This window comes from Gramella sp. AN32, assembly GCF_023718305.1.
Taxonomy (GTDB): Bacteria; Bacteroidota; Bacteroidia; order Flavobacteriales; family Flavobacteriaceae; genus Christiangramia; species Christiangramia antarctica.
In genome coordinates, this window is the sequence record NZ_QEYO01000021.1 from 1 (window position 1) to 57,671 (window position 57,671).

48 protein-coding genes, 1 tRNA gene and 1 pseudogene (1 of these 50 running past the window's edge) are annotated in these 57,671 nt (G+C 36.5%); 28 read left to right on the forward strand and 22 right to left on the reverse strand.

From position 1 onward, the window contains the following. The first annotated feature begins 179 nt into the window (after positions 1-179). From DHD80_RS17275 to DHD80_RS17305, 7 genes are all read left to right on the forward strand, one after another. Entirely contained in the window at positions 180-1,001 is an 822-nt protein-coding gene (locus tag DHD80_RS17275) for an SDR family oxidoreductase (protein WP_251742716.1), read from the forward strand. Positions 1,002-1,050: 49 nt separating this feature from the next. Next, complete coding sequence (locus tag DHD80_RS17280) at positions 1,051-2,055, forward strand: glycosyltransferase (protein WP_251742717.1); 1,005 nt, start codon at positions 1,051-1,053, stop codon at positions 2,053-2,055. A gap of 3 nt (positions 2,056-2,058) precedes the next feature. Then, the gene (locus tag DHD80_RS17285; RefSeq protein ID WP_251742718.1) at positions 2,059-3,003 is read left to right on the forward strand and encodes a YbbR-like domain-containing protein; all 945 of its coding nucleotides are present in this window, start codon (positions 2,059-2,061) and stop codon (positions 3,001-3,003) included. Further along, a complete protein-coding gene (gene coaE, locus DHD80_RS17290) occupies positions 3,000-3,593 on the forward strand; it encodes a dephospho-CoA kinase (RefSeq protein WP_251742719.1) in 594 nt (197 codons plus the stop codon). The genes DHD80_RS17285 and coaE overlap by 4 nt, the downstream gene beginning before the upstream one ends. 64 nt (positions 3,594-3,657) lie before the next feature. Further along, entirely contained in the window at positions 3,658-5,238 is a 1,581-nt protein-coding gene (locus DHD80_RS17295) for a HAMP domain-containing sensor histidine kinase (RefSeq protein WP_251742720.1), read from the forward strand. A gap of 4 nt (positions 5,239-5,242) precedes the next feature. Further along, positions 5,243-5,965: a response regulator transcription factor gene (locus DHD80_RS17300; protein WP_251742721.1), complete on the forward strand. Its 723-nt coding sequence runs from the start codon at positions 5,243-5,245 to the stop codon at positions 5,963-5,965. Between the two features lie 158 nt (positions 5,966-6,123). After that, the gene (locus tag DHD80_RS17305) at positions 6,124-10,992 is read left to right on the forward strand and encodes an HYR domain-containing protein (RefSeq protein ID WP_251742722.1); all 4,869 of its coding nucleotides are present in this window, start codon (positions 6,124-6,126) and stop codon (positions 10,990-10,992) included. Here the strand turns inward: DHD80_RS17305 and miaA are convergent. The 7 genes from miaA to DHD80_RS17340 form a co-directional block, all read right to left on the reverse strand. Continuing rightward, a complete protein-coding gene (miaA, locus tag DHD80_RS17310) occupies positions 10,982-11,890 on the reverse strand; it encodes a tRNA (adenosine(37)-N6)-dimethylallyltransferase MiaA (protein ID WP_251742723.1) in 909 nt (302 codons plus the stop codon). The genes DHD80_RS17305 and miaA overlap by 11 nt on opposite strands. Then, positions 11,883-12,713, reverse strand: a complete 831-nt coding sequence (locus DHD80_RS17315; protein WP_251742724.1) for an ion transporter — start codon at positions 12,711-12,713, stop codon at positions 11,883-11,885. Before DHD80_RS17315 ends, miaA begins: the two co-directional genes overlap by 8 nt. Before the next feature lie 159 nt (positions 12,714-12,872). Then, positions 12,873-14,246, reverse strand: coding sequence for an exonuclease domain-containing protein (locus tag DHD80_RS17320; protein WP_251742725.1), 1,374 nt, complete (start codon positions 14,244-14,246; stop codon positions 12,873-12,875). A 266-nt stretch (positions 14,247-14,512) separates the two neighbouring features. Then, positions 14,513-15,166 (reverse strand): YggS family pyridoxal phosphate-dependent enzyme, encoded by a 654-nt coding sequence (locus DHD80_RS17325; RefSeq protein ID WP_251742726.1) that lies wholly within the window; start codon positions 15,164-15,166, stop codon positions 14,513-14,515. A 62-nt stretch (positions 15,167-15,228) separates the two neighbouring features. Then, complete coding sequence (locus DHD80_RS17330) at positions 15,229-16,464, reverse strand: DUF1015 domain-containing protein (protein WP_251742727.1); 1,236 nt, start codon at positions 16,462-16,464, stop codon at positions 15,229-15,231. A 113-nt stretch (positions 16,465-16,577) separates the two neighbouring features. After that, positions 16,578-17,468, reverse strand: coding sequence for a 3-hydroxybutyryl-CoA dehydrogenase (locus DHD80_RS17335; RefSeq protein WP_251742728.1), 891 nt, complete (start codon positions 17,466-17,468; stop codon positions 16,578-16,580). Positions 17,469-17,661: 193 nt separating this feature from the next. Then, on the reverse strand, positions 17,662-18,621 hold the full coding sequence (locus DHD80_RS17340; protein WP_251742729.1) for a Gfo/Idh/MocA family oxidoreductase: 960 nt from the start codon (positions 18,619-18,621) through the stop codon (positions 17,662-17,664). 134 nt (positions 18,622-18,755) lie between these two features. Between DHD80_RS17340 and DHD80_RS17345 the strand changes: the two genes are divergently transcribed. Further along, positions 18,756-19,397: a protein-L-isoaspartate(D-aspartate) O-methyltransferase gene (locus DHD80_RS17345; RefSeq protein WP_251742730.1), complete on the forward strand. Its 642-nt coding sequence runs from the start codon at positions 18,756-18,758 to the stop codon at positions 19,395-19,397. A gap of 264 nt (positions 19,398-19,661) precedes the next feature. Here DHD80_RS17345 and DHD80_RS17350 read toward each other — a convergent pair whose 3' ends face one another. Next, on the reverse strand, positions 19,662-20,684 hold the full coding sequence (locus DHD80_RS17350; protein WP_251742777.1) for a M28 family metallopeptidase: 1,023 nt from the start codon (positions 20,682-20,684) through the stop codon (positions 19,662-19,664). Positions 20,685-20,852: 168 nt separating this feature from the next. Further along, complete coding sequence (locus DHD80_RS17355; RefSeq protein ID WP_251742731.1) at positions 20,853-21,563, reverse strand: SGNH/GDSL hydrolase family protein; 711 nt, start codon at positions 21,561-21,563, stop codon at positions 20,853-20,855. A gap of 133 nt (positions 21,564-21,696) precedes the next feature. Here DHD80_RS17355 and DHD80_RS17360 point away from each other — a divergent pair. Further along, a tRNA-Ser gene (locus tag DHD80_RS17360) sits at positions 21,697-21,781 on the forward strand. A 238-nt stretch (positions 21,782-22,019) separates the two neighbouring features. Next, positions 22,020-23,297: a site-specific integrase gene (locus DHD80_RS17365; RefSeq protein ID WP_251742732.1), complete on the forward strand. Its 1,278-nt coding sequence runs from the start codon at positions 22,020-22,022 to the stop codon at positions 23,295-23,297. A gap of 367 nt (positions 23,298-23,664) precedes the next feature. On the opposite strand, the gene DHD80_RS17370 is transcribed toward DHD80_RS17365, so the two are convergent. Next, positions 23,665-24,408, reverse strand: a complete 744-nt coding sequence (locus DHD80_RS17370; protein ID WP_251742733.1) for a sugar phosphate isomerase/epimerase — start codon at positions 24,406-24,408, stop codon at positions 23,665-23,667. Between the two features lie 141 nt (positions 24,409-24,549). Continuing rightward, entirely contained in the window at positions 24,550-25,422 is an 873-nt protein-coding gene (locus DHD80_RS17375; RefSeq protein ID WP_251742734.1) for an AraC family transcriptional regulator, read from the reverse strand. A 264-nt stretch (positions 25,423-25,686) separates the two neighbouring features. On the opposite strand from DHD80_RS17375, the gene DHD80_RS17380 reads away from it, so the two are divergent. The 15 genes and pseudogenes from DHD80_RS17380 to DHD80_RS17450 form a co-directional block, all read left to right on the forward strand. Then, positions 25,687-28,755: a TonB-dependent receptor gene (locus tag DHD80_RS17380; protein ID WP_251742735.1), complete on the forward strand. Its 3,069-nt coding sequence runs from the start codon at positions 25,687-25,689 to the stop codon at positions 28,753-28,755. A gap of 11 nt (positions 28,756-28,766) precedes the next feature. Beyond that, positions 28,767-30,260, forward strand: coding sequence for a RagB/SusD family nutrient uptake outer membrane protein (locus DHD80_RS17385; RefSeq protein ID WP_251742736.1), 1,494 nt, complete (start codon positions 28,767-28,769; stop codon positions 30,258-30,260). Positions 30,261-30,276: 16 nt separating this feature from the next. Beyond that, complete coding sequence (locus DHD80_RS17390; RefSeq protein ID WP_251742737.1) at positions 30,277-31,218, forward strand: hypothetical protein; 942 nt, start codon at positions 30,277-30,279, stop codon at positions 31,216-31,218. Between the two features lie 6 nt (positions 31,219-31,224). After that, a complete protein-coding gene (locus DHD80_RS17395) occupies positions 31,225-32,703 on the forward strand; it encodes a hypothetical protein (protein WP_251742738.1) in 1,479 nt (492 codons plus the stop codon). 6 nt (positions 32,704-32,709) lie between these two features. After that, positions 32,710-33,915, forward strand: a complete 1,206-nt coding sequence (locus tag DHD80_RS17400) for a glycosyl hydrolase (RefSeq protein ID WP_251742739.1) — start codon at positions 32,710-32,712, stop codon at positions 33,913-33,915. 1 nt (position 33,916) lies between these two features. Then, on the forward strand, positions 33,917-35,575 hold the full coding sequence (locus DHD80_RS17405; protein ID WP_251742740.1) for an RICIN domain-containing protein: 1,659 nt from the start codon (positions 33,917-33,919) through the stop codon (positions 35,573-35,575). Beyond that, on the forward strand, positions 35,551-36,636 hold the full coding sequence (locus DHD80_RS17410) for a glycosidase (RefSeq protein WP_251742741.1): 1,086 nt from the start codon (positions 35,551-35,553) through the stop codon (positions 36,634-36,636). Before DHD80_RS17405 ends, DHD80_RS17410 begins: the two co-directional genes overlap by 25 nt. Beyond that, complete coding sequence (locus DHD80_RS17415) at positions 36,629-38,203, forward strand: hypothetical protein (protein WP_251742742.1); 1,575 nt, start codon at positions 36,629-36,631, stop codon at positions 38,201-38,203. The genes DHD80_RS17410 and DHD80_RS17415 overlap by 8 nt, the downstream gene beginning before the upstream one ends. A 20-nt stretch (positions 38,204-38,223) precedes the next feature. Next, positions 38,224-39,834, forward strand: coding sequence for a sodium:solute symporter (locus DHD80_RS17420; protein ID WP_251742743.1), 1,611 nt, complete (start codon positions 38,224-38,226; stop codon positions 39,832-39,834). A 152-nt stretch (positions 39,835-39,986) separates the two neighbouring features. Beyond that, positions 39,987-41,294 carry a cellulase family glycosylhydrolase gene (locus tag DHD80_RS17425; protein WP_251742744.1) on the forward strand — a complete coding sequence of 436 codons (1,308 nt, stop codon included), beginning with the start codon at positions 39,987-39,989 and terminating at the stop codon, positions 41,292-41,294. Positions 41,295-41,302: 8 nt separating this feature from the next. Next, complete coding sequence (locus tag DHD80_RS17430; RefSeq protein ID WP_251742745.1) at positions 41,303-42,391, forward strand: ROK family protein; 1,089 nt, start codon at positions 41,303-41,305, stop codon at positions 42,389-42,391. Between the two features lie 32 nt (positions 42,392-42,423). Beyond that, on the forward strand, positions 42,424-43,434 hold the full coding sequence (locus DHD80_RS17435; RefSeq protein WP_251742746.1) for a LacI family DNA-binding transcriptional regulator: 1,011 nt from the start codon (positions 42,424-42,426) through the stop codon (positions 43,432-43,434). 135 nt (positions 43,435-43,569) lie between these two features. Then, a complete protein-coding gene (locus tag DHD80_RS17440; protein ID WP_251742747.1) occupies positions 43,570-45,069 on the forward strand; it encodes a glycoside hydrolase family 30 beta sandwich domain-containing protein in 1,500 nt (499 codons plus the stop codon). After that, the gene (locus tag DHD80_RS17445) at positions 45,059-46,219 is read left to right on the forward strand and encodes an esterase (RefSeq protein WP_251742748.1); all 1,161 of its coding nucleotides are present in this window, start codon (positions 45,059-45,061) and stop codon (positions 46,217-46,219) included. The genes DHD80_RS17440 and DHD80_RS17445 overlap by 11 nt, the downstream gene beginning before the upstream one ends. 88 nt (positions 46,220-46,307) lie before the next feature. After that, positions 46,308-46,573 (forward strand): annotated as a pseudogene (locus DHD80_RS17450) (tyrosine-type recombinase/integrase); the annotation flags it as partial. A 258-nt stretch (positions 46,574-46,831) separates the two neighbouring features. Here the strand turns inward: DHD80_RS17450 and DHD80_RS17455 are convergent. From DHD80_RS17455 to thiC, 5 genes are read right to left on the reverse strand one after another with little or no spacing between them, the layout of a single operon-like run. Then, the gene (locus tag DHD80_RS17455; protein WP_251742749.1) at positions 46,832-47,641 is read right to left on the reverse strand and encodes an alpha/beta hydrolase-fold protein; all 810 of its coding nucleotides are present in this window, start codon (positions 47,639-47,641) and stop codon (positions 46,832-46,834) included. A 15-nt stretch (positions 47,642-47,656) separates the two neighbouring features. Next, a complete protein-coding gene (locus DHD80_RS17460; protein ID WP_251742750.1) occupies positions 47,657-48,130 on the reverse strand; it encodes a PaaI family thioesterase in 474 nt (157 codons plus the stop codon). 21 nt (positions 48,131-48,151) lie between these two features. Continuing rightward, positions 48,152-48,817, reverse strand: coding sequence for a thiamine phosphate synthase (gene thiE / locus DHD80_RS17465; protein ID WP_251742751.1), 666 nt, complete (start codon positions 48,815-48,817; stop codon positions 48,152-48,154). Positions 48,818-48,827: 10 nt separating this feature from the next. Continuing rightward, positions 48,828-49,553 (reverse strand): hydroxymethylpyrimidine/phosphomethylpyrimidine kinase, encoded by a 726-nt coding sequence (locus DHD80_RS17470; RefSeq protein WP_251742752.1) that lies wholly within the window; start codon positions 49,551-49,553, stop codon positions 48,828-48,830. Next, on the reverse strand, positions 49,550-51,352 hold the full coding sequence (gene thiC / locus DHD80_RS17475; RefSeq protein ID WP_251742753.1) for a phosphomethylpyrimidine synthase ThiC: 1,803 nt from the start codon (positions 51,350-51,352) through the stop codon (positions 49,550-49,552). The genes DHD80_RS17470 and thiC overlap by 4 nt, the downstream gene beginning before the upstream one ends. 171 nt (positions 51,353-51,523) lie before the next feature. Here thiC and DHD80_RS17480 point away from each other — a divergent pair, with 171 nt between their 5' ends. Further along, positions 51,524-52,309 carry a helix-turn-helix domain-containing protein gene (locus DHD80_RS17480; RefSeq protein WP_251742754.1) on the forward strand — a complete coding sequence of 262 codons (786 nt, stop codon included), beginning with the start codon at positions 51,524-51,526 and terminating at the stop codon, positions 52,307-52,309. Between the two features lie 52 nt (positions 52,310-52,361). On the opposite strand, the gene DHD80_RS17485 is transcribed toward DHD80_RS17480, so the two are convergent. Then, positions 52,362-52,697, reverse strand: a complete 336-nt coding sequence (locus DHD80_RS17485; RefSeq protein WP_251742755.1) for a n-acetylglutamate synthase — start codon at positions 52,695-52,697, stop codon at positions 52,362-52,364. 43 nt (positions 52,698-52,740) lie between these two features. After that, a complete protein-coding gene (locus tag DHD80_RS17490) occupies positions 52,741-53,508 on the reverse strand; it encodes an MBL fold metallo-hydrolase (protein ID WP_251742756.1) in 768 nt (255 codons plus the stop codon). Between the two features lie 95 nt (positions 53,509-53,603). On the opposite strand from DHD80_RS17490, the gene DHD80_RS17495 reads away from it, so the two are divergent. Beyond that, the gene (locus DHD80_RS17495; RefSeq protein WP_251742757.1) at positions 53,604-53,918 is read left to right on the forward strand and encodes a helix-turn-helix domain-containing protein; all 315 of its coding nucleotides are present in this window, start codon (positions 53,604-53,606) and stop codon (positions 53,916-53,918) included. Positions 53,919-54,064: 146 nt separating this feature from the next. After that, a complete protein-coding gene (locus tag DHD80_RS17500; protein WP_251742758.1) occupies positions 54,065-55,027 on the forward strand; it encodes a 2-enoyl thioester reductase domain-containing protein in 963 nt (320 codons plus the stop codon). Positions 55,028-55,076: 49 nt separating this feature from the next. Here DHD80_RS17500 and DHD80_RS17505 read toward each other — a convergent pair whose 3' ends face one another. From DHD80_RS17505 to DHD80_RS17520, 4 genes are all read right to left on the reverse strand, one after another. Next, entirely contained in the window at positions 55,077-55,646 is a 570-nt protein-coding gene (locus DHD80_RS17505; RefSeq protein ID WP_251742759.1) for a cysteine hydrolase family protein, read from the reverse strand. Positions 55,647-55,812: 166 nt separating this feature from the next. Then, positions 55,813-56,442, reverse strand: a complete 630-nt coding sequence (locus tag DHD80_RS17510; protein ID WP_251742760.1) for an NAD(P)H-dependent oxidoreductase — start codon at positions 56,440-56,442, stop codon at positions 55,813-55,815. A 64-nt stretch (positions 56,443-56,506) separates the two neighbouring features. Continuing rightward, positions 56,507-57,088 carry a Crp/Fnr family transcriptional regulator gene (locus tag DHD80_RS17515; RefSeq protein ID WP_251742761.1) on the reverse strand — a complete coding sequence of 194 codons (582 nt, stop codon included), beginning with the start codon at positions 57,086-57,088 and terminating at the stop codon, positions 56,507-56,509. A gap of 144 nt (positions 57,089-57,232) precedes the next feature. Beyond that, a protein-coding gene (locus DHD80_RS17520) for a PhzF family phenazine biosynthesis protein (RefSeq protein WP_251742762.1) crosses the window boundary here: on the reverse strand, positions 57,233-57,671 show its 3' portion. It continues 380 nt past the right edge of the window; the window shows 439 of its 819 coding nt (coding positions 381-819); the start codon falls outside the window, past its right edge; it ends in the stop codon at positions 57,233-57,235.

Here is a 57,671-nt window from a genome sequence, read left to right on the forward strand (position 1 = left end):
ATAACTGATAACTGATAACTGATAACTGATAACTGATAACTGATAACTGATAACTGATAACTGATAACTGATAACTGATAACTGATAACTGATAACTGATAACTGATAACTGATAACTGATAACTGAATTCCCTCGGTTTTGCTATCTTTACAAACTAACTAACATAAATTGAAATCACATGCCATATAACCTGTTAAAAGGGAAAAGAGGAATTATTTTTGGCGCGTTAGATGAAAACTCGATCGCGTGGAAAACTGCTGAAACCGTTCATGCTGAAGGTGGGAAATTTGTTCTCACTAATGCCCCTATAGCCATGCGAATGGGGAGTATCAATAATCTTGCGGAGAAGACCGGTTCTAAAATTATTCCTGCTGATGCCACCAGCGTCGAAGATCTTGAAAACCTTGTTGAAAAAGCGGTTGAAATTCTCGGGGGAAAGATCGATTTTGTTTTGCATTCTATAGGGATGTCTGTAAACGTGCGTAAAGGCAACCATTATACTGATATGAACTATGATTTTACCACAAAAGGCTGGGATGTTTCCGCAGTTTCATTTCATAAAACCATGCAGGTGCTTTATAAAAAAGATGCCATGGCGGAGTGGGGAAGTATTATTGCCCTGAGTTATATGGCTGCCCAACGTGTATTCCCAGATTATAATGACATGGCCGATAATAAAGCCTATCTGGAATCTATTGCAAGAAGCTTTGGTTACTTCTTCGGAAAAGATAAAAAAGTACGGGTAAATACGATTTCCCAGTCACCAACTCCAACAACCGCGGGACAGGGAGTAAAAGGATTTGACGGATTCATTTCTTTTGCTGAAAAAATGTCGCCACTTGGAAATGCCACGGCTCAGGAATGTGCAAATTATACGGTTACTTTATTTTCAGACTTAACCAGAAAAGTAACCCTGCAAAATCTTTATCACGATGGGGGATTCTCCAACACCGGTGTAAGCCAGGAGGTAATGGAAGCCTTTATCAAACACGAAGAATAAAATAAAAAGCCGGTTAAACAACATTTAACCGGTTTCTTTTTTCTCAAATATGCTCCCAGAATATTCATTTATCATTCCGGTTTTTAATCGCCCAGATGAGATTAGGGAATTGCTGAAAAGTATGCTGAAGGTTGACGCTCCGGTTCCTTTTGAAATTATTATCGTGGAAGATGGATCTACATTAAAATCTGATGCTGTTATAAAGGAATTTTCAGATAAACTGGATATTCACTATTATTCTAAGTCTAATAGCGGTCCCGGGGATTCCCGAAATTTTGGAATGGGAAAAGCAACCTCTAATTACTTTTTAATTCTGGATAGCGATGTTCTTTTACCAGCAAATTATTTAAGGGAAGTACATGCATTTTTAAATAACAATAATTGTGATTGTTTTGGTGGACCAGATGCGGCACATCATTCTTTTAGTAAAGTTCAGAAAGCGATCGATTATAGCATGACTTCATTTTATACTACCGGCGGGATTCGGGGGAGTGAAAAAGCTGTAGATGAATTTCAACCCAGAAGTTTCAATATGGGGATGAGTAGAAAAGCTTTTCTGAATAGTAAAGGTTTTGGAAGTATACATCCGGGTGAAGATCCCGATCTAAGTTTGCGCTTGAAAAAGGAAGGCTTTAAAATTTGTTTGATTCCGGAAGCGAAAGTTTTTCATAAAAGGCGTATTGATTGGCGCAAATTTTATATTCAGGTTAAAAAATTTGGATTGGTGAGGCCTATTTTGAATAAATGGCATCCGGGATCAGCTAAGATTACTTATTGGTTTCCAAGCTTTTTCACCCTGGGTTTTATAATATCCATAATCACGTTGCTATTAGGCTTTAAATGGCTGGTCATTTTTTACCTGATTTATTTTTTGATGATTGGCATAGATGCTGCAATAAAAACAGGAGACTTTTATATAGGCTTGTTGGCAATAAAAGCCACGATCATTCAGTTTTTAGGTTACGGTTTGGGATTTTTGGAATCCAGCTTTAGAGTGGGATTGATGAATGGAAAGCCACAGGAAGTTTTTCCGAAGTTATTTTTTAAAACATAATAAGTGAGTAAAAAGAAGAGAATATTTAAGCGATCAAGTCTTAAAACCTTTGGGTTTTTTCTGGCCTTTTCTGCCATAGTATGGATCCTTGTGCAATTCTCAAAAACCTATACGCAGCTTATAGAAATCCCGGTTAATTTTATCAATGTACCCTTAGATAAAAGCCTTGCGGAGAAACGGCCGGACCATGTGGATCTTCAACTTCAGGATAATGGTTTCAGCATTTATTATTATAAATTTTTTAATACGGAACTTGATATAGACCTTTCTAAAGCTACTGAAAATGAAGATTTTCTGGTTTATAATATTCAGAACCACCTTACCGATCTGGAAGACCAGTTAAAAGTAGATCTGGGTAACAGCAGGATCGTTCAGGAAGAGATTCGAATTCCTTTTCAATTTAAAAAAGAAAAGGTGCTAAGTATAGAACCAAAATTTAACATCTCTTATGCAGTAGGATTTTCAGCAGATAATCCCGTGGAGCTTATTCCGGACACGGTGCGGGTTAGCGGGCCTCAAAATATTATAGATAGCCTCGAAAGCATTAGTACGCTCCAGGTAAATTTAACCAATGTGAACAGCGATATTGCAGGAACTGTAAAGATTGATACTACTGGTTTTGGAATGCTTAGTTTCTATGAAAATAGTATAGATTATTCCCAGAAAGTGGAAAAATTTACGGAAGGCAGTGTGGAAATTCCTGTAAAAGTTATTAATGTGCCGGCAAATTTAAACCTCGCTTTTTTCCCAAAATCTGTCATAGTGTATTATCAGGTTAATTTAAAGCGATTTGATAAAGTAAGCGCAGCAGATTTTGAAGTGGTTTGTGATTTTAAAGAATTGAAAGAAGGAGATGATTTTATGGTGGCTAAAATTGTAACGCAACCTAAATTCACGACCAATGTTCGGCTCAATGAACGAAAAATTCAATTTGTAATAAAACGATGATGATTGTTGGACTTACCGGGGGCATTGGAAGTGGTAAGACCACCGTGGCCGGGATGTTCAAAGATTTGGGAATTCCCGTTTATATCGCCGATGATGCCGGGAAGAGGCTCATGAGCACTTCTGAAGAAATTAAAAACTCTATTATTAAGATTTTTGGGGAAGAATCTTACCACAACAGCGATCCAAATCGGGCATTTATTGCTTCAAAAGTCTTTAAGGATCAAAATTTACTTACTCGTTTAAACAATATTATACATCCTGCGGTTAATGCTGATTTTGCGGAATGGCTTAAACACCAGCATTCTGAATATGTGCTTTACGAGGCAGCAATATTATTTGAAATTGGCAGAAATTCGTCTTGTGATTTTTCTATTTTGGTCATTGCTTCAAAAAAGTTAAAAATAGAGCGTCTTCAAAAAAGGGATGGTAGCTCAATTTCCCAAATCGAAGACAGAATGGCAAATCAATGGAGTGATGAAAAAAAGATTCCAATGGCAGATTTTCTAATAAATAACGATGATTTAGAGTCAACATTCAAACGGGTTAAAGATATTCATAGTAAAATCTTAAAAGCAGGCAAAAATTCTTAGAAGTTCTGTTAACATTTGGTTAAACACTTTAAGCTCTAAATGTTAAAATCTTACTTTTGAACCCATGAATAAGAGGCTTTTTGTTCTTCTCGTAGTTCTTATGAGTTTGTCGCTTATAGGAATTATTTTCGTACAGGGATACTGGATTAAAAGCAGTATCGACGATAAAGAGGAGCAGTTTTCCTACAGAGCCAAGCAGGCCTTATTAGATGTTTCAGAAGAAATTCAAAATAGGGAATTTGAAAATTATTATTTTCAATTAAACAATCCTGATAGTACCAATAGTAAGTTGAGCAACGTGACGGTTACGCAATATTTATTTGCCGGTATAGATAAAGATCAAAACGAAGTCTATTATAATTCTGAAACTATTTTAGAAGAAGATTATAAGGTTTCCTCAGGTTTCTTACAGTTTGCAAAAGACAGTATTCAGTTTACCAAAATGATCAATAAAAGGGTAAGCGATATTGTACGAAAAAACAGGCTGGATGCGGGGGATAATTTAAGTGCCAGGCAGCGAATTGAGCATATTGAACGCCTGTCCAGGATGGAAGAAGTTGAAAAGGAGATTTTACGTTCTGCTATTTCTGAATTCATGGTAAGGTTACCGGTGAATAAAAGGACTTCAGAAGAAGAAATTGTTGAATTACTGGCGGAGGAATTAGATAAACAGAAGCTTGATCCTACCTTCGAATTCGGAGTTTATAATAATGGCATCGCTACAAATTTGCATTCAGATAATTTTAGTTTAAGTCATCCTGCAACATATTCGGTCCCGCTTTTTAAGGACGTGGCGGGTAATAATGGATATAGTTTGTTGATAAACCTTTCGAACAAAAAAGAAGAGGTATTATCATCTGTTGTTCTAATGGCCAGTTTGAGTATGGTCTTTACGCTGATTATTGTTGTAGCCTATTCCAGTGCGCTTTCGCAATTAATAAAACAGAGACAGATTAGTCAGATAAAAACTGATTTTATCAATAACATGACCCACGAGTTCAAAACTCCTATAGCGACTATAAACCTGGCTTTGGATGCGATTAAAAATCCGAAGATTATTTCAGATCAGGAAAAGGTGTCGCGGTATTTGCAAATGATAAGGGATGAGAATAAGCGGATGCACGGGCAGGTAGAAAATGTATTAAGGATTTCAAGACTGGAAAAAAATCAGCTTGATCTTAAAAAGGAAAGATATCATTTACACGATCTAATTGAAGATGCTATTTCCCATGTGGAATTAATTGTTGAAGATCGTGGAGGCTATATACAAACTCATTTTGGAGCATTAAAATCTTCAATTTTGGCCAATGAAGATCATTTTACCAATGTTTTGGTGAATATCATGGACAATGCGGTAAAGTATTCCGAAGAGACGCCTAAAATTGATATTTATACCTCAAACGTAAAAGATTATATCTTCTGCGAAATTCGGGATCAGGGAGTAGGAATGAACAAACAGGTTCAGAAAAAAATATTTGAAAAATTTTACCGGGAACATACCGGGGATATCCACAATGTTAAAGGTCATGGTTTAGGCTTAGCCTACGCACGCCAGATCATTGAAGACCATCACGGAGCAATTACCGTAACCAGTGAAAAAGGGAAAGGAAGTACTTTCACAATTAAACTACCACTAATATCTTAAATATATGGAAACTGAGAACAAGAAAATTTTACTAGTAGAAGATGACCCAAATTTTGGTACCGTCTTAAAAGATTACCTCGCCATGAATGAGTATGAAGTCACTCATGCAAAAAATGGAATGGAAGGATTCGAAAAGTTCAAAAAAGATGATTTCGATCTTTGTATCCTAGATGTGATGATGCCTTATAAGGACGGATTCACTCTGGCGAAAGAGATTCGCGAAAAAAATGAAGAAGTGCCAATTATTTTCTTAACTGCTAAAGCCATGAAAGAAGATGTATTGAAGGGCTATAAAGTAGGGGCAGATGATTACCTGAACAAGCCTTTTGATAGTGAGGTGCTTTTAATGAAAATAAAAGCTATCATGCAACGAAAAGCGACAGACAGCGTTGCAGACAGCAAACAATTTGAATTTGAAATTGGTGGTTTTCACCTGAACTCAAAGTTGAGATTCCTAACTTTTAATGATGAGGAACCTCAAAAATTATCTCCAAAAGAAAATGAGTTGCTTAGATTACTGGCGCTACATGAAAATGATTTAATGCCCAGGGAATTAGCATTAACTAAGATTTGGAGGGATGATAACTATTTTACTTCCAGAAGTATGGATGTGTACATTGCCAAATTAAGAAAATATCTTAAAAAGGATGTAAATGTGGAAATCCTGAATATTCACGGAGAAGGTTTCCGGCTTGTGATTAAAAACAAGGAAGAAGGAGCCGCATAAATAGTAAATCAGTTTCCAGAAAATCCCGCATCAGGGGGATTACCAGATGCGGGATTTTATTATTCCCCTAATGTTTTATAATTTGCAATCTTAGCAATTTATTAAGACATGTTTTCCCACAATACTTATCTTTACGGCGAACTCAATTCAGCCCCGTTTTGATAAATGTAGTAAGAATATGTGATTTTAAGGGCTCTCCTTCCCGGGAAGCCATCTTACTTCTTTCCTTTTTATTTCTTTTTATTTTTAGTGGATTCACGCAGGTTCCAAGTTATGATTGGCAATCTAAAGTTGACTTAAAAAATGTTGGCATTACAAATCCAGAGGATATCAATATTGCCATAGCTTCCGGACCACAAAATTTCGTATATGTGCTAACTTTTGGCAGCGGCGTGCAAAAGAGGAATGCTGATGGAAGTTCCGTTTCAAACAATTTTATTACTGGTTTAGACAGTCCTCTGGATATTGCTGTTGATAGGGAAGGTCTAATTTATATTGCCGATTTTCAGGCTGGGGGAGATACTTTTGCAGATAATGGTCAGATAAAAGTCTATAATAGTAATGGAGTTTACCAAAGGTCTATTCTTACTTCCTATTTTCGACCTATGGGAATAGATGTAGATGAGCAATATGTTTATATAGCTGAGTACAATGATGGGAAGCAGGGGCCAGAAAGAACTCCTTCAAGTAGGATTAGGATTGTAGATAAAATAACTGGTACTGAAGTTAAAGTAAATAATAATGTCACTATTCCTTATCGCATTACGGTAAATTCCACTGGGAAGGTTTTTGTGAGTCAGGCGGGAAACTCTAATTCCAGTGTTCAAATCTATAATGAGGACTTAGTGAATCAGGGTTCACTTGCCAATATCCAATCTCCTGGAAGTTTGGTTGTAGATGCTTTCGATTATTTACACGTCGTCGAATATGCCGGACAGGTGAATTTTGAAGAATTTATTGCGCTTTCTACGAATTTTGATTTCGGGGATTTATTACAATTATCTCATGATATTTATGACGGGATTAAGGATAATGCCTTTAGTATTAAAGTATTCGATCCCAGTTTAAACTATAAATTTCAGATAAAGGATAAAATTGATTTTCCAATTGATCTGGCTTTCAATAATTGTGACAAATTATATGTGGATAATTCAACCGTTTTCGGAACCCATATTGAAAATTTTATAGCACATACTTTTTTCCCTTCCAGATTGGAATTCGATCTCGAAATCTACCAAAGAACCCCGGCCTTTGATACTGAAGCTCCTGTGGTTTCCTGTCCTGCAGATATTACGGCCACCGCGGAGGCAGGAAATAATTTTGCCATTGTAACTTTTCAGGACGCTACTGCAACCGATGCCAATAATTTCACCATTAAACAAACGGGTGGATTATCCAGTGGGAGCCAGTTTCCCGCTGGTGAAACGAGCATCGTAGAATTCACCGCAACGGATATTTGTGGAAATGAAAGTAGCTGTACATTTACAATTACAGTAAACCCTTCCGATGAAGAGGAAAATAATCCACCAGTTTTTATAGACTGTCCCTCTTCAGGTATTATGGTAAATAACGATCCTGGTATATGTGGGGCTATGGTTAATTTTGCTACTCCCCAGGTTACTGATGACGGTGCTTCTTTTACCCCTGAAAGAACGGACAATTCCGGATTAAATTCTGGTGATCTTTTTCCAATTGGAGAAACAACAATTACCTATCAGGCAGATGATGGCGTTAATGAGCCTGTAATTTGCAGTTTTAAGGTTATCGTAAATGATAGCGAAAAACCAAAAATAGAGTGTCCGGGTGATATAAACGAAAGCGTTGCCTTTGGAGAATCTGGAAAAATCATTACCTATGGTATGCCCACATTCTCTGACAATTGCGGAAATGCCACCATAACTCAAATCGCAGGTTTGGCAAGTGGGAAAGAGTTTCCCGTGGGAACAACTACTAATACCTTCACCGTAGACGACGGAAATGGAAATAGCATCAGCTGTAGTTTTAAGGTGACCATCACAGAGGAGGAAAAACCTTTCAGTTTTGAATGTCCCGGTGATCAAACAAATTCTTTCGATCAAAATTGTCAATTCGAGTTACCAGATTTTACCGCCGCATTAAAAGAAGAATATCCAGAGGCAGAGTTTTCACAAACTCCTTCTCCAGGGGCGATAGTTTTTCAGAGTACAGATATTACAATTTCCGGAGTGCAAAACGAAGAGCAGTTTTCCTGTACTTTCTTTATACTTATAAGTGATACTTCAAAACCACAAATAAACTGTCCTGCAGATAAGATAGCAACTTTTGACCCTGACCAAGGATTTACAGTTCCCGATTATAGTAATGAATTAGTGCTTTCTGATAATTGTGCCCCTACAGCAGAATTAAGCGATAATGTGAGCCAGTCACCTGCACCGGGTGAAGTTATATATGATAGTCAGCAGGTTTCTTTTATCGTAAATGATGATGCCGGGAATACCGCAAATTGTAGTTTTCAGCTAAGCTTGGAGGAAGAAGATCAGTCCCAGGAACCAGAAGCAAAATGTAATGATACCGAAATCAATTTAGATGCGGAAGGCGAAGCAGTCTTAGTGGCAACGCAGGTTTATCAGGGCAATCCTGAAGAAGACAATGTCATGCTTAGCATAGACAAAGAAAATTTTGATTGTAGTGACCTTGGCAATGTAAATACGGTAACCTTAACAGTGACTGATAGGGATTCCGGTTTGTCCTCTACCTGTACTGCTTCGGTTAGGGTAGTAGATAATCAACCTCCCATAGTTGCATGTGGTGAAGATATTACTGAGTTTTATTTGGAAGATGGAACTTTAAAAATAGAAACATCAGATTTAAATTTCCAGGCTTCAGATAATTGTCAAATTGCTGAATCTTTTGTCGTTCCCAATACATTTACTTCCGCAGGAATCAAGACTATAGAAATATTCGTTCGGGACACAAGCGGGAATGAAAATAGCTGCGTGACCTCGATTGAGGTTTTGGATGAAGAAATTCCTTTTACCTGTAAAAATTCGCTTTCCCTTGCTTTAAATGAAAATAATGCATATACCCTGCAACCGGAACAATTAATCAATCAATCCGGAAACCTTTCTGGATATACTTTTTCACTGGATCGTGACCTTCTTAATTGCGAGGATGTAGGTGAATTGGTGCCCATCACTTTAAACTATACAAGCACCTCCAATTCAGGTTCCTGTGTGGTCATGATCGATGTTTTAGATATCGTTTACCCGGAATTCACGCAATGCCCGGCAGAAATTATTGAAATCACGCTGGATGAAGGCGAAACAGGGATTGTATTTGAAATTCCGGAACTTATGGCCACTGATAATTGCGAGGTTTTTATTACCCAAACTATGGGCCCCCCAGCAGGAACCGAGCTGCCTATTGGCACAACCAATTACCAGTTTACGGCTAAAGATAGAACGGCGAATACCGCTACCTGTGATTTTCAGGTAAAAGTAATAGGCGGGGAGGAACCGTCTGAATTTGCTCTAGATTGTCCGCAACGCGAATATGTAATTAAGGCTGATGAAAATTGCGGATATTATGTTCCTGATTTTTCTGAAATTCTCAATTATACTCCTTCTAACGTGAGCATAGAACAGTCTATCGCTAGTGGTTCTCAAATTACTGAAGAAGTCCAGATATTTATAACTGCGAGTTTTAATGGGGAGACTGATACCTGTAATTTTACGCTGGTGCCTATAGATAATACTCCACCAGAAAGCAATTGTCCTGAAGATAAAGTGGTTTTTGCGAATGAAGATGGAACATTTACTATTCCCGACTATCGAAACGAACTTAATGCGGCAGATAATTGTGGCCTTGGAGAAATCATTCAGCAACCTGCCGTAAATACTGTGATTAATGAAGACACCGTCATTAGCTTTTTAGTTTTTGATGTAGCCGGGAATGCAAGCTCCTGTAATTTTAATCTAAGCCTGCAAATCGATGAGCCCGGGAATGACGCACCTATAGGAATTAATGATCAATATCAAACCCAGATAAACACAGCCTTAGAAATTTCCGCAGGAAATGGCGTATTGGCTAATGATTCAGATCCTGAAAATGATTATTTAACAGCCATCTTAATTACAGATGTGAACTTTGGAACACTCACTTTAAATAGCGATGGTTCTTTTAACTATCAGCCAAATGAAAATTTTCAGGGAGAGGATACTTTTACGTATGTGGCTAATGATGGAGTTGAGAATTCTGAACCCATCCTGGTGAGCATTCTTGTAGTGGAGAATAATACAGGAGATTTTGAATGTTATTCGGAAGTAAGTTTTAATCTTGATGAAAATGGTGAATTCAGGGCCTTCCCTGCAAGCTTTTATTCCGGGAATGGGGAAGCTTATGAATTTGAGGCCAGTAAATTGCTTTTTACCTGTGATGATATTGGTGTACAAACGATTACTTTAAATTATAGCGGGCCTGAATCGGGTTCCTGTGATATTATTGTGAATGTGGGAGATAATTTTGATCCTACTCTCTTACTCCGGGATATCACGCTCACGCTCGATGCTGGAGGGAGCGCGGTCTTAAATATTGAAGATATCGACCTTGGTTCTTATGATAACTGTAATGGTACAGTGAGGTTAAGCCTGGGAAAAGACGAATTTAACTGTAAAGATATCGGGGAAAATAACGTTGAGGTCACGGGTGTGGATAGCAATGGAAATACGGCCACTCAAACTATTACGGTTACGGTAGTTGCTTCTGAATTTTCCTGCCAGACGGCCCCGCCAAATCCTTCAGGAATAGATTATGTATTTGTATACCCAAATCCTAATTCCGGAAGTTTTAGAGTGTATGCGCCGGCTATAGTTAGCATCAAACAAATTGAAGTTTATGATCACCGCGGAAGATTTATCCGTTTGAAATCTTTTGAATCTACAGATCGGAATTATCAGATGAATTTAGGACCATTGCAGGAAGCCGTGTATGTACTTAAAATTGTGACCGAAAAAGAAGAGATCATCAGAAGGATTATTATTAAGAATTAATTTTTTCTGAAATAAAGGTGAGGATGTTTTGGGGATTTTCATCAAAATTGAACCAGTTAATGGATTCATCTTTACGATACCAGGTAAGCTGCCTTTTGGCAAATCTTCGCGTGTTTTTTTTGATTTCTTCCACCGCGGTTGGGAGATCAATTGCTCCCGCCAAATGCTGAAATAATTCTTTGTAACCAACCGTATTTAAGGCATTATAATGCCTTTTATCCTGCAATTTTTCTACCTCATGTAAAAGTCCGTTTTTCAGCATAAGATCCACCCGTTCATTAATTCTATTATAGATGAGTTCTCGAGGAGCGGTTAGACCAATGGAAATAGTTTTAAAATTCCTGTTCGCTTGTTTATTTTTCAGAAATGAGCTGAAAGTCTTTCCCGTCCCCATGCAAATTTCCAGGGCACGAATTAACCTATGAGGATTTTGAACGTCTGCAATTTTATAATAATTGGGATCCAGCATGTATAATTGCTTTTGAAGCCAGTCGATGCCGTCGTCTTCCAAATGCCGATTCAGTTTTTGCCTAATTTCAGGATCTACTTCCGGGAAATCATCCAGGCCTTCGATAACCGCTTTAGCATACAGTCCGCTGCCCCCCACCATAACCACCGTATTATGAAAAGCAAACAGACTTTCAAGTCGCTGTAGGACGGCTTTTTCAAAATCACCCACATTAAAAGCTTCTTCTATGGAAATATGCTGAATAAAGTGATGTTTAACCGCCGCAAGTTCTTCGGGGTCTGGAACTGCTGTTCCAATCTTCATTTCTTTATAAAACTGCCGGGAATCTGAAGAAATAATTTCAGTTCGAAAATGCTCCGCGATTTGGATAGCCAGTGAAGTTTTCCCAATCGCCGTAGGCCCCACAATATTGATCAAATACTTATTCATTCAATTTATGGCTGCAATTATGGCAATATTCGGCCCCATCGAGATGTTTTGTTTCATTGCAGTTGGGACACACCTGGGTATTTGTGGGGGTCTTGGTTTCATAACTTTTGCTATATTCTGCACTTACTATCCCGGTGGGGACAGCGATAATCCCGTATCCCATGATCATTATTAAAGAAGCGATAAGCCGACCCAGAGGAGTTATGGGCGCAATATCCCCAAACCCCACGGTGGTGAGGGTCACAATACACCAGTAAATACTAAGCGGGATATTATCAAAACCGCCATTGCCTCCTTCCACTAAATGCATTAGTGTTCCTGCGATCACACAAATAATCAAAACAGCAAACAGGAAAACCAGAATTTTAGCCTTACTGTTTTTTAATGCTTTTATTAATTTTTGAGATTCTCCTATGTAGCGGGTTACTTTTAGTATTCTGAAAACGCGTAAAAGTCTTAAGGCGCGAATCGCGAAAAGTAAATTTGCCCCACCTACCAAAAGCCCTATGTAGCTAGGAAGGGTAGATAACAAATCCACAATTCCATAGAAACTTAAAACATAGGTTTTTGGCCTCTTAATACAAAGGATACGTAGAATATATTCCACCGTAAAAATGATGGTAATGATCCATTCTGCAACATAAAATTCATGGGCATACTCCATTATATAAGCAGTAACACTTTCCAGCATGACCAGGATCACACTTATAACGATGACAAAAAGAATGGCTAGATCAAATAACTTCCCGGCAGGTGTATCTGCCTCATAAATTACTTCATGAAGTTTTTGTTGCCAGGGTTTAAGGTGTTTATCTTTTTTCAAATGAATTGGAAATATTTAAAGTTAAGCATTTTCCTTAATTACAATTAAAGACATGTTTAAACGTCTACGATACCAGAAAATCATCTCTACAAACAATTTTAGATGTGAAATTTCATGTTTTGTAAGGATGAAAAGATTGTATTGTACGGAAATAAAAAATTATTCATGAACTGCGAGCTGAATGATTTTAAACTGGTGCTTCTTTCTTAAATAGCTTTGTATGATATGTTGCGCGTCGCGGTTATGGGACATGGGTGTAATGATCGAACGTATGATATCAAGATTGCTAATTTGAAAATTTAGATTGAAAAACCCCATGCCTTTAAACTCTCCTTCTTCAATTAAAAGGGCACATTTTTCATCAACTTCCCGGCCTCTGCCAATTAAGATCATGTTTTGTTTCTCGTATGAATATGTATTAATAAGCTCCCGAACCCGATCATTATATTCATCTGGGGTTTCCTCTTCAACACAGGCACCTTTACAACTCCTGAGCCTGTAATTAAAACAATTACCCTTTCCGGTATCTACACCGGTCATTCGGTCACAAAGTTCAAATTTCTCAGTCCATACACTCAGGGTGTTTTTTGCAGAACTTAAGGAACTAAAAGTGCTTATCCCGTTTTTAGTTTTGGAAGCTTTCCCAATTTTTAAATTGATATAACCTTTATCATCTGTAAAATGATAAAGCGCATGAGTGAAAATATCCCTCTTCAGGGCGCGATTATATCTTGGTTTGAGTTTTTTAATCCCCTGATTTTCTTTCAGTAGGGCAATTAGCTCATTACCCGTAGTTTCATAAGAGACTGAAGCTACTTTTTTCTGCATTTCACGGGATTTCACATTGTCATTGGTAAAATGCTGATTTACCTTTTTACGGATATTTCTTGATTTACCAACATAAATAATATCCCCTTTTACATTATGAAAATAATACACCCCTGTTTCTGAAGGTAGATCTTCAAGGATATAAACCAGTTTTTTGTCCATCAAGGCTTTAGGGTCTGAACGCACAAATTCTTTCAGAATAGATTTTTCCACGTCTTTCTCCAGCAACATTTTGAAGAGTTTTACTGTGGCCTGGGCATCTCCGGCAGCACGATGACGGTCACTTAAGGGAATGCCTAATGCCCTCACCAGTTTACCAAGACTGTAGGATGCCATGTCGGGGATCAGTTTTTTAGAAAGTTCTACGGTGCAAAGGCTTTTACGTTCATATTCAAAACCCAGACGGCGAAACTCGGTAGTAAGGATTCGGTAATCAAATTTGGCATTATGGGCCACCAGGATACAGTCCTGTGTGATTTCTACAATTCGCTTGGCCACCTCATAAAACTTTGGGGCGTTGCGCAGCATTTCATTGTTGATCCCGGTAAGGTTGATTACAAATGGCTGGATGGGCTGTTCCGGATTAACCAGACTTATAAACTGGTCTACTACTTTATGGCCATCAAATTTATAGATGGCAATTTCGGTTACTCCCTCTTCATTGTATTTGCCACCCGTGGTTTCTATGTCTAATATTGCGTACAAATATGTTTTTCTTTATTTTTTAGTCTGATCTCTGTCCTCTTATTGTTTGTCATTTGTTCTCTGTTAGCGGTTCAATGTTCGGATTTATTAGTTCGGATCGGAGTTCACTTCTGGTTTTAAGTTATTGCTCAAATTTTAAAATTATCACATTTTCAAATTAACACATTGGTTCACTCAATTTTTTTAACCAATTATCCCGTTCATTGTTATCGGTTTGTGCTGATGATAATTTTCAAATTGGTATATTTTCAAATTAACACATTTCTTTAATTTCTTTCTCCAAATATACTACTCCCAATGCGCACCATGGTGGAACCACATTCTATGGCAATTTCATAATCCCCGCTCATTCCCATAGAAAGTTCGGTGAGTTCTGGAAAATCGATCTTTAAGGTTTCAAAAACCGATTTTAAATATTGAAATTCATTGCGCACCTGTTTTTCATCATCAGTAAAGGTGGCCATTCCCATTAGGCCAATCACATCTACATTTTCCATTTTTTTATAAGCTTCAGATTTTAAGATTTCCTCAGCTTCTTCAGAAGATATTCCGAATTTGGAATCTTCTTCCGCAATTTTTATTTGCAACAGGCAGGAAATGTTTCGTTCATTTTCTTTAGCCCTTTTATTGATCTCTTTCAGCAATTTTAAACTATCCACGGCATGGATGAGTTTTACAAAAGGTGCCATGTATTTTACCTTATTGCGCTGTACGTGCCCAACCATATGCCATTCAATATCTTTGGGCAATGCTTCCCATTTATCGGTCATCTCCTGGACTTTGTTTTCTCCAAAAATTCGCTGGCCGGCATTATAGGCCTCCATGAGATCCTCATTGGGCTTGGTTTTGCTTATGGCAACCAGCTTAACAGTTTCAGGTAATTCCTCACGGTATTTTTTAATTTTTTCTGCAATATCCATCCTAAGGTACCAGGTTTTAATTAGAAGTGATTATAAGTAGGGTACAAATCACAGCGGAGAGTTTAGAACTCATAGATGGTTAGGCCGCTGCGTAATTTTGGTTCAATATAAGTACTTTTTGGTGGCATGATCAAATTTTCATCGGCTATTTGTTTAATTTCCTCAATTTGAGTAGGCAGCATGCCAAAACCAACAGCAAATTCTCCACTATCCACTCGTGTTTTTATTTCAATGAGATCATTGCGGCCATGTATGTATTCAATACGCTTATCCTTCCGAAGATCTTTAATCCCAAGAATAGGTTTCAGCACTTTTTCGTATAAAATATGAGCATCCAGCTCGCTAAGTGAATCGGTGACCTTAAAATGCGTTTTCCGAAGATATAAGGAATAAAATTCACCATCCAGGTACATATTGAACTGATTCTTCCTTTCCGGCAGATATACGTTCAAACCACGATTTTCTATACGAAAGCACTCATCCAACAGGATGAGGAATTCTTCTTTGGAGTGGCCGTTGAGATCTTTAATGAGTCGGCTATATTCATAAATCCTCAAATTAGATTCTGATATATAGTAACTCATAAAAAAATTATAGGGTTCCCTTCCCGTATGATCGGGATTGGAATCACGACTTTCTTTTGCCAACAAATACGAAGAAGCACTGCGATGATGCCCATCTGCAATATAAAGCTTCTCCATTTTGGCAAATTCAGCCTGGATATTTTTGATCTTTTCAGGATCGCTAATTTTCCAGAGAGAATGAATTTCTTTTCGGTTAGTGCCGAACTCATATTCGGGACGTTGCATCATCGCATCTTTTAAAATTGCATCTACCGTCTCATTATCCGGATAGGTGAGGAGTACCGGTTCTGTGTTAAAACCAACAACCTTTAGATATTCTTTAAAAAGCTCTTCTCTCTGTGCAATAGTATCTTCATGCCTACGAATCACATTGTTCTCATAATCCTCCACACTGGCTGCGGCAATAATTCCACAACAGGTATGCTCGCGGGTGTTGATCTTGTAAATGTATAAGTTGGAATTGGCGTCTTTTGAAAGGATATCCTCCTCCTTAAATTCCAGGTACCGATTTTTAACCATCCCAAACCGCTTCTCTCCGGCGATCTCATGCTGAAATTTGTAGCCGGGATTGATAATATGCAAAAAGGAATAGGGGTTAAAATCTAACTGGGCCCGAAGTTCAGCTTCAGAATAATCTTCATAGGGCCTTGAAGCGACTAATCCGGCAAACGCCCGGGCAGGTCTTACCGCCTGAAATGGAAATATTTTGCTCAAATTAATGATTTTGGTTTAAGGAGATTTCTCAGTCGCTTCGGTTCTTCGAAATGACCGGGAAATATTGTATAAGTTGTCATCCGAACTTATGTGAGAAATCTCACTACTCATTACTATTTGTTAAACTGCGCTGAGATTTTTTCAGCCTTTCTGCTTTCAGCATAATCATAAAAACCTTCTCCAGATTTTACCCCGGTTTTGCCCGCCCTTACCATATTGGTCAATAAAGGACAAGGGGCATATTTCGGGTTTTTGAAGCCGTTATACATAACTTCTAAAATGGAATGGCACACGTCCAAACCAATAAAATCTGCTAATTGCAGAGGTCCCATAGGATGAGCCATGCCCAGTTTCATTACCGTATCGATCTCATAAACTCCCGCCACGCCGTTGTACAGCGTTTCAATCGCTTCGTTGATCATGGGCATTAAAATACGGTTGGCCACGAATCCCGGATAATCATTCACTTCTACCGGAACTTTTTCAAGATCTTTAGAAAGCTCCATAATAGTTTTGGTGATTTTATCACTGGTATTATACCCTCTAATGATTTCAACCAATCTCATCACCGGCACCGGATTCATAAAATGCATTCCAATGACACGTTCAGGATGGGAAACCACGGAAGCGATCTGGGTGATGGATATGGAAGAAGTATTGGAGGCCAAAATGGTATCTTCCGGGCAGGCTTTATCGAGTTCACGAAAAATTTTCAGCTTAAGTTCGGTATTTTCTGTGGCAGCTTCTACCACTACGCTTGCATTTTCCACTCCTTCAGCAATGCTGGTGAACGTAGTAATATTGTCCAGGGTTTCCTGTTTTTGTTCTTCTGTGATCTTCTCCTTGGAAACCATGCGATCCAGGTTGGAGGCAATCGTTTCCATTCCTTTTTTTAAACCTTTTTCTGAAATATCGATCAGTTGAACTTTGTACCCATATTGTGCGAAAGAATGGGCGATTCCGTTGCCCATTGTTCCTGCTCCAATGACTGCTATATTTTTCATTTAATTAAGTTAAAAAGTTAAAAAGTTAAAAAGTTAAAAAGTTAAAAAGTTCAGAGTTCGTGGTCTTTAGCTTTAAGCTTTAAGTTCTAAGTTCTAAGTTCTAAGCTTTAAATTTTAATTTTAGATTTACGTGATTTTCAAATTGACACATTTTCAAATTGATCATTGGTACATTAAACAATAAATTTCCAATTTAAAATTTGGCAATGACCTGGTTGGCTATTTTCAGCGCTTTTGCCGCCTGTTCCATAGTCACGATTGGAGTCGTATTATTATTGATCGCATCAGCAAAACTTTCCAGTTCCTGCAAAATCGCATTATTAGGTGCAACGGAAGGATTATCAAAATAAATTTGTTTTTTCACACCTTCAGCATTTTGAAGGATCATAGCAAAATCGTCGGGATGTTCCGGGGCATCTTTCATTTTTACCACCTCACAAACCTTATCCAGAAAGTCAACAGAAATATAAGCATCGCGCTGAAAAAACCTCGATTTTCTCATGTTCTTCATCGAAATTCGGCTGGCGGTTAAATTGGCCACACAACCATTTTCAAATTCGATACGTGCATTGGCAATATCTGGAGTATCACTGATTACCGAAACTCCTGAGGCATTGATCTTCTTTACTTCAGATTTTACCACACTTAAAATAGCATCAATATCATGGATCATCAGGTCGAGAACCACGGGAACATCGGTACCACGCGGATTAAATTCGGCTAAACGATGGGCTTCGATAAACATAGGATTTTCAATACGATCTGAAACTGCCTGAAATGCCGGGTTAAATCTTTCCACGTGTCCCACCTGGCCTTTTACACCTTTTTCCGCAGCCATTTTTATCAATTCCTGGGCTTCTTTAAAAGTATTGGTAATGGGTTTTTCTATAAAAAGATGTTTGCCTGCCGAAATTACTTTTTTGGCAACTTCAAAATGCGAAAGGGTAGGAGTGACCACATCTACCATATCTACCGCCGCGATAAGCTCATCTAAGGAATCAAATTTCTTATAACCAAATTCTTCTGCAATAAGTCTGGCATTTTCCTTGTTTTCATCAAAGAAACCAACCAGTTCATACTGATTCGATTCTTTTAAAAGTTTTAAGTGAATTTTCCCCAAATGGCCTGCACCCAGAACGCCAGCTTTCAGCATATTTTTGCATTTTCCACAAAAATAGCATTTTGATATTAAATACTTTATAAATTAGAAAGCAATCCCGGGTGATTTTACTTGGGTTTTTGCACGGCGAATCCCTATTTTTATGACTTCCTAAAAGAAAATTTAGATTGAAAGACAACTATAGACATCAGGGTAAAAGACAATTACTGGTAAAAACCGTTGAGAAAAAGGGTATTAAAGACCAAAAAGTGCTGGATGCCATTTCCAGGATTCCCAGGCACTGGTTTATGGATAGTAGTTTTGAAGATCATGCCTACCAGGATAAGGCTTTTCCCATTGCGGCAGATCAAACCATCTCCCAACCCTATACGGTTGCCTTTCAAACTGAATTGCTGGAATTAAAAAAGGGAGAGCAGGTGCTGGAAATTGGCACTGGAAGTGGGTATCAAACCGCAGTTCTTTGTGAATTGGGCGCAAAAGTTTATACGATCGAGCGCCAGCGGGAATTATATAAGAAGACGAAGGCCTTTCTGAATAAAATTGGCTACCGGCCAAAATACTTAAGTTTTGGGGATGGTTACAAGGGTTTGCCCGAGTATGCGCCATTTGATAAAATTATCGTGACTGCCGGCGCTCCTGAAGTTCCAAAAGACCTGTTGGGACAATTAAAAGTTGGGGGTCGCATGGTCATACCCGTAGGGATTGATGTACAGATCATGACTTTATTTATACGAACATCGCCCAAGCACTTTGATAAACGTGAATTTGGGAATTTTAGGTTTGTGCCATTGTTGGAAAATAAGAACTAATGCAACAAGAGGTCTCTAAAAGCTTTAAAACAGAACGCTTGCTGATTCGACTGACCACGGAAGGGATGCAATTGTCGTCATGCTGAACTTGATTCAGTATCTCATTAGAGATGCTAAAAGAATACGTCAATTTCCTACGCCAGATAATTTTTTTTTCTCTTGCCTTAGGATAACGATTACCCTAAAGGTCATAGAGCGAATTTTGGGTATAAAAAAACACCTTTCCGCATAAACCGAAAGGTGTTTATATTATTTCAATAAACCTTATTTTGCTTCTGGAGCTTCAGCTTTATCAACAACCAAACGGGCTTCGCGATTGGCGATTTCCCAGGCGGTCAGGAAAACCAGTTGCGCCCTTTTCGCCATTAGATCATATTCAATCTTATCAGGAGTATCTGTCATTTTATGATAATCGGCATGCGTACCGTTAAAATAGAAAATGATAGGAATGTTATTCTTTGCAAAGTTGTAATGGTCACTTCTATAATAAAAGCGGTTGGGATCATTTTCGTCATTATATTTATAATCCAGATCGATATTCATGTATTTTTTGTTCACTTCCTCGCTTAGATTGTGCAGTTCTTTACTCAGCTTATCGCTACCAATAAGATAGATGTAAGGATCTTTACCTTCATGATCTGGATCTATACGGCCTATCATATCGATATTTAAGTCGGCAACCGTATTTTCCAGCGGAAAAATAGGGTTATCGGTATAATATTTAGAACCAACCAAACCTTTTTCTTCACCGGTAACATTCAGAAAGATAATAGATCGTTTTGGTGTATAACCATCTCTTTTAGCTTTGGCAAAAGCTTCTGCAATTTCCAAAACACCTACCGTCCCCGAGCCATCGTCATCGGCTCCATTATAAACATTCCCTTGATCATCGACCCCAACATGGTCATAATGTGAGGAGATCACCACATATTCTTCAGGTTTTTCTGAACCTTTCATAAACGCCACCACATTTTCCGTAGGTTTTACTTTTCCTTTTTTGAAATAAGATGTTGGAACGTCCTGATAATAATTATCGTTTCCCTTTGCCGCAGGAATTTTCAAATCCTGATATTCTTTCTTTAAATACTCTGCAGCTTTCTTTTGTCCCGGTTCTCCGGTTTCCCGACCTTCAAATTCATCGCTGGCAAAAATATATAGGTGATCTTTAAGCTCCTGGGCCGTAATGGTTTTTGCATATTCCATTGGATCGGCATTTTCAATTTTCTTATTTCCGGCACTACAAGCTATTAAGATTGCGGGAAGCGCGAAAACAATCATTTTTTTAATCATGGTTTCAGTTTAAATTAATGCGGGGCAAGATAGTTATTAAAGTTGAAAAGTTGAAAAGTCGAAAAGTTGAAAGTTAAAAGTTGAAAAATTAAAAAGGGACTAAGAAATTTGTCTAGTATTAAATATTCAAAATTTGAAAAATTTAATCCTTGGCCATTTCAGGATTTATTCATTTAGTACTTTTTCAATGGCTTCCAGCACCAAAGGTTCCATAACCGCATAACCTAAAGCATTTGGATGTACCCCGTCGCCGGAAAATTCTGCTTTCAAACCAAGACGGTCATCTACCGTGCTATCAAAATAATTGAGATAGGTGTAATTATTTTTTTCGGCGAAATTTTTAATCCACTTATTTAATTCCACTACTTTCCCGGCAGGTTCCAATCCCGGTCTCCAGGGAAAGTCATAAGCCGGAAGTACGGAGGATAAAATAACTTTTATATTATTTTCTGAAGCCAGAGTAGCCATGGCTTTGATATTATCGGTGATCATTTTTTGGGAAGAATACCCATTATTACCTGCAATATCATTGATGCCGGCGAGGATTACCACAACTTCCGGCTGAAGATCGATCACATCAGGCATAAAACGAATAAGCATTTGCGGAGTGGTTTGACCGCCAATTCCCCTTCCAATAAAATTATGTTCTGAAAAAAAATCGGGTCGCATATTTACCCAGCCTTCGGTAATAGAGTTTCCCATAAAGACCACTTTAGGATAGATTGAATCTGCATGGATCTTTTCATTCGCTTCGCGGTATTTCTTTAGATTAGGCCAGTCCTGTTCCATGAGTTCATTGTATTGTTCGGTTTGAGCGTTGAGGTTACCGCAGCAAACTGCGATCAAAATTAGGTAAACAAAATTCCTGAAGTGCATGATATTGATATTTATAAGCGAAAGATACAAATTTGAAAAAAGTAGGAAAACAGGGAATTAAAATTTAATTGTAAAAAGTTTGAAATTATATTGGGGGGAAACAGAAAAGCTTTCTATATTTGCATCCGCTAAAGGAGAAATGGCAGAGTGGTCGAATGCGGCAGTCTTGAAAACTGTTGAGGGTCACACCTCCGGGGGTTCGAATCCCTCTTTCTCCGCTGATCACATATCAGATTATACTAAAAAGCCCGAAAACACAGCGTTTTCGGGTTTTTTAATTTTATTCCATATAAAAAAACATCATTCAATTGTAAGCTTGAGGGGCTAAATTCGGGGCTGCTTTTTATGTTGAAAAAATAGAGCCCCGAATTTCGTCTAAACCCTTAAAAATCGGTACCTTACAGAGGTATAATTTTCATGATATTTGATAATATCGATGATAAATAGGTGCTTAAAATGTATGAAACTTATTCCGTAATTTTTTTTCCAAAAAATAGCAATGTGGATAAAATGGGAAATGCCCCTATTTATCTAAGAATTACAATTAATGGTAAGCGAAGCGAATTAAGTATAAAACGGAGAGTTAACTTAAAACAATGGAATACTAAAATGGGGTCCTACCGGGGAAAATCAGCCGAAGCTGGAAGTTTTAATAGGTATCTGAGCAGTATTCGTAATAGAGTGGATAGAATATATGATGATCTTACTAAGGAAAATGCTGAATTTACAGCAGAGACTATCAAAGATATATATTTGGGAAAGAATAAGGATCGAAAAATGCTACTGGAGATTTTCCAGGAACACAATGACCAGGTTGAAAGTTTAATAGGTAAGGATTTCGCATATGGCACCTTTGAAAGATATAGAACGGCTAAAAGACATGTAGAAGAATTTATTGCAAAAGAGTTTAGGTTAAAAGATATCCCTGTTAAAAATGTAGACCATGCTTTTATCACTGGCCTTGAATATTATTTAAAAACCAAAAGGACATGTAGTCACAATACCGCTGTGAAATACATTACTAATTTTAAAAAAATCATTAGGATAGCTTTAGCTCATAACTGGATCACTAGAGATCCATTTCTACATTGGAAAGCCAAATTGAAAATTGTCGATCGGGAATTTTTAACAGAAAGTGAGATTCAAAAACTAATAGAAAAACGATTTTCAAACCAGCGACTAGACCTTGTAAAGGATATATTTCTATTTTCCTGTTTTACGGGGCTGGCGTATGCGGATGTTAAGAAGCTATCAGCAAACAATGTAGTAATTGGAATTGACGGAAATAAATGGATAAAAGTCAATAGAACAAAAACGGATTCACGAACTAATATTCCACTATTGCCAACTGCGCTTGAGATTTTAAAAAAATACTCCTATCGTCCTGATGCTTCTGAAAAGTTGCTGCCCATTCTTACCAACCAAAAGATGAACGCGTATTTAAAAGAAATAGGTGATTTGTGTCAATTTCAAAAAAACCTGACTTTTCACCTGGCCAGGCATACATTTGCCACAACGATAACCTTGTCGAATGGAGTACCCATAGAATCTGTAAGCAAAATGTTAGGACACAAAAATTTAAAGACAACTCAACATTATGCAAAGATTTTAGATCAGAAAGTCAGCCAGGATATGTTAGCTCTTAGAAAGCGTATGAAAATTTATGATTTGCCAGATAATTGCGAGGATAAGGACAAGCATTATCTAAAGAATAAAATAACATCGAATAATTGATTAAAGGCTTAATGTTGCTCTAAGTGCTTTTCTATCTATAAAATTAGATATCTAAATGCAGCAGTTAATATTTTTTAGGTCTCGAGCTGTAATAATTTATGAATACGAGATGGTGGTGGTAGATGTTCAGGCTGGAATACTGTAATAGAAGAAACAACTGAAATTGAGGTATTTTATGAAAATTTAAATAAAAAATCTAAATGCATTTATGAAAACCTCAAAATTACCAGGACGGGAAAATACATATTCACACTTTAATACTAATTCATTAAAAATAAGTGCAACAGAACTGAAATCTACTTATATAAGCTTAAAAAAAGTCCAGCATATATTTCAGTGCACAAGTATTTGAATATTCAAACAACAACTAAAACTTCAAAGTTTTTGATATATAATTTTGACTTATTTTCAGACTTTCGTATGGTTCAATATTGAAGTGTTCTTGTTCCAGAATAAAAGTCTCCCCTCCCGATAATTTTTTATATTCCAAAAGGTTTTCAAAGTCAATTTTTCCGTAACCAATTTCAGTTGTTAAATTGTGATCGTTTTTATCCATGTCTTTAATATGCCAAAGTTTAAACCTTCCTGGAAATTTTCTAAATAATTCTTTGGGACAAATACCCATATTAATAACCCAATAAATATCAATCTCAAAACTGACCAAATCGGGCTCTGTGTTCTTCAACAAGAATTCATAGGGTGTTATGTTTAAATAATTTAGTTTTTCAAATTCAAAAGCATGATTGTGATAGGCTAATTTGAAATTTGATTTGTTACACAATTCTCCGGCTTTGTTCAGTATATCAGCGATGGCTCTATAATCTTGATGTGATTTTCGCAAGTTAATAGGTATGCTTGGAACAACAATGTACTTATGGTTCAGAATTTTAGATACTTCAATAATCTCATGTATTTCATCAATATCTCCATTTAACATTGATTCTAGCGCGTAATGACCACTTGAAGAAATTAGATTATATCTATTTATAATTTTCATTAATTCTTTTGGGTTAAGGTTCCAAAATTTTCCGTTGAGGTAACCGTATAGTTCGATTTCTTTAAATCCTAAGTGAAACAATTTTTTAAGGACCTCTTCAGGATTTTTTTTCATCAAATCCCTTAATGTATATAATTGCAGGCCGATCGGGTACATGTTGGACGAGTTTTCATTTTTAAGTAGTTTTTGACTAGATAGCATAGGGAAGAAATTGTTTAGAAACTTTTGCAGCGACGTAATTGGAAATAGAGGTTGTTAATGCTTAGTAATTAATTTTTGTTGAGCTCTAAATGAGCTGGGAGTAAATCCAATTTTTCTTTTAAAGGATCTATTAAAATTAGAAATATTACTAAAGCCACTATCAAAACAAATCTCATTAATCGATTTTTCAGTTTCTATTAATTCCCTAGCGGCATGTCCTAAACGAAGATCTATAACATAATCAGAAAAGGAGCTATTTGTACTTTTTTTAAAAAAATGGCTGAATGCTGATTCAGACATATTTATTAAAGATGCAACATCCTGAATGAGTATCTTCTGATGCAGATTTTTATGGATATATTCACTCACTTTTTGAATTCTTCTACTTTTGGAAACTTTATAATTATCTATGTAAGTGATAGAGGCTAAAGTTTGAGTGTTTCTGGCTATTGCAAGATCGTATAGAATAGATAGAAAATTTAAAAATGAATCGAAATCTTGAGAATGCGATAAGTTTACAATTTTAGATTTTAACTTTTCTATAGTTTCTTTTGAAAACGCAATTCCTCTTGGTGCCTTTTCCATTAATTCCTTTATAGGGAAAGCAAGCTTTTTATTCAAAGTGGATTGAGATAAAAAACTCGATTGAAACTGTATGGTGATTACATGAGCTTCTCTATCATCCATTCCTCCCACCCAATAATGTGGAGTATTGGGACCTATAATGACTAGGTCGCAATCATAATATTGTTCAATTGAATCACCTACTATTCTTTTCCCAGAGGTATTCAACACAAGATTAATTTCAAATTCTGGATGGTAATGCAATGGAAAATCAAATTTAGCATTATGATGATTTAATACTATAAAGAAATCATCTTCGGAAATTGGCACCAACTCCCTTAAAACTTTCTCTTTCTTATTCATAATAATACTATATTTAGTTATTTATTAATAAATGTAATAATTACAATAATTTGAATATATGCTATAAATATTGCGAAATAGTTATTATATAGCCGTAAAAATTGTAAGCTGAATGATTATTAATTATATAAATATATAATAATTCATTTAAGTATAGTTTAATATTCATTAAAGTATTAGAGTTTGACTTTATTTACAAAATTTTTCTTAATAACTTCTATTTAATTTGTTATATCGCAATAATTAATAGAATAATTGATGGAAATGAATATTACACTTAAGAATTCTGTGATTTTAATAATATTTTTAATCACAAGTATTTATGCTAAAGCACAAGTTGGAATTTCCGGGACCGTTACTGATGAAGATGGTATACCAATTCCAGGAGTTACGGTATTGGAAGAAGATACTTCTAATGGTACCGTAACCAATTTTGATGGCGAATTTAATCTAGAGGTGAATTCTCTTGATTCGCAAATTGTATTTTCAAGTATTGGGTTTGAATCGAAAACGATTTCGATTCCGGAAAATGGTATAATAAATATATCCCTTCAGAATGATTTGCAGCAACTTTCTGAAGTTGTAGTTGTGGGATATGGTAATGTTCAGCGTCAAGATTTAACTGGATCAGTAAGTACTTTAAAAACCGAGAAGATTGAAGATATTCCTGCTAATTCTATAGAACGCAACCTACAAGGAAGAATTGCAGGTTTGCAGGTCTCAACACCATCTCAGGATCCGGGAGCGGGCGCAACAGTACGAATTCGTGGTGGGAGTTCATTAAGAGGTTCTAATTCCCCGTTAATAGTTGTTGATGGTTTTCCTCTGGGTGATGCAGGTAATTTAAAACAAATAAACCCTGCGGATATTGAAAGTGTGGACGTTTTAAAAGATGCTTCTGCTTCAGCCATTTATGGCTCAAGGGGTGCTAATGGAGTAATAATCATCACTACAAATCGAGCGAAGGAAGGAAAAACTAATGTGAGAATTCAGCAACAATCTTCAGTGTCATATTTTAACTCAGAGGTTGACTTATGGAGAGATCCTGTTCTTTTAGCTCAAATTAATAATGAATCAAGAATTAATGGTGGGTTTCAGCCTCTGTATATAGGGGCTCAGAATGCAACAGGCGTTTATTACCCTTCAGTTTATGAACTGCAATCAGGTGAATGGCCCAATTTCACAAGTTGGGACGATATCGTCTTTAGAGATGCGCCGATTTCAAATAATACTACTATTAGTTTAAACAGTGGTACGGAAAAAACCAGCTTTAATTTAAGTGCCAACTATTTCACTGATATGGGAGTTTATAAAGATGACGACTATAGTAAGATAGGTTATAACCTTAGAGTGGATCATGACCTCTTTGAAGACTTTAAAATTAGATTTTCGAATGTTCTTAGCAAAGGTAACCGTGATGCAAACTCAGGGCTGGCATACTGGCGAAATCCTATATTTCCAGTCTATGATGAAAATGGAGACTACTTTCTTGTTGGTACCAATGATTATTCTCACCCTGTTGCTATTTCCGAAAATAGACTGGATGAAACGAAAACAACAGATGTCATTACTTCATTAGCTTTGGAATATGACATCTTCGATGCTCTTAAACTAACTTCCCGAATTAATTATAAATACGGCGAGTATATTAATGACCAGTTTTTTCCCAGTACATATACTGAGGCAGGAGATTTCAACAATGGAGCAGCATCTATTAATAATTGGCAGTCTCATAATTTTGTAACTGAAACTTTTGCCAATTATGATGAAACATTCGGTGATCATACGATTGGAGCAACGGGGGGATTTACTTACGAAAATTATTTGCAAAGAAATTCTTCTCTGGGAGCTTTTGATTTCGTAAATGAAACAATGCAAAATGAAAATATTGGAGCGGGTAATCCAGAATTGAATCGAGTCTCCAATGGTCATGTAGAAACAGAGCTTGTCTCTGGTATATTTAGACTAAATTATGGATTTCTAAACCGCTATTTAGCGACATTCACTGGTCGGGTGGATGGTTCTTCCAAATTCGGAAAGAATAATAAATGGGCGTTTTTTCCATCTGGTGCTCTTAGCTGGAAATTGCATGAAGAAGACTTCCTAAAAGATGTCGAAACCATAGACCAATTAAAATTAAGGCTTAGTTACGGTATATCAGGTAACCAGGGAATTAGTCCTTATCAAACCTTAAGCCGATATGGGGTAAGTCAATATTATGACAATGGAAGTTGGGTAACTGCTATAGGACCAGGATTTGAAGTGGGAAGAGCAGGTCAAGGTGGGATCGAGGTGTTGTGGGGAGGAATTCCTAACCCAGATCTCAAATGGGAAACTACCTCTCAATATGATATTGGTTTAGATATGGCATTATTTAATGAGAAGCTAAGCCTAACATTTGATTATTATAAAAAGCATACTCGGGATTTATTACGAGAGAGAATCCTTACTCCTTCATCAAGCTATGATCGTATTTGGATAAATAACGGAGAAATTACAAATGAAGGTTTTGAGCTGAGCGTCAATGCAAATATGATTGATAAAGAAGACTTTAGTTTTAGTTCAACTTTAATATTCTTTACAAACGAAAACGAAGTACTTGATCTTGGTGGTGTAGCTGAATCGGGCTTACTTATAGATCCTAACACCGGAATGCAATTTGAATATTCCGGGAACAGTCTTGCACAATTTCGTCAGTATCCGAATATTCTTGCTGTAGGGGAGCCTGTCAATGTCTTCTATGGTTATAAAACTGATGGAATTATTCAGACTTTACAAGAAGGTATTGATGCCGGTTTGGACGGGGATTTAGCTCAACCTGGTGAATTTAAATATGTTGATGTTAACAGTGACGGAATTATTAATTTAGATGATAGGACAATAATAGGGGATCCAAATCCGGATTTTAATTTAAGTCTTGGTTTTGACCTAAATTATAAAAACTTTGATTTTAGTATATTTTTTAATGGAAGTTTTGGTCAGGATGTGATTAATACGCAAAGGTTCAATCAACCAAGTAACCTTCCTTATCGCTGGACTTTAGACAATCCAACTAATGACTATCCAAGATTACGCGATGGTAGGCAAACATACTTTTCAGACTGGTGGGTAGAGGATGGTTCCTTTGTAAGGGTACAGAATCTTACTTTGGGATATACGCTTCCTTTCGATGATTCAATAATTTACAATGCTAGGATATATATAAATGGGAATAATCTATATACATTCTCCGATTTTGAAGGATATGACCCCGAAGTAGGTACCGATGGTATCTATTGGGGCGGGTATCCTAGACTTCGTCAGTTGACATTCGGATTAGATCTAACCTTTTAAAAAAAATTATTATGAAATACTTATATAAATTAGGACTACTTTTTACTTTTTTGGGAATTCTATCCTGCGATCTAGAAGAAGATCCATATGGATTTTATTCAGAAGAAAATTTTTATCAAACCGAAGCTGATGCCACTGCGGCTATTAATTACGCCTATGATGCATTGACCTATCTGGAATATTCAAGAGCAATTTATTTTCTAGGCGATTTACCCACGGATGAAATTTTTCCAAAGAATGATGAGGGAATAGATGTACAAAATTTAAACAATTGGCAGGTTTCGACTTTTCAGAATAATAATATCCTTAATAATTTTTTTAAGTATGCCTATATAGCAATAAACAGGTCAAATGCTGTTCTCGAAAATGTGCCTGAAGCTAATTATGATGAACAATTTCAGAATCAAATTGTTGGTGAAGCATATTTTTTACGAGCTTGGAACTATTTCAACCTCGTCAGAGCATTTGGTAACGTTCCTATTCATAAGAATGTAGTTCAAACTCTCAATCAAACTTCAGCACCACTTTCGGAAAATCTGGATGAGATATATGACTTAATAATCTCAGATTGCGAAAAGTCTATTGAACTTTTAGGAATAAATCAAAGGCTTGGAAGAGCTGATAAAGTTGCAGCTCAAGCTTTATTGGCAAAGGTTTATCTGCAAATTGCTTCTGCCAAGGAAAACGGAGTTTCCCAATATATGGAAATGAATAGAGAGGTAAATTCCATGTATAGTATGGCAGAGCAAACAGCTGCTCAAGTTTTAGAAGGACATTCTGTATACGGTTTCGAAGATAATTTATTGGATATTTATGATGTTGAAATGCCTTTAGGAAGCGAAAATATTTTTCTTCTTTCAATGGATAGAAGTGGAACTATTGAAGGAGATTACTCTAAGATTTCCAAATTATTTATTCCCTATATAGATGGAGCAACCATTTATTTACCAAATCCTAATGGGACCTATACACCCTCTCATGATGGTTGGAGCGTATTTAATACTCAAACCGAATTTTATAATAGCTACGATAATAGCGACAAGAGAAAAACAGAATTAATTGTGGATAGTGTTTATAATGCTCAAGCTGAACTTTCGGCAACTTATCCTGGAGCAATCGTCTACCCATTTTCCCGAAAGTATATTGATCCAAATTTCATAGGGGATAAAACAAGTACAAAACCATTTTTGTTAAGGTATTCGGATGTTGCACTTATCTATGCTGAAGCGGCAGGACCGACATCACAGGCTTATGATTATGTGAATTATATAAGAAATAGAGCGGGGCTTAATGATTTAGAATCTGGATTGAGTATAGATGATTTTAGGGAAGCAGTGTTACGTGAAAGGAAATGGGAGCTTGCCTGGGAAGGCAATAGGCTTTACGATTTGAGAAGGTTTAATATAGTTACGGAGACTGTATCGGAAGCATCAGGATTATCTAAAGATGAGGCCAATTTTTATCCTCTTCCCCAAAGGGAAATTGATTTGAACCCTAGTTTATAATTAAAATAAAAAAACAATGAAAAAATTAAAATTTCTGATACTGATATTAATCGGAATCATCTCATATAGCTGTCAGGATGATCCTTGGGAGGATATAGAATCTGGTGACTGGAATAACGAAAGAAGTATTATTTCAATTAAGTTTCAGAACCAGGTAGGACAACCAGTTATTGAGAGAATTAATGAAGAAACTGGACAAATTGAACTTTCTATTAATGGAGATGCTGTTGAGGATTTAAGTTCTATAAATTTAACAGAACTTGTATTATCATATGGAGCGACCTCAAATATTAAAGAAGGTGAAAGTCTTAATTTTGAAAATTCGGACAATACGGCAGTCCTAACAGTTACATCGCAAAATGGAAAAAAGCGGGATTATACCATTAAGGTTAATTCATTCAGTGAAACCATTTTAGGTAGATATGAAATCGATAAACTGGTATTGTATGGAGGGACAGGACCCGAATATGGAGGAGGAGCTGTGTTGGATTTAACATCTAAACCATGGATATGGCCTGAAACACAAGGGCCTCAGGCTGAACTTGATAATTATCTTGTTTTTGAATTAGGAGGAATTACGGCGGAAGGAAATACATATGGTACGGTAACTAATTATGCCGGACCAGATGAAACATACGCTGATTTCCAGTTCGTTCTCGATCCTGTAACAGATGTAAACAATTTTTATAGAAAAATACCGAAAGGTGAAGCAGAGTGGATGAGAGACTATAATACAGGTACTATTACTTTTACCTTCACCGATGGTCGTACTACCACAGGAACTATAGAATCAGCGGGTACAGTAGATCTCGGTAACGGATTGAGTAAAACTATAGAGAATATGGCTTTTGTTTTCAATTTAAACGGAACTGACGACTGGGACAATATTTATTCTGATTTTGATAAGTTCGTCAAGCGTCCAAGAAGATATTGGATTGAAGTCACGAAAACAGAATAATTAGTAATGAAATATTCCTGGTTGTCTTATATAACATTCAGTTTAAGTTTGATTTTAGCCTCCATTAGTAGCAGTTGTATGGCACAAGCTGATGCAACTGTTACTGTTGAAGGAAATATTATTACACTTGAAAATTATTTAGGGAATGGCGTTCAATGGGATCCGTATCAAGTGGATTATGGTGAGGTAGAGCTAGAAATTTCCAAAACCGATTGGGATAAATTATATAGTCGCCTTGACTTTATGAAACCTCAGGTTGTTAGAGTAATGGTAAATACTACTTCATCCATCACTAATGATACATTAAATCCTTATAAGAAATTCAAGGATTTAAAACCGATACTGGATTATTGTCAGTCTCGCTCGGTAACTGTAACCTTTGGTGATTGGGGTGGGGGAATGGTGGATAGTGAGGCCAATACCATCAATGAGAAAAATTTGAAACATGCTGCTAAATATCTGGAGTTTTTAGTTAATACTAAGAATTATAACTGTATTAAATATTACAATCTAATAAATGAGCCGAACGGTTTTTGGTCTTCTACTGATGGTAATTACAATTTGTGGAAGAATGCAACGCAGTTTTTTTATAATGAATTGGAAGACCTGGATTTAGCTCATAAAGTAAAAATTATGGCTCCTGATATAGCAATTTGGAAAACGGATAAAATTGATTGGGTGACTAAAAGTGCTGATGATCTTGAGGATGCTGTAGGTTTATATGATATTCACACATATCCGTCAAAAGCTACTGTGAATTCTGGAAGATACGAGAATATTATACGCTCATATAGAGAAGCAGCACCCAGGGATGTTCCGATGATCATGGGTGAAATCGGATTTAAATTCGTCGAACCAGAAGATTCTATTTACCAAAAAGAAAATATTCGCCGGGCTAAGGCAAAACCTTATGCATCTATAGAAGATTCTCAAATGTTTGTGTATGATTATAGTTATGGAATTGATATGGCTGATGCGCTTTTTCAAACAGTTAATGCTGGTTATGCAGGGTGTGTAGTATGGATGTTGGATGATGCTATGCATTCAAAAGAATCTCCTGATAAACTTAAGGTTTGGGGATTCTGGAATATTCTCGGTGAAGAGTATTTTGGCGATTCGGAAGAAGAAGTAAGACCCTGGTATTATGCATGGTCTTTACTCAGTAAATATATGCCGCAAGGGAGTAAGATCCTAAAAGTAGAAACGGCTGGTGACCCAGCAATTAAGGCTATAGCTTTAAAATATAAAGGTGCTTACACAATTGCAATAATTAATATCTCTGGTGAAAATAAAAAATTAGACCTAATGCCTTTGAATTATGAAGGAAAGAGCCTTTTTAAAAAATTTGTTTATGCAAACGGTCATCTAAATAAAGTAGGGGGTCATAGTTTGAAACCCAATGATGAGATAAACCTAGTGTTTTCTTCAGAAAACCAATTAGACGTTTCTGCTGAATCGTTGACAGTTTTAACTACCATTAAATAATATTCTATGAAAATGAAAACGAGAATGAATTGGCTGATTTTATTACTATTTACTATTATTAGTTGTTCTGAAGAATCTCCCGAAGTAAATGAAACTGATGGTGAGACAGGAGAAGAAATCGAAGATACTACTTTAAGCCTGGTCGATTCAAAAGCTACTGAAGATACAAAAGCATTGTACGCCAATTTATGGGAGGTTCAACAAAGCGGTACTATGTTTGGTCATCACGATGATTTAATATATGGACGTAACTGGTATACCGAAAATGGGCGGTCTGATATAAAAGATGTGGTCGGTGATTATCCAGCTGTCTTTAGTGTAGATGTTGCAGAAATCATGGACGACAGAAGCAATGGGTCAGACTTAAATGATGACAGAATTCGAACAATTAAAGAAGCACGTTCAAGGGGAGAGGTAATCATTGCAAATATGCATCTAAATAATCCTTTAACCGGGGGAGACTCTTGGGATAACTCCAGTAATATAGTCGCTAAGGAAATTTTGACTGATGGGAGCACTACCCAGGTTAAATATGTAGGTTGGCTCGATAAGTTAGCAGAGTTTGCTAATAATCTTAAAGATAGTAATGGAGAATTAATTCCAATAATATTCAGACCATTTCATGAACATACCCAAACGTGGTCATGGTGGGGTAGAAGTGCCACAACGCAAACTGAATTCGTACAGCTTTGGAAGTTTACCATTGATTACTTAAAAGATTCTAAGGATGTACATAATTTTATTTATGCTATATCTCCTCAATTAGATCAGGCTGGTTCTAAGGATAGCTTTCTGTTTCGTTGGCCTGGAGATGACTATGTTGATTTTATAGGTATGGACAGCTATCATGGTACCAATACATCAGCCTTTAGCACCAACCTACGGAATTTGACATTATTATCACAGGAAAAAATGATGCCTTGTGGTGTTACTGAAACAGGTGTTGAAGGAATTCGCTACGCAGATGGAACTCCTATCGATGATTACTGGACAAACGAAATTGGAATACCGCTAGCTGGAAAGGAAATATCGATGATTGTTCTATGGCGAAATAAATATGATCCCGACCAAAATGGACATCATTACTTTGCTCCGTTTGAAGGAGAAGCTACGACAGAAAACTTCGTTGATTTTTATGAGATGTCTCATATACTATTCAGTAACGACTTACCGAATATGTACGGAATGCCTAATAATATAAAAGTAGAATAAGATGATTTTCGCAAAAGTACTATTTAATCGAATAAAACTAACTATATCGGCACTGATACTGCTTTTATCACTCGGTTGTTATCAAGATGAAGTATTGGAGGAGCAGGAGGAGAACGTTCAGCCGCGCAACATAACCATTAGTCCTCAGCAGGTTCGTATTGGAGGCTCCAAGTTCTATGTCAATGGACAGGAAATATTTTTCAACGGAGTGAATACCGCATGGCAGCCTCAAAGCGATTATAGTTTGGATTTCCTTGGTAGAAATTTTGATTATAGCTGGTGGGAAGCAGAGTTTGAACGCTATCGACAGAATCATATTAATCTGGCCAGAGTGTGGATACACGGAGCGGGAAACTACAGCCCATCGCTAAATGGAGACGGTTTGGTTACTGGAGCGAGTTCTCAATTCTGGACCGATATGGATCAACTAGTTGAAATTGCCAAAAGTAAGGGGGTCTATCTCATGCCAACCTTCTGGTCTTTTGATATGGTCAAAGATTCCAATAGTTCCAACTATAATCAGTACCGGCAAATCATCAATGATCAAAACAAAACACAATGGTATACCGAATATTTTCTTGAACCATTTTTAGCCAGATATGAAAATGAGGCGATCATAATGGGATATGATATTTGCAATGAACCGGAACATATGTGGAGAGATGCCAATTGCGGGAACTTGCCTAAAGACAATGTTGTTCGTTTTGTTGCAATGATGGCCGCATCGATTAATGAGCACAGTCAGAAACCGGTTACAGTCGGATCGATGTGGATCATTTTTAATAGTAACCGTTATGCGGGATGGAATCAGTATGCGGGTAATAATTACAGTGATGCATCGCTTCAGGCACAATTTGCCAATAGCAATGCCTATCTGGATTTTTGGTCACCTCACTGGTATCAATGGCAGTCATCTGATGGCCCTTTTGATACCTCTATAGGATACTGGCTGGACAATGGGAACAAACCTGCCCTCATAGGAGAGACTCCTGGATATGATATTGATGCGAATACGATGAATAATGCCAACAACTGGAATATTACCTTAACCAATTATTACAAGCAATCCTATTGGAATGGATACGCAGGTGTTTGTGCCTGGAAAAACCCACATGAAAATGATGGCTATGGATACTTCAATGAGATTGCTACCGCCACCAGTAACTTTTATGATGATTTTCCAACCTTGGTGGATCCCAGTGCTAATAGTGGTCTGGTCTCCGGTGAAATATACCAGATAAAATCCGTTGGTACTGGGAAGGTTTTGGATGTGGAAGGAGGGGTGACTGCGACTTCCAATGGAACCAACGTACAACAGTGGGAATACCTATCGCAAAGCAATCAGCAATGGCAGATTACGGCCGTTGGAAATGGGTTTTACAGCATCATCGCGCAAAATAGTTATAAAGCTCTAGACGTCCTAGGATTTGATATAACCAATGGCGCAAATGTCGGGCAGTGGGATTATGAAGGTAAAACAAACCAACAATGGCAAATAAACCAACTTCCTAACGGATCCTACCAGCTAATTAACAGAAATAGCGGGAAAGCATTAGATGTAGCCAACGGGGTGAACGTTAATGATAATGGATTGAACATTCAGCAATGGGAAGTCAATGAGAAGAATAATCAACAATGGCAATTAATTCCAGTAAACTAGTAAATAGAATGAATGAACGGAAAAATCCTGCTTTAAAGAAAATTTCAATTACCCTTAAAAAGTATGAAGGTAATCCAGTATTAAGCCCAACCCCAGACAACGACTGGGAATCACTGGTAACCTGTAATCCGGGTGTTTGGTATGAAGATGGGAAATTTTACATGCTGTATCGGGCGGCAGGAAACGATCAGGAACATGTGATTCGTTTCGGATTGGCAACCAGTGATAACGGAATGGATTTTAAAAGAGTTTCTGATAAACCAGTTTTAGAACCTAGTTTAGATGGTCCGGATATGGGTGCTATAGAAGATCCGAGAATTGTAAAATTTGGGGAGGAGTATTATATCACATATGCTTATCGGCCTTATCCCCCCGGTCAATACTGGAATTTTGGTCATGATGAAATAAGGCTACCTGAAGTAGGTAAAGATGCGCCTTTGGTATTGAAAAAAAATATTGCAAATTCAGGATTAGTATTAACAAAAGACTTTCATACGTATCGTAGACTGGGGCGAATTACCAGTCCTCAACTTGATGATCGGGATGTGATATTATTCCCGGAAAAAATCAATGGTAAATATGCAATGCTTCACCGTCCCAAGGAATGGGTAGGCACAGAGTATGGGTGTCAACATCCGTCTATATGGATTAAATTTTCAAATGACCTTATGGTATGGGATGAGCCAAGTAAGTTATTGTTGAGCGGTATAAAAGGTACATGGGAAGAAAAAATAGGAGGAAGCACTCCCCCTTTGAAAACAAAAGATGGATGGTTAATTATCTACCATGGTGTGGAAAATGGCGGTCAAGGTTTTTATAGAGTAGGTGCAGTATTGCTCGATCTAGAAGATCCAACAATCGTGACACATAGACTTCCTTACTTTATTATGGAACCAGAGTATGATTATGAGCTCGAAGGATATTATAAAGGATGTGTGTTTCCTACTGGTAACATGATTCTTGAAAATACTTTGTACGTTTATTACGGTGCAGCTGATAAATATGTCGGACTAGCCACCTGTAATTTAGAAGAACTCTTAAATGCTTTGAAGAATGCTTAAAAAAATTACTACTTCTTCTTACCTGATGGGCTTATTCGCATTATTAATGATTGGGTGCGATAAAAAATCATCTAATTCAACTTCGGAGCAAATAAGTTTGCTTCCGGATAATGTAATATCATCATCTTCAGATTTTATTGGAGGAGGCGTCGAATGGTCAGCTTATCCTCACGCGGATGCTGAGGATGCTGAATGGGGTCTTTTAATGACAGAGGAAAAATGGAATACAGTTTTTGAACGGTTGGATTTTATGCAACCTAAAATTGTTAGAGTGCTTGACCAGGCTAACTGGAGATATTTGGAAGGTATGGATAAAGAAGGGAATCCTGTTTTAGACTTTGAAAATGAGGAAATGCAAGCCCTCTACAAATTACTTGATTATTGTGAAAAGAATAATATTCAGGTAATTTTAGGAGAATGGGGACAACCTTATAAAGTACATGACACTAACCTGAATATGCAGAATGTCTTTACCGGAGCAACAGACCCTAAATGGATTTCCATCATCGCTGATCACCTTCAATACCTCATTAAGGAAAAAGGGTATCAATGTATCCAATATTATAATTTGGTCAATGAACCCAACGGATACTGGTCTTCTATTGATGGAAATTGGGAAGAATGGAAAGAGGCCGTTAAAATGTTAGATAGCGCTGTTGCTTCAAGAGATTTAGACAAGTTAAAACTAATGGGTCCTGATAGCACCCCTTATAATAACGAAAAATCAATTTATAAGGGAGTTGAATGGGCAAAACAGGCAGTTTTGCAATTAAATAATGTATTAGGAGCTTATGATGTCCATGACTATCCTACACAAGAAAAAGTTCGGTCAGGCGAATTTCAGGAGATGTATTCAGAAATGATCGCTCTCGCCGACAGCGTTTCACATAAGCCGTTTGTGCTTGGGGAAGTGGGTTTTGAAAAATATATAGAACCAAATATTTCACGATATAATGCAGATCCCTATGCGAGTCCCGATAGTCAAATGCGGGTTTATGATTACGATTATGGGGTGGATATGGCTGATATAATGGCTCAGGCACTTAATGCAGGGTTTGATGGTGTGATTGCCTGGGGTTTAGATGATGCTATGCATACCAACGGTGATACGGGAGATAAAACTCAACTAAAGCGTTGGGGTATGTGGAATATTTTAGGGGAAGAATTAACCGGGGATAAAAAAGATGAGGACATTCGCCCCTGGTTTTATACTTGGGCTTTGATGACTAAATATTTTAAAGGAGAAATGGACATCGTAGAAACCAGCGGGAAACTACCGGAAATGGTAAGATTCGTCGTTGGTAAATCTTCTGAAGGCGATATCACTTTTTCAGTAATAAACAATTCAGAAGAGGATATAGAATTGGGTGTAGATGCTAATTCCTTTAATGCAAACGGTAAAAGATTTAATAAGTATCTATACTCTGAGAGTATACGTCCAGTAGATTCCATGGGCTTCCCTATACCTGAAAAGGAAAATATAACGCTTAAAGAGGGATTCGAACTAAAATTACCGTCGAAAAGCGTTGTTTTGTTTACCACCTATAATTCTCAAGTAAAATCATGAGTCTAAGTATAATAGATTTTTTGGTCTTACTTGCCTATATAGTATTCATTATTTGGTGGGCATTAAAACATGGTAAAACAGAGAATTCAGATGATTATTTTCTTGCAGGACGAAACCTGACCTGGCCAATGGTAGGTCTCTCTCTTTTTGCGGCAAGTGTTTCTAGTTCAACTTTGATGGGACACTCTGGAGAAGGCTTTATCAGTGGTATAGCAGTTTTTAATTACAATTGGATATCTGTACTTGTCCTCGCTTTTTTCGCTACTTTTTTTCTCCCTTTTTATATTAGATCAGGCATTTTTACTATGCCGGAATTTCTAGAAAGAAGATTCGATGGAAGATCAAGGACTTATTTTTCTTTCATTACAATTATTGGGAATGTATTTCTAGATGCTGCCGCTACTTTATATACCGGGGCATTAATTATTAAAATGATCTTTCCTGAAGCTGAAATTGTATGGATAATTATTGGTATGGCTGCAGTAGCAGGAAGTTACACAATTATAGGTGGTCTTTCTTCTGCCATCAATGCTGATATGATACAGGCTGGTATCTTAATAATTGGTTCGGGATTGTTATTCTTTTTTGCACTTAACAATATTGGAGGATGGGACACTTTTGTGGAAAGGTTCAATGACGGCTTCTGGCTTAAGCTGACGCGCCCCTTTGATGATCCCACTGTTCCATGGCTAGGCATGTGGGTAGGGATTCCCATTCTAGGATTTTACTTTTGGGCAAATAACCAGGTTATGGTTCAAAGAGTACTCTCTGCCAAATCTGTAGACCATGGAAGGAAAGGTGTTTTATTAGTTGGATTTTTGTACTTATTAACCATTTTTATATTTATAATTCCAGGCTTGATAGCTAGAGGTATCAACCTTTTTGGAGTTGAAAATCTTCCTCATGAAATAATCAGTGGAAGTGTCCTAAAACAGGAATATGGAATTAATACAGACCAGGTATATCCCCGCCTAATTCTTGAACTCCTACCAGTTGGTCTTATTGGGATTATTCTTTCTGCTATGATATCAGCACTGACCTCCACCCTAAGTGCTACATTGAGTTCGGTCTCTACCCTCTTTACAATGGATTTTTATAGTAAGATCGATAAAAGTGCAAGTGGAAAGAAAAAAGTTCGAGTGGGTCAGATAACAGCAATAATTACGTTAGTAATTGCGGTAATTTGGGCGCCATATATCAGGGAGTTTGATTCTCTTATCGCTTATTATCAGGAGATAGTGTCATATTTGGCTCCCCCCATTGTTGGAACCTTTTTTTTAGGTTTATTCTGGAAAAGGGCCAATGGGACAGGTGCAATCATCGGCTTATTTTCAGGTCTTTTTGTGGCTGCCACAATAATGATTATGAAATATGTTTTAAATATTGAATTGGGACTTCACTTTTTGCTTCTGGCCCCAATTCTACTCATTATAAGTTTGACTATAACGGTAATAGTTAGCTTTTTTACTCAGCCACCTTCTGAAGAAAAGGTTAGGGACAATACCTGGACTGTGCAGATATGGAGGGAGGAAACCAAGGAAATGAGAGGAGTGCTTTGGTATAAAAATTATAGGATTCAAGTAGTTGTTCTAATCTTGGCTTGTTTTGGAATGTATGCTGCTTTCTTCTAAAAATCACTTTAATGAAGGTTATTATAGAGAAACCTAAAAATATACTGATAGAAAATGCCATTTGAGAGTAAATATAAAAGTGGGATTTGAAGCATTACAACATTAATTACAACTGCATGATCACTATTTCTATTCATGCATGAAACCGAAATATGAATAAAGACTATATAATTCTATTTACATGCTTCATAATGTTTTTAACAATAAATGCTCAAGATTTTGTTGAGGTTCAAAATGGCCAGTTCATAAGGAGCGGAAAAACTTATCATTACCTAGGAACAAATTTTTGGTATGGTATGAACTTAGGTGGTAATAATAAGGATCGGCTGATTCGAGAATTAAATCAATTAGAAAAACTTGGCGTCAAAAATTTGAGAATTATGGCGTCTTCAGAGGGAGAGGCAGATGCTTCCTGGCGAATGCAACCTACCTTACAACCTGAGCCAGGAAAGTATGATGAGAAATTGTTAGTTGGTTTGGATTTTCTACTTGATGAAATGAAAAAAAGAGATATGCTTGCAGTAGTGTGTCTTAATAATTTCTGGCCTTGGTCTGGCGGGTTTTCTCAATATGTTTCTTGGGCAAATGGAGATGAAGATATTCCTTTTCCTCCTCCTGCAGAGGGAGGAGATTGGCGCACTTACCAGGAATACTCAGCAAGATTTTATCAAAATGAAAAAGCACAAAAATGGTTTAGAGATTTAATTCGCACAATTATTAATAGAAAGAATTCAGTAAATAATTTAGAATACAGGCTTGACCCAACTATTATGGCCTGGCAATTAGCCAATGAACCGGAAGGAATAGATAAACCGGAATTATATAGAAAGTGGATCTTTGAAACGGCAGATTTTATAAAAGAATTAGATACAAATCATTTAGTATCTATAGGAAGTGAAGGAAACACACCTTCACCAAACAATGGGACAGACTTTTTTAAGGACCACAATAACTCATCTATTGATTATTGTACGTTTCATTTATGGGTTCAAAACTGGGGCTGGTATGATCCAAAAAAACCAGAAGAAACATACAGTAACGCAATACTTAAAGCTTCACAATATATAAATGAACATCTGAAGGTCGCCCAAGACTTAAATAAACCGATAGTGCTCGAGGAATTCGGAATATCAAGGGATGATAATAATTACGAAGTAGCTTCAGGTGTAACATATAGAGATAAGTATTTCAGATTTATTTTTCAATCAACTTTAAATTATGCTCGAAACTTGAATCAAATGTCTGGCGTAAATTTTTGGGCATGGGGAGGAGAAGGAAGACCCAGTGAGCCTAAGGCAATATGGAAAACTGGAGATGATTTTATTGGAGATCCTCCACATGAATATCAAGGATGGTATTCAATATATGATAAAGATATTTCTACTCTTATCATACTTCAGAATTTTGCTGAAGAATTTTCGTCCCTTAATGCGAAAATAGGAGATAGTTTAAAAAATTAGTGATTTATATGGAAAATCCAATTGTTTTAACTTTAGACGCTGGAGGGACAAATATGTCTTTTATGGCAATGCAAAATAAGAATTTTTTATGTCCCCCTGTACTTAAAGAAACAGTTTCCGATAACCTGGATAGGTGCTTAGATTTGATAGTTGAAGGATTTCAAGATTTAATTGATATGCTTGAAGGTCCTCCTGCCGCTATTAGCTTTGCTTTCCCAGGTCCAGCCGATTATTCTAGGGGGATTATTGGAGATCTTTTTAATATACCATGCTTTAAGGGAGGAGTAGCTCTTGGGCCATTTTTAGAAAATGAATTTAAGTTACCTGTATTTATTAATAACGACGGTGATCTTTTCACTTACGGTGAATTTATGGCGGGGTTTCTTTCAGATTTAAATGATGAAATTGAAAAAAATAATAGCAGAAGTAATTATAAAAGTCTATTCGGAATAACGTTAGGGACAGGTTTTGGTGGAGGTTTAGTTATAAATGGTGAATTAATAACCGGCGAAAATTCAGCATCTAGTGAAATATGGTTAATGAGACATTTCCAAAACAATAAGTTATACGTTGAGGAAGGCGTTAGTATAAGGTCGATTCAAAATGACTATTGTAGATATAGTGGGAACCAATCCGTTTTGTCACCCCAAGAAATTTATAATATTGCTATTGGTTCAAAGACTGGACATCAAAAAGCAGCTTACAAAGCATTTGAAAACATAGGAATTAACATTGGCGAAGCGTTAGCAAATGTGATCACTTTATTAGATTGTCCAATAGTTATTGGTGGGGGTATTTCAGGAGCTGCTGATATTATTATTCCATCAATAATTAAACATTTAAGCGGAAAAATTCAATCGTTTCAAGGCGAAAAAATTCCGCGTATAATCCCTTCAATATATAATTATGATCAAGCTTCGGATCGGTGTAAATTTTTGGAAAAATCTTTTCAACGGGTCAAAATTCCTCGTTTAGAAACAGAAGTGATTTATGAAAACCATAAAAAAATACCTATTGGCGTTAGTAGGTTGGGAACAAATAAAGCAACAGCAATTGGAGCCTATTACTATGCATTAAAGGCATTAAAAAAGTCGTAATAAATTTATTGTAATACTAAAGAGAAGTCAAAATGTCTGGAAAAGTGACAATGAAAGAATTGTCAAAATCACTTAATTTATCTGTTAGTACTATTTCAAAGGCTCTAAATAATAGCCCGGAAATTAGCGAGGCAACGGTAAATAAAGTCAAAGAATTCGCTGCCCTAAATAACTATATCCCCAATATGGCAGCAAGAAATTTGAAGGTTGGTCAATGCAAAACTATTGGAGTAGTTCTTCCTACTATCTCAACTCCATTTTTTTCGAGTGTCTTGGAAGGAATTGAATCTTTAGCTGTAAGTAATGGTTATAGAATAATATTGTGCTTATCAAATGAATTGTTGGAAAAAGAAAAAGCCAGTATTCAGAAACTTTTAGAAACTCAAATAGACGGACTTATAATCTCACCTTCCAGGGAAACAAAAAAATCAAATGACGTCGGGCATTTATCAAAATTAAAGGCTTTTAAAATTCCAGTGGTAACTTTTGATAGAAGAGTCGGGGATATTGACTGCGATACTATTACAACAGATGAAGAGTTGAAGGCTGAACTGGCAATTTTCAATTTAGAAAGGGCGGGTTGTAATAAAATAATTTTTCTGGCTGATACATTAGACTTGGCTATTTATGATTCAAGGAAAATAGGCTATGAAAATGCCATGCTTTCATTAGGACTACATCCAATGATTATAGAATATCAGAATAGATTTCCAAATAAACATTTAAAAAGACTTCTCGAGTCAAAATCAATTGACGGTATACTTGCTTGTACTGAACAATCAGCAATTGAGGTAATGAGCTTCATATTGAAAAACGGTTTCTCCATACCCCACGATGTTTCGGTGATAGGTTTTAATAATAGTTCTCTTGGTAAAACGTTTTGGCCTTCTTTGAGTTCTATAGACCTTAAACCCAAGGAACAGGGAAACTTAGCTATTGAAACTTTAATGGATAGAATAAATGGTTTGCTTCCGGTAGGGAACATTAACTATCAGTTACATTCCGAAATTATACAAAGGCAATCCACAAGAACATTCTTTTGAGAAGATGAATGTAAAAATTTCGCAAATATTCAAAGATGATTCTCATTTGTAAAATTTTGATTATTTCAGCTCAATAACACGAAAATTACTCCATAAAATATTAGCTATAACAATCCTGGACTCTAAATAATGAAAATGAAATTAATATTACTTTTAACCACGTGTCTTTTTAGTGCATTCCATCACCATGCACAGGAAAATAAAGAAATAGAATCCTGGATCACCAGTCAGGACCGCACCAGACTTTTTCAAAAGGAAAATAAAGTTATTTCTTTTTCTAAGGAAAATAATCCCCGATATCCAGCCATTATTATTGATCCGAATCAAACCATGCAGACCATAGATGGTTTCGGATTTGCCGTTACCGGTGGAAGTGCGGAGCTCCTGATGAAAATGGAAGCCAAAAAACGAAGGGAAATTCTGCAAAATGTATATGGCACCAATCCTGAGGACATAGGGGTGAGTTATGTAAGGTTAAGTATAGGATCCTCTGATCTAAATAGTTTCACTTTTTCTTACAATGATCTAGAAAAAGGAGAAGAAGACTATAAATTAGAAAAATTTTCCCTTAGCCAGGATCTGCGGGATGTAGTGCCGGTTATGAGGGAAATTTTAGAAATTAATCCTGAAATCAAAGTAATGGGTTCCCCATGGTCTGCTCCTTTATGGATGAAAACTAATGATAATATTCGTGGAGGAAAATTAAAAGAAGATTGTTATGAAGTATATGCAGATTACTTTGTGAAATATATTCTTGAAATGAAAGAACAAGGGATTTCTATAGATGCAATCACCATTCAAAACGAACCAATGAATTCTCGCAATACTCCAAGTATGTCTTGGTTTTGGTTTGAACAGGCAGATTTTATAAAAAATCATTTAGGACCTAAATTCAAGGAAAATAAACTTAGTACTAAAATTGTAATTTTCGATCATAACACTGATAGACCGGATTATCCTTTAAGTATTCTACAGGATACTGCAGCTAGTAAATTTATTGATGGTTCTGCCTTCCATAATTATCGAGGTAATATGGAAAGCATGTCAATGGTTCACCGCGCTCGTCCTGACAAAAATATTTATTTTACCGAACAGATGGTTACCGAAAATCCCCAAAGTGATTCGATCGATATTACTGGACCAGTAAACCGATTGGTGATAGAGGGAATTAATAACTGGAGTCGAAATATCATTTTATGGAATCTGGCCGCAGATCCAGAAAATGATCCCCACACCAGTAACGGTGGTTGTTCGATGTGTCAAGGAGCTTTAACAATTAATGGCAATAAGGTTTCGCGAAATTTGGCATTTTATACTATTGCCCATGCCTCAAAATTGGTAAGACCAGGTTCACGCAAAATTTATTCTACTCAGGGGGATGACCCGATTGTATACATTTACCAGGACGAACAGCGACCTATGGTAAATAGGGTATGGTCCAGTAATCAAAATAACCTTTTGCCCAATGTGGCCTTTAAAACGCCTGATGATAAGATCGTCCTAATTGTAGCCAATACCAGTTTAGGCAAAAATTCTTTTAAGATTCAGTATGGTGGAGAGTTTGCAGTTTTAAGTCTCGATCCAGGCTCGGTAGGAACATTTATCTGGAAAAATTATAATAATAATGAAAAATAACGAAAATTGTTTAATCGTATTCTTCCTGATCGTTTTAGGGAGTTCATACAATTATGGACAGGGAAAGCCCTTTAGCACTAAGGGTTGGTGGGGCCCGGGGGGACCAAAATTTTCTCCTGTAGTTAGCGTTAACAATAGCATCACCTTCAGATTGAAAGAACCAGAGGCAACTTCAGTTGAACTTCATTTTGGAGAATGGGATGTACAAAAAAAGGGAATGGTAAAAGATAAAAATGGCAACTGGACTGTTACCTTGGATAGTGTTCCCCCAGGAATTTACCAATATAATTTTCTTTTAAATGGTCACTTCAGAAAACTCGATCCAGAAAACCCGAATATTAAGGCGGGTACTGAAGTTTATGGTAGTATTGTGGAGGTTCCGGGCGACCCAGCGAGGTTTGATGAACTTCAAGATGTTCCTCATGGCGATGTGCATATTATAAATTATAGATCCAAAACATTAGACCGCATTCGAAAAATGTATGTCTATGTGCCAAAAATATATTGGGTTTCACCCGATAAAAAATTTCCAGTACTTTACTTACGCCACGGAGGAGGGGATAATGAAGGTAGTTGGGTAAATGACGGGCATGCGAATATTATTCTTGATAATTTGATTAATGAAGGTAAAGCAAGGCCGATGCTCATTGTTATGTCTAACGGTTTAATTGACGGATCTTGGGCCAGTGGAAGTACAGTTGAAGGAATGAAATATTTAGAAGAGGAGCTATTTAAAGATATTATTCCATTGATTGAAAAGCGTTACCATGTTAGTGAAAATAAAGAGGATAGGGCAATTGCAGGCCTTTCAATGGGCGGTGGTCAAGCAGTAGTAATAGGTTTGAGAAACCTTGATAAGTTTTCGTACGTTGGAGATTTTAGTGCAGGAATTTTAAGTGATCCGGAAATAAATATGGAAACATATATCCCGGGATTGTTTAATAAATCTAAACGTTTAAATAAATCTTTAGAATTACTCTGGATAGCATGTGGCAGTAAAGATAGTAGGTTTGAGGGGCATCAACAATTTGCAGGTCAATTGGAGAATAACGGCATTGATGTCGAATTTCATGAGGGGGCCTACGGCCATGAATGGCAATTCTGGAGAGAGCAGTTAAGAAATTTTTCTGAAAGTCTATTCAAAAATTGAAGATTAAAATGCGACGAACTAATATTCCACTATTGCCAATTACGCTTGAGATTTAAAAAAAAACTCCTATCGTCCTGATGCTTCTGAAAAGTTGCTGCCCATTCTTACCAACCAAAGGATGAACGCATATTTAAAAGAGATAGGTGATTTGTGTCATTTCAAAAAAACCTGACCTTTCATGTTGCCTTACATACCTTTGCCACAACCATAACCTTGTCTAATTGTATACCAATAGTATCTGTAAGCAAAATTTTAGGACACAAAATCTTAAAGACAACTCAACATTACGTAAAGATTTTAGATCGGAAAATCAGCCAGGATATATTAGCTCAGAAAACGTATAAAAATTTATGATGTGCCAAATAATTGCGAGGATAAGGACAAGCATTATCTAAAGAATAAAATAACATCAAATAATTGATTAAAGGCTTAATGTTGCTCTAAGTGTTTTTCTATCTATAAAATTGGATATCTATAGGTATTTTAACATTCGTGGTTTTATTTATGAAATAATAGATAGCTATTCTTTTTTTAGGGTAACAAATAGTTTTTTCTTTTCAGTTTCTATTGAATATCCTGTAATTAAAGTTTTCAGAATTCCATCTATTTCTTTCATCTGAAAATCTTCTCAAATGCATTATAAACGGCTAAATGCAATGCATCTCCGTGATCATAACCTGAGAGATATTCGAAATTAATTTCTGTATTCTCCAATTTTTCTGTTTCGAATATGGAATAAAGGTGCTTGGCAGTCTTTTCCATTACATTTCCTTCTTCTCCAACACCTATATAAATAGACTTTCCGGATAATGGAGGATAATGTTTTAATTGTAGCAGGGATTCATTATCCCACCATAGACTTGGACTAACAATGATATAATTATCGAAGGTTTCGGGATATTTGATTAAAATTTCTGAAGCTAGAAGTCCACCAAACGATTGACCGATTATTGTTCTGGTATTATTCGACTTATAATTACGATCTATAAACGGCTGTAATTCGTTTTTAATAAACTGGATGAAGTTTTCTGATCCTCCTGCCGTTGGAAATTCTTCTATATCTTGCTTACTAAGACTGGGAAAGGTAAAATCTTTTTTTCTATCATTATTAGAAATACCTACAACAATTGATTCGGGAACCAGATTTACCCAAGGGAAAGAACCAAACTGCACTAAACCAACAATATGGATAAAGTCTTCATTAACTGATCCATCCAGTAAATAAATAACAGGAAATTTTTTTGATGAAGTATCAGAGTACGTTTCCGGTAACCAGATATTTATAATTCTATATTCATTTAATGTACTTGAAAAAAGTTTAATTTGATCACCCAGAATTATAGATGTTTTTTCAACATCCCTGGTTTGTCCCATTACCCCAATTGTATAGGTACAAAGAATTAATACTAAAATTCGTTTCAATAATATCATAAATTTTTATCTCCCTTTTGCTCTATCCCCATTGAGCGTCATGACAAGACTTACGGCAGAGGCCGCTAGTTTCCCGTCGCTCTTAAATATATCACATTTATAGGTCGTTATGGTTCTACCTTTATTAATGGGTTCAGCATAAGCTGTTAGCCTGTCGTTCCAAACTGGTCTAAAGAAGTTAATTTTGAAATCTATTGAAGTAAAAGATTCTCCCTCCATTACGATAGTCGAATGAGCAGTTCCAATGGCAGCATCTGCCAGCTCGCATAATAGACCGCCATGGATAGTACCCTGTTGATTACCATGCAGTTCAGTATTCGTATTGATCGCTAACTTTGCCTCACCAGGTTTGATTCCAATGATTTCGATCGAAAGCGTATTTGAGATAGGAGTAGGGTAATTGAAATAGGTTTTCTCTCCTTCCTGCAGATTCCCTGAAATCATTTTATCAATATACTCCAGAATAGGTATTTTTTTCATGTTAAAATTATTATCGGATTGCTATTTATTCAATATTCCTGATTCGCCGGATAGACCTAATGATCGCAATTGAATAAAGGTTTTCTTTTTATCAGTACTATCATTTATTAAAGATGAAATTGCAATACCGTATAGACCGGTCCTGATCAATGGTTTTACATCTTCTTTTCTAATTCCACCAATAACTAGAAGTGGAATAGGGTTTTCATATTTTTCTCTCAATGAATCAATCAAAAATTTTATTGATGCCAATGAATGGAATTGTTTAATTTCAGGTTTAGTAGCGCTTTTACGGTAATTGCCAAGACCGATGTAATCTACCAGTTTGTTTGAGTTATGAAAATTAAGTTCTTCCGAATTGTAGGCGGTACCCCCAATTATTTTATCAGGACCTAGAATTTCCCTTGCTAATTCGTGGCTTGGGTCTTGGTTACCGAGATGAACACCGTCGGCATTTGTTTCCAATGCAATATCTATGTAATCATTGATGATGAATGTGCTACCATGGTAATCACAAACATTTTTAATTTTTAAAGCGACATCAATTATCTTGGATTTACTTTCATTTTTAATCCTTAGCTGAACAAGTTCGGCACCAGCGCTACAGGCTTCTTGTGCCTGATCTAGGTGTGTTTTGTTCGGGTGCTCCTGAGTGATAAAGTGTATTTTCGGGATTCTTTTTATCATTTTCTGAAAATTAATTGCTGAGTAAAGAGTTCGACCTTATTCTGTAATTGTTTAAATTTTCCCTGGATTTGTAAATCGCAGTTTTAAGATCAAATCCTAAGGACAAACAAGCCGTAATTCCGGAGGAAAGAATGCAACCTGAACCATGTTTTTCATGTCCGATAATTTTTTTTGCAGCAAGGCGATAAAAATTTTGATCATCCCACAGGTAATCAACTATTTCCTCCTCAGAGACTTCTGAAGATTTTTGTAGAATATTTACGTTGTGAACAATTTCTTTAAAAGGAACACACTTTACTAAATTTTCAAATTCTTCATTATTGGGCGTTATAAGATATATTCCGTCTATTGCTTTCAGAATATCGTCTCTTTTAAACTCTTGCCAAAACGTAAATCCACTTGAGCTTTTCAATACTGGGTCCCAAGTTATAATTGCCTCGGGTTTCAAATTGAGAATGTGATGTATTATTTCTGCTAGTACCCTTGGGTTTTCAATTATCCCTATTTTTACACAGAAAATTGAATGACTCTTGAAAATGATATCAATTTGATTTTTAATATCCTTTTTTTCAAGCCATTTAACTTCTTTTATCTCTTTTTCATTTTGAATAGTTATGGCCGTGATAACTCCAAATCCGTATACGCGAAAGTTCTGGAAGGTTTTTATATCCGATAGAATTCCTGCGCCTGCAGACGGATCAAAACCAGCTATGCTAAGTACCTTCGGAGAAATCATAGGTATAGCGACGAACCTTTTTCCGTGAATTCGTTAGCCTTGTCTTTAAGTCCCTTCTCCACTTCAGTAGGATCAGTGGTACTTAAATTTCTAATTTCCTGGGAAATCTGCATAGAGCAAAACTTAGGTCCGCACATACTGCAAAAATGAGCAACTTTAGCACCTTCCGCTGGAAGGGTCTCATCATGGAATTCCCGTGCTTTAAACGGATCAAGTGCCAGATTAAATTGATCCATCCATCTGAATTCGAATCTGGCCTTACTAAGTGCATTATCTCTATATTGTGCTGATGGCAGTCCTTTGGCAAGATCGGCAGCGTGTGCAGCGATTTTGTAGGCGATTAATCCCTCTTTGACATCCTCCTTATTAGGCAGTCCAAGATGCTCCTTTGGCGTAACATAACATAGCATGGCGGTTCCGAACCATCCTATCATGGCTGCACCAATGGCACTTGTTATATGGTCATACCCCGGAGCAATGTCAGTTGTCAAGGGTCCTAAAGTATAAAAAGGTGCTTCGTGAGTCAGTTTCAGTTGTTTGTCCATATTCTCTTTGATCAACTGCATCGGTACGTGACCGGGTCCTTCAATAATAACCTGCACATTATGTTCCCATGCGACTTTCGTGAGATTACCTAGGGTTTCTAATTCGGAGAATTGCGCTTTATCATTTGCATCGGCAATGCTACCGGGACGCAAGCCATCACCTAGGGAGATGGTGACGTCATATTTATTCAGGATCTCACAAAGTTCTTCGAAATTCTCGTATATGAAATTTTCCTTGTGGTGAGCTAAGCACCATTTCGCCATAATACTACCTCCCCTGGAGACGATTCCGGTTAAACGGTTCGCAGTTAATGGTATATAACGTAACAAAAGTCCAGCATGTAGGGTAAAATAATCAACACCCTGTTCTGCCTGTTCAATAAGGGTATCTTTAAACAGTTCCCAACTTAAGTTTTCCGGGACTCCTTTTACTTTTTCCAGTGCCTGATATATTGGTACTGTGCCTAGAGGCACCGGGCAGTTTCTAATTATCCATTCCCTGGTTTCATGAATATAATCACCAGTGGATAAATCCATTATTGTATCAGCTCCCCAACGGCATGCCCATACTGCTTTCTCAACTTCTTCCTCTATAGACGAACTTACAGGTGAACTGCCAATATTTGCGTTTACCTTCGTTTTGAAATTTCGGCCGATAATCATAGGTTCTAATTCGGGATGATTTATGTTAGCCGGAATTACAGCTCTCCCTCTTTCGATCTCCGATCTCACGAATTCAGCGGTAATAATTTCCGGAATTACCGCTCCCCATGATTCTCCATCATGCCTGTTGGCTTCATGTAATAACTGGTTTTCTCTTAAAGCGACGAATTCCATTTCCGGAGTAATTATTCCTTTTTTCGCATAATACATCTGAGTATGCTGTTTGCCTCCGGATATTAGCGGTTTAGATTTATGAGGAAACCGGGATTTTTGGTAAGTTGGATCATTTTGACGGTTCTTGCCAAAATCTGAAGAAAGATTACTCAATGCTTTCAGTGTATCATCTCTTTCAATCCAAGTTCTGCAGGCAGGCAGACCTTTTGAGAGATCTATTGAAATACCAGGATCGGTATAGGGACCGCTGGTATCGTAAACCAGAATATCGGGATTTTTGCGGGTATTGGTTTTGCTAATTTTTGTGTCCTGTTGAATAATTTTTCTAAAAGGAATTCTTAGGTCATTTTTATTTAAATAATATTTTTCTGAACTAGGAAATGGTGACGTGGAAATTTTCTCATTTTTTACTGTCATAATATCTCGGGTCATTTTAACTTCAAATGTTGATATAATGCATCGATTAGGATAGTAAAAGATGGCCTTAACTCAATGATGTCCATATTTTACTATGAGTTAGCAGTTAACTAGCGTTATTTTGCTCCAACATTACGGATTTCGTATATAGATATATTTAGATTTTAAGGTATGTACCAGCTATTCGAACCATCCCAAAGCTTAAGACATGTAGTAAAATACTATTGGCTTCTGGATTTAAACGGGGCGAAAGGCAGTATGAAAGATCATTTGTTCGCTTATCCCTATGTAAATTGGGTCTTTACAATCGGTAACCCCTATGTGATAAAGAATAAGTTATTGGGTTCTACAATAGTAAAGGATACCCGCATCATTGGACCCCGTACCACGATTAGTGAATATGTTCACCCGGCAGGGAGTTTAACATTCGGAATTACCTTCCATACTGGCTCCACAGTATCACTTTTCAATAAGAGCACTAATTTAATTACGGACAAAATAATTACTTATGATCAGCTTTTGCCAGGAATGCATTGGTTGAATTCTCTCTTCATGAAAACCAGTATTGAAAATTTCCTGGCAGAATTAAATTTACAGTTGGATGCTTTAATCAATACGAATGAAATAAAAGGATACATTCTATATAAGCAATTTAGTGCGTTACTAGAGGATGGAACACATTACAATACATCTACTAAAAATCTCGCCTCCAAAATTAATATAAGTCAGAGACAGCTACAGAGGATTACACTTAAATACGTGGGGTTATCACCAAAACAGGTGCAAAGTATGATCCGCTGCAAATTAGCTCTTTGCAGTATCCAACAGTCCGGTCAAAGTTCTGATCTTTACCAGTATGGTTATTATGATCAAAACCATTTCATTAAGGATGTCAAAAAATGGACCGGAAAGACACCGGGCCAGGTTCTTAAAGTTGTTTCAAATATCAGTTTATAATAAAAAGACAGGAATCAAGGTTAGGAGTTTATCTAATCTGTCCTTTTTCTCTTTAAACTTCTTCAAGTACAGATTGGCCTTGTGTTTTATCTCCGGAAGTCCAAGTCCACTTTTCATAAAGTCTTATTTTCCCGTTAGATAAAATTTCAGGCTTAGAGTTGCAAACTCCTGTTTTCAATTTTCCATCTTGCCCAACCTGTTGATAAGACATATTGATTTCTCCATTTCTACTTACCACCCCAATAATTTGTCCGAATTTCACATTTTCGCTCATATATTCCGAAATTAGCAGATCGTCTTTTTGCTTATAAAGGAATATTGTATTTGAAGACAAGTCTGAATTCCCGCTGGAGCTTATTAATTTGAAGATTTTATTATTATAATCCATAAGTATCATAAGTTTTTAGATATTATGATAATAAGTTTCATTTTTAAATATTAAAGTTTATCCAATCCCCATCCTCCGGGATAATACAACGGGAGAGTAAGCCGTTTTGATCCAGAATAGTTCTATTGTAATTTCTGTCTTCAGTACAGGGACTAACAGCTTCCAGGTGGGTTATGACGACCTTTTTTTCCGGAAAGTCTTTACAAAGCCTAATAACCTGTTCTGCGGTCATTGTAACTTCATCTCCTATTTGAAATTTGGCAGAACCTGCTGCAACTATCAGAATGTCGGGATCATGAGCGATGACAGTTTGCTTTATTTCATCGCTATAAATAGAATCTCCAATAAAATAAATACTATCCTCATTGGCAGAAACGATAAAGCCGTTGACTTCTCCCATTTTCTCCCCAATTTCTCCCGTACCATGCAAACCTGGAGTAATTTTTACATTGAATCCGCTTATATTTAATTCGTCGTTAATTGCCTTTATGTTGGTAAAACCATATTTTCTTATTTCACCTTCAATTCTCTCATCGCAAATGATAGGTATTTGTTTTTCGAGCAATTCTACCGCGGTCTCATCCCAATGATCCGGGTGTAAATGAGATACAAGAATAAAATCAACTTCAGCGAGTATGTTTTTCAGTTCCTTGTCTGTAAACGGCAGGTCTACTAGTGGATTGTCTCTTTTATCTTTTGACCAGGGAAAAGGGCCAAATGATCCCTTTTCACCTAACATGGGATCAATAAGTAATTTTTTACCTGCTATGCTTAAATGAACGGTTGCGTTACGCCAAAGTTGAATTTTCATAATTTTTAAATTAATTTTAAAATGATTTAATGCCCTAAATTAGATGGTATTGAAACCTTATAAAAGAAGTTTACCTGCTGGTAACCCGAAAAAATATGACTTACAAGGATTTTGAAAATTGCGGCCTTAAAAAAAGTTTAGATTTGCTTTCAGGAAAATGGAAGCCACTTATATTACACCATTTGTTCCTGGAGGATAAAATCAGGTTTATAGAACTATGGCGCATGATGCCAAGAGTCTCGAAAAAGGTTTTGCTCGAGCAGTTAAAAAATATGGAGGAAGATCAATTGATCAGGCGTATTGAAATCAAGTCTTTTCCCACGCAGGTATACTACAGTCTTCATGAGAATACCCGGGCTCTGGGCCCTGCATTGCAGATTATGGAAAGATGGGGTAGCAATAGGTGCTAATTCGATTTGATAAATTGAAAAAAGGTGGGCAATACGTTCTTAGAGGAGTTGGATTTTTTCTATGATATTATTTAATTCTACTAAACTCTTTCTGTAAAATCACGGAATTTTCGAAATAAGGTAATTTTTCATAAGGCAATTTAAAAATGAACTCTTTAGTATTCGAGCAAACAGGTAAAGCAGAGGAGGTCCTGAAATATAAAAATATAAAAACTCCAAAACCTGCCAAAGGCCATATCCTGATAAAAATGCTGGCAAGTCCTATAAATCCCAATGATTTTATGTTCATTGAAAGAAGCTATAGAATAGTGCCGGAGTTTCCTGAAATTGCCGGTCTGGAAGGGACAGGTAGAATCTTTGAAAACGGAGGTGATAAGAATTATCCTGTTGGGAGTCTGGTTGCATTTAGACAAAAGGGTACCTGGGCAGAGTATGTAACAGTCCCTAAGGAAAATATCTTAAAATTACCAGGCAATTTTCCTTTACACAAGGCGGCTCAAATTTCCTTAAATCCTCTTACAGCATGGGCGCTATTAGAACAAACCAATGCAAAATCCGGTGATTATATTATTCTTTCAGCGGGTAATTCATCTATTAGCCGGTTAATTTCTCAATTTTCGTTAAAGTTGGGAGTAAAAACAATTCATATCGTTAGAAATAAAGAACTTTTTAATAAATCTACTGCTTTTGGTCCCTGTGAGGTCGTTGAAGAAAACAAGCTTAATGAATTTTTTGAAAAGTTTTCAAGGCATCATACTATATCGGCATTTCTAGATGCTGTAGGAGGGGAGCTGGCTAGTTCTGTATTTACATTTCTTTCTCCCGGAGCAAAAGTCATACATTATGGACTACTTGGCACTGAGAAGGTAAGTTATTATAATTCAGAAATAATTTTTAAAAATATTTCGGTACATGGTTTTGGAATTGATTTCTGGAAGCAACATAAATCTAATACAAAAATATCCATGATCTGGGATGAAATCATTGAAATAGTAAGCTCAGAAGATTTTATCATGCCTGTGAAAGCTCAATTCCCATTAAGTGAATTTGAGACAGCCATACGTGTTTCAAAGAACAAAAAACCGGGAAAAGTTTTATTTATATCCTAAAGGTTATTTTTTTTGTCTGGTTATAAGCAGCCCATAGTACCAATTATGTTTACAACGATAGATATTTTTCAGTTGTCATTACTGCGGAGTAATAATAATCCATCGCTGCCAGGAAAGATTTTTGAACTTCACTAGCTTCTACTTTCTCTCCAAATATTTCTAAATCTTTGGTGGCGCAGGCATCCCCAATAACTATACAGTCAAATCCAAGATCCTTGGCATGTCGAGTTGTAGCATCCACGCACATATGGGTCATCATTCCGCATATCACCAATTTTTCGATATTCATTTTATGTAGGGTTTCCAATAATTCGGTTTCCCTGAAACTGTTTGGATAATTTTTAATTATAACGATCTCCCTTTCTATGGGTTTTACGTTTTTGTGAATCTCCATACCCCGCGTTCCGGGAATAAAAAATTTAGAGTCTGGCCGGGTTGACTTATGCTGGATATGAATTACAGGGCTTTTTTCTTTTCTGAATTCATCTAAAATTTTCTTGGCATTCAAGCTGGCTTTTTCTGGATTTGACAGTTCCATTTTTCCACCAGGAAAATAATCCTGCTGAATATCAATTAGTATTAAAGCTGTTTTTAGATTTTCCCTTTCTGAAGATTGCATTATTCTTATTTGAAGTATTATAATTCGCCTGGAGCGATTCGGTTAGATTACATACTGCAGAGTTTTAAATCTGAAAAAAAAGTATAAACCCAATTGGCCTTGCTCTTAGCCTTAGTTCGACGGTCTAATTTATGGAATTTTATATGATAAATGTCGGCCGTTAGCCTCAGCCTTGTATATCCTGAATTTGTTTATAAACTTTCCTTTCAGATTTTTGAAAGATTTCACCTCCAAATTCTTCATTATCTAATGAGATGATATTTATATCTTTTATACCCATTATGCCGAAAATAAATTTTAAATAAGTCGTTTGAAAATTCATTTGTTCGTTTTCTTCGTTTTCGCCGTAACCGGTATCACCACGAGTTGAAAGAACAAACATTTTTTTATTCTCTAAAAGTCCAACATAATCTCCGTCGGGCTTTCCGGATCGAAATTTCCATGTCTCATTTATTCTCATAAGCTGATCTATGTAACATTTTAAACCACTTGGAATAGACCAGTTGTACATAGGTGTTCCAATCACGTAGATATCATGCTCTTTGAATTCTTTAACCAGATTATTACTGAATTCAACACCGAGCTGATTTTCTTTATTTCTTTCTTCAGGGGGGATAAATGCACTTGCGATCCAGTTTTTATCAAGTGGAGGTATGTGATTTAATCCAACTTCTCTGTAGGAAAATTGGTCCCCTGGGTTTTTCTCTTTCCAGTTTTTCTCGAATAAGCTTGTAAGTTTTCGACTTTCAGATCGTTCATCGCGTACGCTGGCATTAATAATAAGCACTTTATTCATTTAATTCATTTTTCAATTAGGAATCAAAATTCTAAAAATGAAAGATGAAAAAAATTGATCTAGTTTAAGAAGAAAAAATTTTATTGCGAATTCTACTAAGAAATTCCGGGGTAATACCCAGATATGAAGCAATTAGGTAGTTTGGGACTCTTTTGGAAATGTCAGGGTAGCTTTCTAAAAAATCCTTATAACGTTCTTCAGCTGTCATTATATGATTTCCAATCATACGTTTTTGAAGACTTCCTATATAATTTTCAAGAATGATCCGAAAAAAACGCTCTAACTTGGGTATTTCAAAAAGCATTTTCTGAAAGCTTTCGTAGTTTATCTGTAATAAATCGGTTCTTTCCAGTGCCTGAATATTAAAGAGTGATGGCTTTTGTTTTTGAAAGCTCTCTATGTCGGTTGCCCACCAGTTTTCTATTGCGAAATAAACAATCTCTTCTTTTCCTGTTTTGGGATTAATGTAAAAAGCTTTCAGAGTTCCTTTTATAATAAAATTATCGGTTTTACTTATTTCTCCATTGGTAAGAAGATAATCTTCCTGCTCAATTGTCTTTTCTTTCCAGAAGCTCTTTATGAAATTTTTCTCCTCGGGATTCAATTTAACGTGTTCAGAAATTTTATCGATTAATAGGTGTTTCATATAAACCGTTATAAAAACATTTTAGAGTAAGTGGATGGCGTATCAGGAAGCAGAAAGGAAGGATTAGCTATTTTCATGGATTCTAAAATGACATTTTCTCAACAATAACCGTAAGTTGAGATAAATCACCTTTAGCACCAGTATTTATATTCTTAACTCTCCTTTCAATACTATTTGAGCTTCACTTTTTATCGTTAATTTTTTGTCACTAATTAGTTCCACTTCCATAAATCCTGTTCTTTCAGAACATTGATATGAATTCATTTTCTTTTTATTCAGGCGCGTACTCCAATATTTAGATAAGAACGTATGAGTTCCTCCAGTTACTGGGTCTTCATTAGTTCCACTCCAAGGCCAGAAGTATCTTGATTCAAAGTCATAGCCATTTCTTTGCGAGATTGTGGTTACTAATACTCCGTTTATTGAATTATGAGATTGTTTTAATTTTTCAAAATCTGGCGACAGACTTTGTAATAGTTTATCACTCTCAATTTCTATAAGTAGAATGTTTGTTTCTTGGTTAAATTCACTGTTAACTATTTCTTTTATTCCGAGGGCTTTGAGTAATTCTTCGGGAGCATTT

Bases quoted from the DNA above. Each gene is read 5' to 3' on its own strand.
- DHD80_RS17395 (WP_251742738.1), top strand. From the start codon at position 31,225: ATGAAATATTCCTGGTTGTCTTATATAACATTCAGTTTAAGTTTGATT.
- DHD80_RS17490 (WP_251742756.1), bottom strand. From the start codon at position 53,508: ATGAAAATTCAACTTTGGCGTAACGCAACCGTTCATTTAAGCATAGCA.
- DHD80_RS17515 (WP_251742761.1), bottom strand. From the start codon at position 57,088: ATGAAACACCTATTAATCGATAAAATTTCTGAACACGTTAAATTGAAT.
- DHD80_RS17280 (WP_251742717.1), top strand. From the start codon at position 1,051: ATGCTCCCAGAATATTCATTTATCATTCCGGTTTTTAATCGCCCAGAT.
- DHD80_RS17275 (WP_251742716.1), top strand. From the start codon at position 180: ATGCCATATAACCTGTTAAAAGGGAAAAGAGGAATTATTTTTGGCGCG.
- DHD80_RS17435 (WP_251742746.1), top strand. From the start codon at position 42,424: ATGTCTGGAAAAGTGACAATGAAAGAATTGTCAAAATCACTTAATTTA.
- DHD80_RS17415 (WP_251742742.1), top strand. From the start codon at position 36,629: ATGCTTAAAAAAATTACTACTTCTTCTTACCTGATGGGCTTATTCGCA.
- DHD80_RS17385 (WP_251742736.1), top strand. From the start codon at position 28,767: ATGAAATACTTATATAAATTAGGACTACTTTTTACTTTTTTGGGAATT.
- thiC (WP_251742753.1), bottom strand. From the start codon at position 51,352: ATGACAGTAAAAAATGAGAAAATTTCCACGTCACCATTTCCTAGTTCA.
- DHD80_RS17440 (WP_251742747.1), top strand. From the start codon at position 43,570: ATGAAATTAATATTACTTTTAACCACGTGTCTTTTTAGTGCATTCCAT.
- DHD80_RS17500 (WP_251742758.1), top strand. From the start codon at position 54,065: ATGAACTCTTTAGTATTCGAGCAAACAGGTAAAGCAGAGGAGGTCCTG.
- DHD80_RS17495 (WP_251742757.1), top strand. From the start codon at position 53,604: ATGACTTACAAGGATTTTGAAAATTGCGGCCTTAAAAAAAGTTTAGAT.
- DHD80_RS17400 (WP_251742739.1), top strand. From the start codon at position 32,710: ATGAAAATGAAAACGAGAATGAATTGGCTGATTTTATTACTATTTACT.
- coaE (WP_251742719.1), top strand. From the start codon at position 3,000: ATGATGATTGTTGGACTTACCGGGGGCATTGGAAGTGGTAAGACCACC.
- DHD80_RS17335 (WP_251742728.1), bottom strand. From the start codon at position 17,468: ATGAAAAATATAGCAGTCATTGGAGCAGGAACAATGGGCAACGGAATC.
- DHD80_RS17405 (WP_251742740.1), top strand. From the start codon at position 33,917: ATGATTTTCGCAAAAGTACTATTTAATCGAATAAAACTAACTATATCG.
- DHD80_RS17410 (WP_251742741.1), top strand. From the start codon at position 35,551: ATGGCAATTAATTCCAGTAAACTAGTAAATAGAATGAATGAACGGAAA.
- DHD80_RS17370 (WP_251742733.1), bottom strand. From the start codon at position 24,408: ATGAAAAAAAATCCTGAAGAGGTCCTTAAAAAATTGTTTCACTTAGGA.
- DHD80_RS17470 (WP_251742752.1), bottom strand. From the start codon at position 49,553: ATGATTTCTCCGAAGGTACTTAGCATAGCTGGTTTTGATCCGTCTGCA.
- DHD80_RS17510 (WP_251742760.1), bottom strand. From the start codon at position 56,442: ATGAATAAAGTGCTTATTATTAATGCCAGCGTACGCGATGAACGATCT.
- DHD80_RS17430 (WP_251742745.1), top strand. From the start codon at position 41,303: ATGGAAAATCCAATTGTTTTAACTTTAGACGCTGGAGGGACAAATATG.
- DHD80_RS17485 (WP_251742755.1), bottom strand. From the start codon at position 52,697: ATGGATTATAATAATAAAATCTTCAAATTAATAAGCTCCAGCGGGAAT.
- DHD80_RS17375 (WP_251742734.1), bottom strand. From the start codon at position 25,422: ATGAATAAGAAAGAGAAAGTTTTAAGGGAGTTGGTGCCAATTTCCGAA.
- DHD80_RS17425 (WP_251742744.1), top strand. From the start codon at position 39,987: ATGAATAAAGACTATATAATTCTATTTACATGCTTCATAATGTTTTTA.
- DHD80_RS17380 (WP_251742735.1), top strand. From the start codon at position 25,687: ATGAATATTACACTTAAGAATTCTGTGATTTTAATAATATTTTTAATC.
- DHD80_RS17390 (WP_251742737.1), top strand. From the start codon at position 30,277: ATGAAAAAATTAAAATTTCTGATACTGATATTAATCGGAATCATCTCA.
- miaA (WP_251742723.1), bottom strand. From the start codon at position 11,890: ATGAATAAGTATTTGATCAATATTGTGGGGCCTACGGCGATTGGGAAA.
- DHD80_RS17325 (WP_251742726.1), bottom strand. From the start codon at position 15,166: ATGGATATTGCAGAAAAAATTAAAAAATACCGTGAGGAATTACCTGAA.
- DHD80_RS17445 (WP_251742748.1), top strand. From the start codon at position 45,059: ATGAAAAATAACGAAAATTGTTTAATCGTATTCTTCCTGATCGTTTTA.
- DHD80_RS17365 (WP_251742732.1), top strand. From the start codon at position 22,020: ATGTATGAAACTTATTCCGTAATTTTTTTTCCAAAAAATAGCAATGTG.
- DHD80_RS17300 (WP_251742721.1), top strand. From the start codon at position 5,243: ATGGAAACTGAGAACAAGAAAATTTTACTAGTAGAAGATGACCCAAAT.
- DHD80_RS17480 (WP_251742754.1), top strand. From the start codon at position 51,524: ATGTACCAGCTATTCGAACCATCCCAAAGCTTAAGACATGTAGTAAAA.
- DHD80_RS17355 (WP_251742731.1), bottom strand. From the start codon at position 21,563: ATGCACTTCAGGAATTTTGTTTACCTAATTTTGATCGCAGTTTGCTGC.
- thiE (WP_251742751.1), bottom strand. From the start codon at position 48,817: ATGATAAAAAGAATCCCGAAAATACACTTTATCACTCAGGAGCACCCG.
- DHD80_RS17505 (WP_251742759.1), bottom strand. From the start codon at position 55,646: ATGCAATCTTCAGAAAGGGAAAATCTAAAAACAGCTTTAATACTAATT.
- DHD80_RS17295 (WP_251742720.1), top strand. From the start codon at position 3,658: ATGAATAAGAGGCTTTTTGTTCTTCTCGTAGTTCTTATGAGTTTGTCG.
- DHD80_RS17340 (WP_251742729.1), bottom strand. From the start codon at position 18,621: ATGCTGAAAGCTGGCGTTCTGGGTGCAGGCCATTTGGGGAAAATTCAC.
- DHD80_RS17460 (WP_251742750.1), bottom strand. From the start codon at position 48,130: ATGAAAAAAATACCTATTCTGGAGTATATTGATAAAATGATTTCAGGG.